The sequence below is a fragment of the Pseudomonas sp. Sample_24 genome, assembly GCF_004307605.1.
Lineage (GTDB): Bacteria > Pseudomonadota > Gammaproteobacteria > Pseudomonadales > Pseudomonadaceae > Aquipseudomonas.
In genome coordinates, this window is record NZ_RCNW01000388.1 from 57672 (window position 1) to 115342 (window position 57671).

Annotated in this window: 50 protein-coding genes and 1 pseudogene (1 of these 51 only partly in view); 27 read left to right on the top strand and 24 right to left on the bottom strand. The window is 58.3% G+C overall.

Going from position 1 to position 57671, the window contains the following annotated elements; translation table 11 throughout:
* Positions 1-356: the 3' end of a LysR family transcriptional regulator gene (locus tag D8V06_RS21955; protein WP_130904855.1), read on the top strand. The gene continues 529 nt to the left of window position 1, outside the view; the window shows 356 of its 885 coding nt (coding positions 530-885); its start codon lies beyond the left edge, outside the window; the stop codon is at positions 354-356.
* Between the two features lie 50 nt (positions 357-406).
* On the opposite strand, the gene D8V06_RS21960 is transcribed toward D8V06_RS21955, so the two are convergent.
* The gene (locus tag D8V06_RS21960; protein ID WP_130931777.1) at positions 407-2767 is read right to left on the bottom strand and encodes an ELM1/GtrOC1 family putative glycosyltransferase; all 2361 of its coding nucleotides are present in this window, start codon (positions 2765-2767) and stop codon (positions 407-409) included.
* Positions 2768-2969: 202 nt separating this feature from the next.
* On the opposite strand from D8V06_RS21960, the gene D8V06_RS21965 reads away from it, so the two are divergent.
* Entirely contained in the window at positions 2970-3779 is an 810-nt protein-coding gene (locus tag D8V06_RS21965; protein ID WP_056855364.1) for a phosphocholine cytidylyltransferase family protein, read from the top strand.
* Between the two features lie 16 nt (positions 3780-3795).
* Here D8V06_RS21965 and D8V06_RS21970 read toward each other — a convergent pair whose 3' ends face one another.
* The 9 genes from D8V06_RS21970 to D8V06_RS22010 all read right to left on the bottom strand — a co-directional run bounded on the left by D8V06_RS21970 (position 3796) and on the right by D8V06_RS22010 (position 12821).
* Positions 3796-4629 (bottom strand): metallophosphoesterase, encoded by an 834-nt coding sequence (locus D8V06_RS21970; RefSeq protein ID WP_130931778.1) that lies wholly within the window; start codon positions 4627-4629, stop codon positions 3796-3798.
* A 63-nt stretch (positions 4630-4692) separates the two neighbouring features.
* Positions 4693-5454, bottom strand: a complete 762-nt coding sequence (locus D8V06_RS21975; protein WP_056855362.1) for an aspartyl/asparaginyl beta-hydroxylase domain-containing protein — start codon at positions 5452-5454, stop codon at positions 4693-4695.
* Positions 5455-5492: 38 nt separating this feature from the next.
* On the bottom strand, positions 5493-6386 hold the full coding sequence (locus tag D8V06_RS21980) for a hypothetical protein (protein ID WP_241667857.1): 894 nt from the start codon (positions 6384-6386) through the stop codon (positions 5493-5495).
* Between the two features lie 87 nt (positions 6387-6473).
* Entirely contained in the window at positions 6474-7442 is a 969-nt protein-coding gene (locus D8V06_RS21985; RefSeq protein WP_130904926.1) for an acylglycerol kinase family protein, read from the bottom strand.
* Positions 7435-8619, bottom strand: a complete 1185-nt coding sequence (locus tag D8V06_RS21990; RefSeq protein ID WP_130931780.1) for a CDP-alcohol phosphatidyltransferase family protein — start codon at positions 8617-8619, stop codon at positions 7435-7437. The genes D8V06_RS21985 and D8V06_RS21990 overlap by 8 nt, the downstream gene beginning before the upstream one ends.
* Positions 8620-8657: 38 nt before the next feature.
* Entirely contained in the window at positions 8658-9740 is a 1083-nt protein-coding gene (lptG, locus tag D8V06_RS21995) for an LPS export ABC transporter permease LptG (protein ID WP_130931781.1), read from the bottom strand.
* Positions 9737-10810 (bottom strand): LPS export ABC transporter permease LptF, encoded by a 1074-nt coding sequence (gene lptF, locus D8V06_RS22000; protein ID WP_056855358.1) that lies wholly within the window; start codon positions 10808-10810, stop codon positions 9737-9739. The genes lptG and lptF overlap by 4 nt, the downstream gene beginning before the upstream one ends.
* A gap of 54 nt (positions 10811-10864) precedes the next feature.
* Positions 10865-11695 carry a nucleotidyltransferase family protein gene (locus tag D8V06_RS22005; RefSeq protein WP_130931782.1) on the bottom strand — a complete coding sequence of 277 codons (831 nt, stop codon included), beginning with the start codon at positions 11693-11695 and terminating at the stop codon, positions 10865-10867.
* Positions 11679-12821 carry a hypothetical protein gene (locus tag D8V06_RS22010; RefSeq protein WP_056855356.1) on the bottom strand — a complete coding sequence of 381 codons (1143 nt, stop codon included), beginning with the start codon at positions 12819-12821 and terminating at the stop codon, positions 11679-11681. Before D8V06_RS22010 ends, D8V06_RS22005 begins: the two co-directional genes overlap by 17 nt.
* A 430-nt stretch (positions 12822-13251) precedes the next feature.
* Between D8V06_RS22010 and D8V06_RS22015 the strand changes: the two genes are divergently transcribed.
* The 5 genes from D8V06_RS22015 to D8V06_RS22035 all read left to right on the top strand — a co-directional run bounded on the left by D8V06_RS22015 (position 13252) and on the right by D8V06_RS22035 (position 19162).
* Positions 13252-14982, top strand: coding sequence for a fatty acyl-AMP ligase (locus tag D8V06_RS22015; RefSeq protein ID WP_130931783.1), 1731 nt, complete (start codon positions 13252-13254; stop codon positions 14980-14982).
* Positions 14979-15896: an NAD(P)-dependent oxidoreductase gene (locus tag D8V06_RS22020; RefSeq protein WP_177434472.1), complete on the top strand. Its 918-nt coding sequence runs from the start codon at positions 14979-14981 to the stop codon at positions 15894-15896. Before D8V06_RS22015 ends, D8V06_RS22020 begins: the two co-directional genes overlap by 4 nt.
* A gap of 36 nt (positions 15897-15932) precedes the next feature.
* On the top strand, positions 15933-16193 hold the full coding sequence (locus D8V06_RS22025) for an acyl carrier protein (protein WP_056855353.1): 261 nt from the start codon (positions 15933-15935) through the stop codon (positions 16191-16193).
* Positions 16180-17376, top strand: coding sequence for an aminotransferase class I/II-fold pyridoxal phosphate-dependent enzyme (locus D8V06_RS22030; protein WP_056855352.1), 1197 nt, complete (start codon positions 16180-16182; stop codon positions 17374-17376). The genes D8V06_RS22025 and D8V06_RS22030 overlap by 14 nt, the downstream gene beginning before the upstream one ends.
* Before the next feature lie 109 nt (positions 17377-17485).
* Positions 17486-19162, top strand: coding sequence for an ABC transporter ATP-binding protein (locus D8V06_RS22035; protein ID WP_277751310.1), 1677 nt, complete (start codon positions 17486-17488; stop codon positions 19160-19162).
* Between the two features lie 15 nt (positions 19163-19177).
* Here D8V06_RS22035 and D8V06_RS22040 read toward each other — a convergent pair whose 3' ends face one another.
* The 6 genes from D8V06_RS22040 to D8V06_RS22065 all read right to left on the bottom strand — a co-directional run bounded on the left by D8V06_RS22040 (position 19178) and on the right by D8V06_RS22065 (position 23667).
* On the bottom strand, positions 19178-19993 hold the full coding sequence (locus D8V06_RS22040) for a DUF1206 domain-containing protein (RefSeq protein WP_130931784.1): 816 nt from the start codon (positions 19991-19993) through the stop codon (positions 19178-19180).
* 117 nt (positions 19994-20110) lie between these two features.
* Positions 20111-20752 carry a 3-oxoacid CoA-transferase subunit B gene (locus D8V06_RS22045; protein ID WP_056855349.1) on the bottom strand — a complete coding sequence of 214 codons (642 nt, stop codon included), beginning with the start codon at positions 20750-20752 and terminating at the stop codon, positions 20111-20113.
* A gap of 8 nt (positions 20753-20760) precedes the next feature.
* Entirely contained in the window at positions 20761-21453 is a 693-nt protein-coding gene (locus D8V06_RS22050; protein WP_056855348.1) for a 3-oxoacid CoA-transferase subunit A, read from the bottom strand.
* 514 nt (positions 21454-21967) lie between these two features.
* Positions 21968-22453, bottom strand: coding sequence for a hypothetical protein (locus D8V06_RS22055; RefSeq protein WP_056855347.1), 486 nt, complete (start codon positions 22451-22453; stop codon positions 21968-21970).
* A 357-nt stretch (positions 22454-22810) separates the two neighbouring features.
* The gene (locus tag D8V06_RS22060) at positions 22811-23230 is read right to left on the bottom strand and encodes a DUF6691 family protein (protein WP_056855589.1); all 420 of its coding nucleotides are present in this window, start codon (positions 23228-23230) and stop codon (positions 22811-22813) included.
* Positions 23231-23232: 2 nt separating this feature from the next.
* A complete protein-coding gene (locus D8V06_RS22065) occupies positions 23233-23667 on the bottom strand; it encodes a YeeE/YedE family protein (RefSeq protein WP_056855346.1) in 435 nt (144 codons plus the stop codon).
* Positions 23668-24019: 352 nt separating this feature from the next.
* Here D8V06_RS22065 and D8V06_RS22070 point away from each other — a divergent pair, with 352 nt between their 5' ends.
* The 4 genes from D8V06_RS22070 to D8V06_RS22085 all read left to right on the top strand — a co-directional run bounded on the left by D8V06_RS22070 (position 24020) and on the right by D8V06_RS22085 (position 27156).
* Positions 24020-24289 carry a hypothetical protein gene (locus D8V06_RS22070; protein WP_130904846.1) on the top strand — a complete coding sequence of 90 codons (270 nt, stop codon included), beginning with the start codon at positions 24020-24022 and terminating at the stop codon, positions 24287-24289.
* An 82-nt stretch (positions 24290-24371) separates the two neighbouring features.
* A complete protein-coding gene (locus D8V06_RS22075) occupies positions 24372-25295 on the top strand; it encodes a universal stress protein (RefSeq protein ID WP_130931785.1) in 924 nt (307 codons plus the stop codon).
* 19 nt (positions 25296-25314) lie between these two features.
* Positions 25315-26220: a universal stress protein gene (locus tag D8V06_RS22080; RefSeq protein ID WP_130931786.1), complete on the top strand. Its 906-nt coding sequence runs from the start codon at positions 25315-25317 to the stop codon at positions 26218-26220.
* A gap of 51 nt (positions 26221-26271) precedes the next feature.
* Positions 26272-27156, top strand: a complete 885-nt coding sequence (locus D8V06_RS22085) for a universal stress protein (protein WP_130931787.1) — start codon at positions 26272-26274, stop codon at positions 27154-27156.
* Between the two features lie 37 nt (positions 27157-27193).
* Here the strand turns inward: D8V06_RS22085 and D8V06_RS22090 are convergent, their stop codons facing one another.
* Complete coding sequence (locus tag D8V06_RS22090) at positions 27194-27619, bottom strand: potassium channel family protein (RefSeq protein ID WP_056855342.1); 426 nt, start codon at positions 27617-27619, stop codon at positions 27194-27196.
* Positions 27620-27910: 291 nt separating this feature from the next.
* Here D8V06_RS22090 and D8V06_RS22095 point away from each other — a divergent pair, with 291 nt between their 5' ends.
* From D8V06_RS22095 to D8V06_RS22110, 4 genes are all read left to right on the top strand, one after another.
* Positions 27911-28831 carry a universal stress protein gene (locus D8V06_RS22095; RefSeq protein WP_130931788.1) on the top strand — a complete coding sequence of 307 codons (921 nt, stop codon included), beginning with the start codon at positions 27911-27913 and terminating at the stop codon, positions 28829-28831.
* A gap of 99 nt (positions 28832-28930) precedes the next feature.
* The gene (locus D8V06_RS22100) at positions 28931-30310 is read left to right on the top strand and encodes an MBL fold metallo-hydrolase (RefSeq protein ID WP_130931789.1); all 1380 of its coding nucleotides are present in this window, start codon (positions 28931-28933) and stop codon (positions 30308-30310) included.
* The gene (locus D8V06_RS22105) at positions 30291-30626 is read left to right on the top strand and encodes a hypothetical protein (RefSeq protein WP_130907571.1); all 336 of its coding nucleotides are present in this window, start codon (positions 30291-30293) and stop codon (positions 30624-30626) included. The genes D8V06_RS22100 and D8V06_RS22105 overlap by 20 nt, the downstream gene beginning before the upstream one ends.
* A complete protein-coding gene (locus tag D8V06_RS22110) occupies positions 30577-30915 on the top strand; it encodes a hypothetical protein (RefSeq protein WP_130931790.1) in 339 nt (112 codons plus the stop codon). The genes D8V06_RS22105 and D8V06_RS22110 overlap by 50 nt, the downstream gene beginning before the upstream one ends.
* A gap of 152 nt (positions 30916-31067) precedes the next feature.
* On the opposite strand, the gene D8V06_RS22115 is transcribed toward D8V06_RS22110, so the two are convergent.
* Together D8V06_RS22115 and D8V06_RS22120 are read right to left on the bottom strand one after the other, a co-directional pair.
* A complete protein-coding gene (locus D8V06_RS22115; protein ID WP_130931791.1) occupies positions 31068-32051 on the bottom strand; it encodes a zinc-dependent alcohol dehydrogenase family protein in 984 nt (327 codons plus the stop codon).
* Between the two features lie 13 nt (positions 32052-32064).
* Complete coding sequence (locus D8V06_RS22120; protein WP_056855338.1) at positions 32065-32811, bottom strand: helix-turn-helix domain-containing protein; 747 nt, start codon at positions 32809-32811, stop codon at positions 32065-32067.
* Between the two features lie 224 nt (positions 32812-33035).
* On the opposite strand from D8V06_RS22120, the gene D8V06_RS22125 reads away from it, so the two are divergent.
* The gene (locus tag D8V06_RS22125; RefSeq protein ID WP_130931792.1) at positions 33036-35408 is read left to right on the top strand and encodes a phosphoketolase family protein; all 2373 of its coding nucleotides are present in this window, start codon (positions 33036-33038) and stop codon (positions 35406-35408) included.
* A gap of 6 nt (positions 35409-35414) precedes the next feature.
* Here D8V06_RS22125 and ftsH read toward each other — a convergent pair whose 3' ends face one another.
* The 3 genes from ftsH to D8V06_RS22140 form a co-directional block, all read right to left on the bottom strand.
* Positions 35415-37292, bottom strand: coding sequence for an ATP-dependent zinc metalloprotease FtsH (ftsH, locus tag D8V06_RS22130; protein WP_130931793.1), 1878 nt, complete (start codon positions 37290-37292; stop codon positions 35415-35417).
* Between the two features lie 86 nt (positions 37293-37378).
* Entirely contained in the window at positions 37379-38026 is a 648-nt protein-coding gene (locus tag D8V06_RS22135; RefSeq protein ID WP_056855587.1) for a BON domain-containing protein, read from the bottom strand.
* Between the two features lie 336 nt (positions 38027-38362).
* Complete coding sequence (locus D8V06_RS22140) at positions 38363-38905, bottom strand: Hsp20/alpha crystallin family protein (protein ID WP_130931794.1); 543 nt, start codon at positions 38903-38905, stop codon at positions 38363-38365.
* Positions 38906-39321: 416 nt separating this feature from the next.
* Here D8V06_RS22140 and D8V06_RS22145 point away from each other — a divergent pair, with 416 nt between their 5' ends.
* Positions 39322-41604: a heavy metal translocating P-type ATPase gene (locus D8V06_RS22145; RefSeq protein ID WP_130931795.1), complete on the top strand. Its 2283-nt coding sequence runs from the start codon at positions 39322-39324 to the stop codon at positions 41602-41604.
* A 29-nt stretch (positions 41605-41633) separates the two neighbouring features.
* Here the strand turns inward: D8V06_RS22145 and D8V06_RS22150 are convergent, their stop codons facing one another.
* Positions 41634-42563 (bottom strand): LysR family transcriptional regulator, encoded by a 930-nt coding sequence (locus D8V06_RS22150; protein WP_130931796.1) that lies wholly within the window; start codon positions 42561-42563, stop codon positions 41634-41636.
* Between the two features lie 137 nt (positions 42564-42700).
* Here D8V06_RS22150 and D8V06_RS22155 point away from each other — a divergent pair, with 137 nt between their 5' ends.
* From D8V06_RS22155 to D8V06_RS22195, 9 genes and pseudogenes are all read left to right on the top strand, one after another.
* A complete protein-coding gene (locus D8V06_RS22155) occupies positions 42701-44014 on the top strand; it encodes an MFS transporter (RefSeq protein ID WP_130931797.1) in 1314 nt (437 codons plus the stop codon).
* Between the two features lie 62 nt (positions 44015-44076).
* Positions 44077-44826, top strand: coding sequence for a creatininase family protein (locus D8V06_RS22160; RefSeq protein ID WP_130931798.1), 750 nt, complete (start codon positions 44077-44079; stop codon positions 44824-44826).
* 413 nt (positions 44827-45239) lie between these two features.
* Positions 45240-47458 (top strand): annotated as a pseudogene (locus D8V06_RS22165) (EAL domain-containing protein).
* Between the two features lie 155 nt (positions 47459-47613).
* Positions 47614-50613 (top strand): molybdopterin cofactor-binding domain-containing protein, encoded by a 3000-nt coding sequence (locus tag D8V06_RS22170; protein WP_130931799.1) that lies wholly within the window; start codon positions 47614-47616, stop codon positions 50611-50613.
* Positions 50610-51416, top strand: coding sequence for an FAD binding domain-containing protein (locus tag D8V06_RS22175; protein WP_102593878.1), 807 nt, complete (start codon positions 50610-50612; stop codon positions 51414-51416). Before D8V06_RS22170 ends, D8V06_RS22175 begins: the two co-directional genes overlap by 4 nt.
* A gap of 2 nt (positions 51417-51418) precedes the next feature.
* Positions 51419-51919 (top strand): (2Fe-2S)-binding protein, encoded by a 501-nt coding sequence (locus D8V06_RS22180; protein ID WP_130931800.1) that lies wholly within the window; start codon positions 51419-51421, stop codon positions 51917-51919.
* A 5-nt stretch (positions 51920-51924) separates the two neighbouring features.
* Entirely contained in the window at positions 51925-53463 is a 1539-nt protein-coding gene (locus tag D8V06_RS22185; protein ID WP_130931801.1) for an AMP-binding protein, read from the top strand.
* Between the two features lie 19 nt (positions 53464-53482).
* A complete protein-coding gene (locus tag D8V06_RS22190) occupies positions 53483-54286 on the top strand; it encodes an enoyl-CoA hydratase/isomerase family protein (RefSeq protein WP_010459412.1) in 804 nt (267 codons plus the stop codon).
* 181 nt (positions 54287-54467) lie between these two features.
* Positions 54468-55820 carry an MFS transporter gene (locus D8V06_RS22195; protein ID WP_130931802.1) on the top strand — a complete coding sequence of 451 codons (1353 nt, stop codon included), beginning with the start codon at positions 54468-54470 and terminating at the stop codon, positions 55818-55820.
* On the opposite strand, the gene D8V06_RS22200 is transcribed toward D8V06_RS22195, so the two are convergent.
* Complete coding sequence (locus D8V06_RS22200) at positions 55813-56598, bottom strand: alpha/beta hydrolase (RefSeq protein ID WP_130931803.1); 786 nt, start codon at positions 56596-56598, stop codon at positions 55813-55815. The genes D8V06_RS22195 and D8V06_RS22200 overlap by 8 nt on opposite strands.
* A gap of 90 nt (positions 56599-56688) precedes the next feature.
* Here D8V06_RS22200 and D8V06_RS22205 point away from each other — a divergent pair, with 90 nt between their 5' ends.
* Positions 56689-57660, top strand: coding sequence for an XdhC family protein (locus D8V06_RS22205; protein ID WP_130931804.1), 972 nt, complete (start codon positions 56689-56691; stop codon positions 57658-57660).
* Positions 57661-57671: the final 11 nt, after the last annotated feature.

The following is a 57671-nucleotide window of genomic DNA, read 5'->3' on the forward strand; positions in this document are numbered from 1 at the left end:
TTTCGGACAGTTTCAGCGGAGACCTGGCCACTCTGCGCCACGAGAAATTTGTGTTTTTGCAGGATAGCGCCGGCATTGGCCTGACCTCACACACCCTCCAGGCATGCCGGCAAAACCAACTGCACCCCGAAAACATCATGTATGTACCGTCGCTGATGAGCATTCCCGGTTTGGTGGCTGCCGGCATCGGCCTGAGCATTGTGCCGGAAACGATGAGCCGGTTGACCATGCCGGGCATTCGGATCGTGCCGCTGTCTCAACCGGAAATGGTCAGTGAGCTGTCACTCATTTCACGTATTGATGAGCGTTCCAGTGCGGTGCTGCACTTTATTGAAGAAGCCCATGGGTGGGGATGAACGCCGTGCGTTCGAGCCAAAGCATGTTCGGTATCCTGGCTTCATTCCGGTCACGAACCTGACGGCCGCTCGCCAATGATCAAGCCGCGAATGGCGTTGATCGCTCGTTCGCGGGCGCTTTGCAGCATTTGTGGAGACAGCAGCGGCGGCTGCAGAGGGCCTTGTGACAAGGGCATCACGCCGAGTGCGAGGTGCGCCTGTTCGAATTGGCGTTCCCGCCTGATCAAGCCGCCCGACACGAGTTTGAAATAGAACCTGCTGAATCCCTCCTGCTGCTTGGGCGTGCCACGCACCCCCGTTGTCCGGTCAATCACTCCCAGGCGCTGTTCCAGTGCGTGGCGAAGTCGGGCTTTGCGGTTGCGTTGGATCGGTAACGGAAATACCGCGACCGGGCGTCCGGTCATGCAGGCTTCCGTCAGCATTGAAAGGCTGTCGCCGGTGACGATAAAACCATCGGCCAGGGCCAGAAACGCAGGATAAGGATTGTCTTGGGTCTCACCGAATCGATACGACCAGCATGGAACGTCAATGACCGACAGCAAGGTATCGGTGGTCGTTGCGGATGAGCGCGGGCTGGTCGATAACAAAATCGAGCCACCCATGGCTTTGACCGCTGCATTGGCTTCAACACCGAGTCGTTGCACTGCCTGCGTGTCCATGCAGTAGGGAGAGGCGCTGGCTCCCACGAGTACGGCGATCCAGGGGCGCGGCAGTGAAGCGAAACGCTGTCGCCATTGCTCCAGTTGCGCCTGATCGAGAGCACGCGGGTTCATGTATGGCGCAGGGAGGTCGACAACGTTATCCGCCAGGGCCAACCCATATTGCGGGGTGGACAGGACCAGGTCGAATCGCCACAACGGAACCTGGGCACGTCCCACATGCACCAGTTGTGTCGTGCCTTTGGAGCGATGTTTGATCCATTGGGCAATCTGGGCGCTGCGTCGCCCCGAACTGAAGACCAGGTCTGGCCAAGGTGCGTTCAGGCCAGGAATTGGCCGTCTGGGCAGCTTGCTTCCCAGCAGGGCGTCGAGCAGATAAGAACGCGGTGGAATGGTGATCCGTTTGCATTCGTAAGGCCAGCCCAAGGCGTCCGCCATGGCAATCAGCTGCGCATTGTCACCGGCATGATTGCTCAGCAGCACCCATACCTTAGGACTTTCGGCGGTCTTGAGCCGCAGCGCATAGTCAGCGACGAAGCGCTGCGTGTGCCCCTTTTCATCGACGCAGTCGAGCTGCCAGCACCGATCGGGGAAACGCCGCGCGATACGTCGCAGAAGCCGGCGCCAACCGCTGACAGAACTGATCATCGAGCCATCGCCACTGAGCCTGGCCTTGACGTAGAGCATTCGCGTGGCCAGTGCGAACAGGCGATCCACGACCCAGGGCAGGTCTTCCGGCGCCAGCTTTTCAAGATCATGCGCAGCGATGAAATCCTGAGCAGGTAAATCGACCTGGCGCAGCTGTTCCACATCGAGTTGCCGCACAGCAGGGCCGAATGCCGGCGTTTGTTGCCATGGCCCGATCAGCCCGAACTTCGCACACTGCAGGTTACGGCTGCGCAGCATGACATCCTCTGGCATCAGCGCCGGTTGTGCAGTGGCTTCGCGCTTGAGCTGGAAGAATCGCGGACTGGGTTCGGCTGCCGTGTAGAGCTCATACCCGGTTACGTCTGCCGCTTCTTCAAGGCTGAGGAAAATTTCGGCATAGGGATGGATTTGATAGCTGTATTGGGCAGGCAGCGGTCGCCAGGGTTGTAGATGCAGCGTCGTGTAATGCAACAACCGGGATTCGCCGTGTTTGTATTCCAGGTCCCGGGCGTGCCAGATGGCATCCAGTATTCCGAAGTTCCCCGGAATGTCTGACGCAGCTGCATGCAGCTTTTTCTTACTGATCGTGGTGGCTGCTTTCATATTCCAGCAACGCTGCATCCGCTCGCAATCGATGAGCATGACTGCCGTTTCTCTGGGCGCGAGCGCCAGATAGCCGTGTTCACCCATCGGTTGGTCGAACAGCTCGGCCGGGTCGGCGGTGTAGAGCTGATCGACGTCGTTGTACAACGCGCGGCCGTGGCGCCCGGCCAGGTCCGGAATAGCGAAGCGATAATTGGTGAAACCGGTACGCCAGCCGGTCTGATCGAAACCGGGCAGGCCAGTCATGCGGTAAATTTCGTAGCGCCGATCCGGGTTTCGCACTTGCGCCAGCGCAAAGACAAAAATGCGTTCGGCACGGTACTGCGCAGGCTCGGTCCCAAGGAATATACGCACGGCGGGGGCTTGCGGTGCGCCGGCCCTGGCCGCCAGGACTATCGGCTCGATGCGGGGAATCGCCACGGGTTGCCCACTGTTCGTTTCGACGATGGGGTCGAGGGTGTCAATGCTTGAGGATGGCTGTACTGAACCCTCCAAGCGCATGGGCGTTTCCTCCGAAAATTGGTTTTCAGAAGCATAGAGCGAAAATCCGAGGCGTCGAGAATAAAACTTCGTCGCGATACTGATTGAATTGAGCCGATGGGCGGGCGTCCTCAGTCCAATCATTGATCTAGTCTACCAAGCACGCCCTCACTGATCGAAGGGTGCTAGTGGTTCAGATCCTGGACTTGGGGAGCCTGGAAATATGGGGTTATTCGAACAACGCACCCGTACAACCGCAATTATTTTGAGTGCCGGACAAGGACGACGGCTACTTCCATATACAGCGAATTCTCCCAAATGCCTGATCGAAGTCGGCGGGCTGCGGGTCATTGAATGGCAGATTGATGCGTTGTTGGCTGCCGGAATAAGCCGGATCACCGCCGTGATTGGCTACGGGGCAGGCCAGGTTGAACAGGTTCTGAACGAGCGCTATGGGCCGGGCGTCATCTCGACGATCTACAATCCGTTCTTCGAGGTCGCCGACAATCTGGCCAGTTGCTGGATGGCTCGCCATGTCATGCATGATGATTTCATCTTGCTCAATGGCGATACGTTGTTCGAACAGCCGGTGCTGGAGAGGCTGCTGGAGGCGCCTGTCAGACCGATTACACTCGCGATCGACAAGAAGTCGGCTTATGACAGCGACGATATGAAGATCCAGCTCGCCGGTGAACGGATCAGTGCTGTCAGCAAGCAGATTGCGCTCGATAAGGTCGACGGGGAATCCATCGGCATGATGCATTTCCAGGCGGGCGGAGGACCGTTGTTTCGCAATGCGCTGGAAGAAAGTATGCGCCGTCCCGAAGCCCTGCAAATGTGGTACTTGAGCATTATCAATTACCTCGCAGCGACGACAGGGCAGGTGTTCGCGCAATCCATCGAAGGACTGGACTGGAATGAGCTGGACTTTCCCGCCGACCTCCAGGCTGCGCAGGCAATGGTCGAGTTTTGGGCGGGCCGCAAATATGGCACGGCCTTCTCCCTCGCTGAGGAAGCGAAGGAGAGTTCCTGACGGTGACGCAACCCCGTTAATTTGCGCTCGCAACCCCGGGCAACAGACAGTCGCAGCGAATTTCTTCGCAGCGCTCGAATGCGCTTTGCAAGGAAGAGTATTCCCAGCGCTCAACGTTAACTTGCCTTGTCAGTTTATCCAGATGGATTCGATTGAATGAGTTAGGGGCATTGCCACGCAGGCGTGACGAGAGCGTGGTGCCGGCCTGCACCCCCCAGATTTCCTTGGACAGCCCGGCATATTGCGTGCTGAGTGCCAGCACATAGGGCAGATGGATATGCCCTCCCATCACCACATCGAGCCCCGACGAAGCCCAACACTCCAGTGCAGCCCGTGCACCGATCTGCAAATTGCGCCGGTCGGACGCGACGATAGCGCCGAACGGTTGATGAGCGACAACGATGCGCAACTTTTGGCGATCGCACCTCTGCAGTCGCTCAGCCACTTCCTCGACTTGTCGGGCAGTGACCTTGCCTGCCTTGCGCCGTGAAGGATGCGTTGTGTTCAAGCCGATGATCAATGCATCGTCATTTTCGAAAATGGGTGCCAGATTGCTGTCGATGTACCGGTGATAATTCCCATAGGGTGAAAACACGCGCGCGAGCAGGTTGTACAGGGGGATATCGTGATTGCCGGGAATCGTCAGCACCTGAGGTATTCCGTAATCCTTGATGCGCTGGATGAATGCCTGCGCCGAGGCGAACTGAGCGCGTCTGGCGCGTTGCGTAATGTCCCCTGAAAACAGCACCAGGTCGGCGCCATGCGCCTTGACGTGGGATTCAAAGGCTTGCACGACGAGGGGCAGTTCCGTGCCGAAATGCGTGTCGGAGATATGCAGAAGACTGGTCATCGTTGTTGGAAATCCTCTGTGCCGGGGCGTGCTGGGTGCTTACTGAGGGACCCGTGGGCGTCGCTATGGTTCAAGACCACGCTCCCAGGCACGGTGGTTGCGGCGCGCGTCCTGAATGAACGGCGACCAGCGAATCAGCCGGAGCACAATCCTGTTGAGCAACGTACCCCGCGCATTGAGCGGTCGTTCGACGTCGAGAAACAGAACCACGCGAGTCCCGGTCGTATCGTTCCAGACTTGATGCCGGTAGGTGTCATCGAATATCAGGCATTTGCCACTTTCCCAATGGCGGATCTGATCGCCGACCTGGATTCGGCAGCTCTCCCGGGGCTCAGGCACCACCAGCCCCAGGTGCACGCGCAGCAGCCCGTTGTAAGGGCCTCGATGCAGGGGAATATGTTTGCCCGGGGCCAGGATCGAAAAGAACGCGGTAAACATGCCCGGTATGGCTTCGACGATTCTCGTGGTGTCAGGGCAGCGGGCGCAGTTCTTGTCCATCTTGTAGCCATAGCCGTAGAGGAAATAAGTTTTCCACTTGTCGTCCTGGGTAATGTTGCGTTGATCTTTAGAAATGTCTTGAAAATTGGGCAACCGGTCGCGGTCATCCAGGACGACTTCGAGCTCCTTGAGAATGCTTGGCCAGTTCGCTTCCAGCTCCGTCACCCAGGCAAACTGTCGGGGCTCGAAGAAAGGGCTGTCGCCCACCGTGGAGTTTCGCAGGATGGTCTTTTCCAGGCGCTTGATGATCCACAAACCGAGCGCCACGCTGGGGCGATGTTTGCGCTTGGTGGGTGGGGTGCTGACGCGTACGTTGTCTCTATCCATGGTCGCCCTCTGTTGTTCGAGTCGGCAAGGCGCATTTCTTAGCGTAGCCGGCGGCTTTTGAGCAGGCGCCAGAGCAGGGGCCAGCCAAAGACCAGTGGAAAACGACGCAACCGATGAGTCACGACGATGGGCTCACCCAAGTGACGCTCCAGCTTCCAGACAAGGTAGTCGACACCGTTTTCGAAGGTAAAAAACGATTTGACCAAGCGTGCCACGTTCAAGGTTCGTCCCTGAATCCGCCGCAACTTCCACAGTCGCTCATGACGGCGGCGTGCTGCCGGCGGACAGAGGTTGCGATAGCGATCCGTTGCGTGCGCACAGACGGCCATTTGCTTCACCGCAGGCGCTGCGGCTTGAGTGATGCGCGAGTAATAATTCATGTCATGCCTGACCAGCTGCCTGGGCCGATCGGCTGATTCCGGGCGCAACTCGGTCCGGTAGGTCAGCGAAAGGGATTGTTCCCAAAGCGTAAAACTGTCGAATTGATCCGGTAAATGAGCGATGCAGCGTCCCAGCAGCGTCATCACCGCTTGAGCCAACGCAAAGTGGATACGCCTTTGCGTTTCCCCGTCCTTGAAATAAACCAGTCGGCACGGTTGGGCGAAACGGCCCCAGAGGTAGCTTTGGAACCACGAACGAGTGCCTGTCTCGAAGTCCTGCAGCGAGAGAATGGCGCATTTTGCGTGGAGCATCCGGCCATCGGGCGTTGCAGCGCTGATGACGATGACAGTAGGCGGAAGCCATGCATTGGCCAGTTGTTGCAAGCGTTTGGGATGAGCGTGCGCGTAACTGTCAACCAGCGCATACAAATCGACCATGCCATCACTCAGATCGCCATTGCGCAGACAAGAACCGTAGACCAGCAACCCGACCAATGCACCGCCCAGGCGTGCATGCACGGCCTGGGCGATGCCGTCCAGATCAGCGGGCATCGGCTGCGTGCATTGCGCCCTGACCTGTTCGAGCAAGGCCACGGGCGGCGGTAGGCAATCAAAGGCTCGCATCGGCTCTCAGGGGTCCTAAAAGGTCATGAAGCGGATCGGGGCCGTGGCGGCCAGGGTGATCGTGCCTTGTGCTGGAAAAATTTCACCGTCGAGCACGTATTCGTCAGCGCCACCGAGATCCATCCGGGTGAAATTGTGGCTGAAGTAGCCATCTTGCTCCTTGATCAGCGAGACGGCCCGGCCCCAGAGCAAGAGCGGCAGGACCAGGGCCAGGCGCCGGGGCCGATGCGCGATGGCGGTCAGATGTATGGGCTGCGGTTCGGTGCCCCAATAGGGCCTGCTTCCGGCAAGAAGACGGTCCAGGGTGGTGGCAAACACCACCAGCCAGTCACGTTCCCAGACACCACGATGAGTGCCCAGGCGGGCGGGCAACGCGCAAAACAGGTCGTGTGGCAGGTTGTGCAGCGCAGAAAACAGCATTCGACCCAAGGCCAGTGTCGGCCCCAGCGCCCCGGGTACGCGCTTGGGCCGCAGCGTTCGATGGTAGTAACGCACGCCGTTCACGACTGCGCCGACGCCGAAGAACATTCCGAATTGCGCCGCATGTTGCAACCCGCTATCAACGCGAAGCGCAGCACGCGATACGACTTTTGCGGCGGTTGCATCGCCAGCGAGCCAGGCGGATAAGCCCGTCAAGGCCTTTTCGGCGCTCAGGCGCGCCCCCAGATCGATCGCGCTCATATTGGTGGTGCCACCCGGAATGACCAGTACGGTTGGCAGGCACGCAGGTTCTTGGCTCAGCAGAAAGGAGATAGCAGCTTGCAAGGTCCCGTCGCCACCCACAACGACCAGCAGGTCACTCTCCCGGAGCTGGAAGTCGCTCACGGCATGGGCGATCTCATCGGCCGAGGTGGCTTCGAGCACAGAGGCGCCGGGGACGTCGCGGGCGAGCAGACGAAACCTGGGCAAGGCACGTCGCAGGGTGCCGCTGCAAGGGTTGAGCAAGATGCCGATTTTCTGCGGCCGCGGACAAGCGTCACGCATCATTGAGACCCGAGCGTGGCGCAAACATCCGCACGATCAAGCGGTCGCGCTCGGCGGCCATGTCGATTCGGCTGAGCCAGGGCTGCGGCGGGTGGCCCCGGTGTTTCAAGACAATGGCGGACACTGTGCGAACCCCCAGCACCAGTGTCGAAACACAGGTCCAGACGGCCACCCAAATCAATCCCGTGTCATGGGCATCCACCGCCCACAAGCAGGTCAGTATCAGTAGATTGGGATTACGCCGCGCAGTGACAAGCCTGTTGAGCGAGTCGAACGGGCGCCACAGAAACATTGAAAAGGGCGCGGCGAACTTGAACGCACCTTCGCACAACCGACCTGCGACATAGCCCAGGAAAATGGCCCAGAGCACGGGGTTGAGCGGAATGTCCGAGTCCCAGGTCGCCGCATAGCCCATTCCCCAGGCGATATACCAGAGCGGCGGGTGAATCAGGTCCAGGCCATGGTCGAAAATATTGCCGAAGCGGGTGGAGGTGACAGTGACGCGTGCCAGTTTGCCGTCGACCGTATCGAGAAACGTCATCAGCCAGCCGGCCACCAGGCCCGCACCGAAATGCCCGTGCCAGAACAGCACACCCGCCAGAATAGCCAGCACATAGCTGGCTGCCGTGACCTGGTTGGGGCTGAGCCCAAGCCGCACGCACCAGACGGTGGCCCAGCGCGCCGGGACGGGCCAGATCGCTCGGGTTATGAAGTCGGTGACACCTTTGTAGGATCCGTTGAACAGCGACTTTTCAAGGTGCGCTTGATTGCTGTCGGTGATTTGCGCGACCCACGGAGGATCGAACTTGCGCAGTTGGGTCTGCATGGCGGTGGCCACGGTAGCGGGAACCACTTTACGCAATCCGGCGACGGCGTCGGTATCCAGGCTGGGCAGGTGCGCGAGTCGCTCCACGCTGGCATGGGCGGCGACGATGGCGCCGGTCTTGGGGTCTTGCAGGGCGACCTCAGGCGTTTTCAACAACCCCCGCAATACCCGATCATCGTAAAGGTAATCTTCGCGCAGCAGCACGACCTCGCCTTGTGCCGGCAATGGCTCGCCTGCATCGCAGAGGTGGGCGTCGGGAAACTTTGCGAGCATACGGCCCACTCGTTCTCTGGAGGTGAGGCCCCACAGACGCACCGGGCTGCTACAGATCAGGTATACGAGAGTCTTCATTGTTCAGCGCCCTGTTCATTGAAATAGCGTGGGCAGTCTCAGCGACTGCCCCGGTCCATGTAACCCACCATCCCGATCGCCACCGCGAGCAAGACCAGTGCCGGCCCCAAGGTAGTGACCAGTGTGTTCATCTTTAGCAGAAGACCAAGGTTTACGATGATCTGATTACTTACATAGACCATTAACCCGACCAGCGCACCCAACGCCAGCCGCGCCCCCAGGTTGGGTGAGCGCGGTTGTGCGAAGGCAAACGGGATGGCGAACAGGATCATCGCCAGGGTCAGGATCGGCCGCCCGAGTTTTTGCCACATCGCCATTTCATATTGCGCCGAGGGCTGGCCCGAGCCTTTGAGGTAGGCGATGTAACGATAGAGTTGGCGCACGGACAGGCTTTCAGTCGGCAGGGTAATGTCGCCCAGTCGCGCTCCGCCAAAAATCGAATGCCAAACCATATGATCGAGTTGCTGTGTCGTTTCGGTGCCCTGATCCCACTGTTTGACCTGGACGTTGTTCAAACGCCATTGGCCTGCGTCCTGTATGTCCGCCGACTCTGCAAAGAGGTAGGACACCAGTGAGCGGTCGTTGTCGAACCGGAAGATTTCGATATTGACCGGCAGCCGTTTGTGCTGAAGATTGCCCACCCGCACGATTTGGTCGTCCTGGCGAGCCCAGACGCTTCCCTGGTCGTTGCTGGCCTGAGCACCGGCGGACATGGCTTCGTTGCGCAACTCCAGGCCATTTTGCTGCAGGGGAGAGGCCACCCATTCATCCAGCGCCGCCCATGCCAACGCCAGCGCGAGCCCGGCCAGCGTCGCCGTGAACCCGATGCGGGCAATCGACAGGCCAGTGGCGCGCATGACAGTCAGTTCCCGGGTGGCGGCCAACTGCCCGAGCGCGGCAATGCCGCCGAGCAGGGCGATGAACGGGCCCAGCTCGACGATACGACGGGGCAGGGTCATGAAGACGACTTCGATGGCCTGGCTCAATCGGTAGCCGTCAGCAGTCACATCATCGAGTTCGCCCACCAGGTCGAGGGTGGTGAACAATGGCAGCAACAGCGCTGCGGCAGCGGCGAAACCGAAGAACACATGACGGGTGATGTAGCGATCGAGGATTTTCATCGCAGGCCGAACCGAAAGAGTGCCAGATCCCGCGCCAGGAAAATCAGCAGCGCCAGACTCATCAACAGCGGCACGATCCACAACCCCGGGTACAGGGGCAAGGTGCTGTTGCCCACCATTGTCTTGCAGATGTCCGCTGCGTAATAAATCAGGGCGAACGCGGCTGTTACGGGCAGCAGGGTGGCGAATCGTCCCTGTCTGGGCCGGGTGCGGCTCAACGGAATGGCGAGTAATGCAAGGATGGTCGCGCTCACGCCCCGCGTCTGGCGCCACTGCAGTTCGGCCTTGTCCAACGGTGCGCTGGAAGCCTCCAGCACCTGGTTGGGAGCCGCCTTGCGCTTGCCTTCGGCAGCCCTTTCGATGGGCAGCAAGTGCAGCCGCATGTGCTCGAATTTTTCTGAAATATCCTTTGAGGTGCTGTGCTTGAGCAGGTAGGAATGGCCTTGCGTCAGTTCCACGACCGGATCGTCTGGATCGGGATCCAGAATGCGCGCTTGTGCGGAACGAAACACACGGGTTTTCGAGTCGCCCGGGTCATAGATCAGTACATCGTGGAGCCGGCCATCGGTGCGATCGATCCGCTCTGCCAGAATCATCCTGCCGTTTTCGTTATTCAGGTTGAAGCGTTGCGCTTGCAGATGATTGACGTCCAGATCTGTTCGCGACTGCTGTTCCAGTACATAGGCCTGCGTATAGGCCCAGGGGCGCCCGTAAAGCGAGAGCATGGCCACCGCCAGCGAGATCGGTATTGCCAATAACAGGACAGCCCGATAGATGCGCAGCGGGTTTGCCCCCGAGGCCGATATCGCAATGATTTCGGAATCGTGGCACAGGCGCCCGACCGCCAGGGTCACCGAGGCATACAACGCCACCGGCACCAGCATTTCCAGCGCAATCAGTACCTTGTAGAACACCATTTGCAGCACGGCCTGCAAAGCGAGGGTTCCCTGTACCGCGTCAGACAGGTAGCGCTCTGCGGAGTAGCTGGCAAAGATGAACACCAGGATGCTGACCATCACCAACACCGGTCGACGGATCTCGGCGATCACATAGCGTTCGATCAGAAACATAATCCGGACCCTGCCAACGCTCGCGAAACCGCGGAGCGTTGCCATCCAGATCGATCAGGAACCGCTCGGTATCGACTGATTTTTCTGCGCATGAAACCGCTCCACCATTTGATAATCCAGCGGCGAATCGACATCGATAGCGGCCTCCGCAAAGGGCATGATCACCGCGCCGATACTCACCCCCAACTTGCTGGAAAGCTGTTGTAGCGCTTGTTCCAGGGTCAACCGGCCCATCAGGTAGCGCAAAACGCCTGTAAAGCCCAGCGCACCGGCAATGACGCGTCGAGGGTTTTTGCGGTCCTGTTCGACCCGTTGCCAGAAGCTGGCGAGCCGGCGGGCGTCCTCGGTCATGAACGCAAACAAATTGCTGCCGCAATACGGGCCGCCGCGCAGCCGGATGCCGGTGCGCCGGGTGCCTGGAAAGCGCGCCAGAACCGTGTCCAGGGGCGTCACCGCCACCACAAAATCATGCCCGCCCGAGGCCGCGTGCTGTAGAAAGTAGTCGACCATCTCCCGGCAAAGCAGTGCGTGGTCTGCGGTTGTCACCAACACCGGTCTGTCTGCGGGCTGAAGCGCCAGGGCTTGTGCGGCGCTAACACTGGGCGAGTTGGCGGGTTCCAGCCAACCGACACTGGCGCTGTCGAGCAGTTGCGTCATTGAGGCATCTTGCGCGAGTAAGTTTTGCGCAGGACCTACCAGTACGATTCGATCAATCCACTCGCTGTCCTGCAACGCCCCGACCACCCGACAGACCATGGGTACCCCGGCCACCGGCACCAAGGCCTTGCAGCTGGTCCCGGCCATTGCGGCAACCGGATCGGCCGAGCCCCTGTCCGCTGCCAGCACCAGCGCAGTGAATTGTTTCGCCTCAGATGTGCTTTTCATAGATCCGGTAGCGCTTGTAAGGGGTGGCACCGATCTGGACGAGGATTTTGCGCATCACCGCGTTTGATTCCAGGATCCAGGACATCTCCAACGCTTCAATGCCCCGTTTGACGAAGGGCGGCTTTAGCGCTTCGATCAACAGCAGGGCGAGTGTTGGTCCCAAGCGGCTGAACTGGTAACGCTGCTTGACGCCCATCAGGGGCACGCGTGCGGTGCGCGTGCCCTTGCCATAAAGCCGCCACAACAGCCGCAGCCAGCCAAAGGGCAGCAATTGTCCTTTGAGAGAGGCGATCGCCTCGTTGATGTTAGGGATGGCCACGATAAAAGCGCAGGGGTCGCCATCGACTTCAGCGATGTACAACAGGTCTTTGGGGACCAACAACCTCAACTGGCTGCCAAGCTCGAAAAATTCGGATTCGGTGAAAGGTACAAACCCCCAATTACGGCTCCAGGCGTCATTGAATATTTCACGCAGGATGCGCATGTCGCGCCGGAACTGACGGGTGTCCAGAGGCCTGACCACCACGCGCTTTCGCTCGCGCGCCATCATCGCCGACAAGGCCGGCGGAAAGTGCAATTGGTCGGTGCGCATCCAGTAGGCCAGCAGGTCCGTGGCTTGCCGATAGCCGATGGCGGTGAGCCTTTGATCATAGTAGGGCTGTCCGTGTCCCATCATCGCAGAGGGGGGATGATCGAATCCTTCCACCAATAACCCGCTTTCCTGGTTAATGGTCAGATTGAACGGACCGGTGATACGCGCGGCGCCACGTTCGCGCAACCAGGCCTCAGCTGCCGCGAACAGGCTGTCGACTACGGCCGGGTCATCCACGGCTTCAAACATCCCGAAGTGCCCGGAATCATTGCCGTGCAATTGCCGGTGAAGGCTGTCGATCTGTGCCGTGATACGCCCCACGACTTCCGTTCCCGACCAGGCCAGCCACGCCTGCCACGTTAAATGGGACGACGCCGGGTTCTTTTTGGAAAGGAGTTCCTGGCGCTCGTAATGGATCGGCTCGATCCAGCAAGGATCGTTGCGATAAAGAGTGCCGGGGAAGCTGATGAATGTCTTGAGTTCCAAACGTGTAAGGACGGGTCGCGTAATGATTGGCAACTTCTTATTGATCATCGTTGGCCCAAAAGTCGGTAGCAGTTGAACTAGCTTCTCTTCGGATTTGCCGTCAGAGCGTAGCTGAACTTTTGGCGTCGGGCGCGCGTGATCTAAATATTGGCGTGAATGCGCCTCTAAGGCTTAAATACCCTGTACTTTTCGATGGCTGTCGCATTTGAGAACGAGGTGCTACAGCTACATGCGATGTTTGCCGGTCGTCGCTCATCCGGGAAAAAATTTGCGATCACCCAGATGCCGATTAGTATTGCGTTAGGCTTTGTAAATACTTGAAAAAGCCGAAAGATCTTCTGCGAGCCGATTATCCGTGGAGCTTGGACTCCATGGAAACGGCAACGGGGCAGTAAAACGACAAGTGTTTTACTGGCGCAGGGGGTCGACCCGCTATTTGACTTATCCTTACTCGGGCTAAATGGATGGGTGTTTCCTTATGTCTGCAACCGTTGCAAAACAGGCACTCACTCAACGTCTCGCGGACTTTTCCACGCTAGTGGAAGCACTCGATTATGCCGCGTCTGGTCAGACCGGGATGAACTTCTACGACAGGCATTGCCACTTGATTGCAGCGGTTGAATACGCTCAGCTCAAAAGCAATGCTGTCGCGCTGGCTAAACGTCTACTTGGGCTCAAGTTGAAGAAGGGTGATCGGGTCGCACTCATCGCCGATACGCACCAAAGCTTTATCGAGTCGTTTTTCGCCTGCCAATACGCGGGCCTGATCGCCGTTCCTCTTTTGGTGCCATCCAGTTTGGGAAGCCATCATTCCTACGTGGAAAAGCTGAAAGGACTGTTCGCCAATTGCACGCCGGCAGCCGTCCTCGGACAGGAGGAATGGCTTCCCTATGCACGGGAAGCGCTGGGGACCTCGCTTCAGGCGTTCGTCGGGACTGTCCAGCAATTGAGCGATTTACCGCCCGTGCAGACGCTTCCCCGCGTGTTGCCGGAGGACATCGCCTACCTGCAATACACATCCGGCAGTACCCGATTTCCTCGTGGCGTGATCATTACCCAGCGTGCGGTGATGGCCAACATCAGAGGCATCGTCGTGAACGGTATCGGCGTTCGCCCGGGGGACCGATGTGCGTCATGGCTGCCCTTTTATCATGACATGGGGCTGGTGGGCTTTGTCCTGGCGCCCATGGCGGCACAATTGACAGTCGACTACTTGCACACCCGGGATTTCGCCACGCGACCCGGGCAATGGCTCAAACTGATAAGCCAGAATCGGGTGAATGTTTCGGTTGCCCCGCCGTTTGGCTATGACCTCTGCACCCGGCGAGTCCGGGACCCGGAAAAAACCGTATTGGATCTCTCCTGCTGGCGTGTCGCGGGGATTGGGGCAGAGCCCATTCGGGCATCGGTGTTACGCCGTTTCGCGGATTGTTTTCTCGACACGGGATTCAATGCGGCTGCATTCACGCCTTGCTACGGTCTGGCGGAGAGCACCCTGGCCGTCTGCTTCGCCCGCCGCGGGGCAGGGGTGCTGGTGGATCATGTCGCTCGCCAGGCATTGGAACATCAGCTCAAGGCGCAGAAATGTGCTGCCGATGATCCGGGAAGCTGTGCGTTTACCAATTGTGGCGCGCCATTGCCAGGGCATCGCGTGGAAATTCGCAATGCGGCGGGGCGGGTGGTCGCCGAGCGCGAGGTAGGCCAGATATTCGTCTGGGGGCCCAGCGTCATGTCGGGTTATTTCAATGATCCCCAAAATACCCAGGCAGCCTTGAAAGATGGCTGGCTCGACACCGGTGACCTGGGCTATCTGTCCGGGGGCGAGCTGCATATCACTGGCCGGCGCAAGGATTTGCTCATAGTCCGGGGCCGAAACATCTGGCCGCAGGATATCGAATACCTGGTGGAGTCCGAACCCGATCTGAGGCCTGGCGATGCCATCGTGTTTGTCGTGCCCGGCGATGATGAGCCTCAGGTCGTGGTCCAGGTTCAATGCCGGGTCCGTGAGCCGGAAATCCGCGAGCAATTGGTCCGGACTCTGCTGGCCAAGATCATCAGTGAGTTCGGCCTTGCTGCCGACGTACACCTTGTGCCACCTCATTCATTGCCACGAACCTCTTCGGGCAAACCCTCTCGCGCCGAAGCCCTCGAACGGTTCATGGCCCAGGCCAACGCTGTTCTTCCCTGTCCGGCACTGGAGACGACGTGAGCGCTCGCGTGGTTGCGCTGACTGGCGCCACTGGCTTCATCGGCAGCGTCCTGCGCGAACGACTTGTTGCCCGAGGCGTGGAGGTACGAGCGTTGGCTCGCTCCAGGAGCGGTACGGCAGAGGATGGAACGAAGTGGATCAAGGGAACACTGGAAGATGAGCCGGCCCTTGCCGAGCTTACCCGGGGCGCAGATGCGGTTATTCACTGCGCTGGCAAGGTCAGGGGCCGGGCTGCCCGGGATTTCGACTCGGTCAACGTGCAGGGCAGCAAACACTTGATGGAGGCGACACGGCTTAACGGCAGTTGCGAGCGTTTTCTGCTGATCTCGTCCCTTGCGGCGCGCCATCCGACATTGTCCTGGTACGCCGCTTCCAAATTCGAAGGCGAACGCCAGGTAAAGGCCGCTGCCGGAGCGATTCCCGTGTGTATTTTCAGGCCGACCGCCGTATACGGTCCCGGCGACCGCGAGTTGCGTCCGCTGTTCGACTGGCTCTTGCGCGGCTGGCTGGTAACCCTCGGTCGAGACGATTCACAGTTCAGCTTTCTGCATGTGGACGATTTGGTCAGTGCCGTCATGCAGTGGTTGGACGCACCTGTCGTGCAATCGCAGACCTTTGAGTTGTGTGATGGCCAGGTGCAAGGGTACGGCTGGGCAAGCCTGGCCGGCATCGCTTGCGATATCCGCCATGCGCCGGTACGGCAAGCCGCAGTGCCTGCCGGGGTACTGAAAGGCCTTGCACGAGCGAACCTGGTGCTGTCCCGGTTCACCCGCCGGGCACCCATGCTGACCCCCGGCAAAGTCAATGAACTGATGCACCCGGACTGGACCTGCAGCAATGCGCGCATCAGCGCGTCATTGGGCTGGGAGCCGCAGATACTGTTAAGGCAAGCGTTGCGCAATCACATGTTCTGAGCGGGCAAAGAGCCACTGAACTCAAGGAAACCCACGATGATCACACAAGAAGCGATACTCGAACGGGTGATTATGCTCATCGGGCGGCTTGCACCTCCCGGGACGCCAATCTACCCGGATACCGATTTGGCCCAGGACCTGGGGATGGAGTCGATAAAGGTGATGGACATGCTGATGGAGCTGGAGGACGAATTCGACATCTCGATCCACCTCAACATCCTGATGGATGTGCGAACGCCTGCACAGCTGTCCCACGCGATTCTCAACTTGATGGAGCATGCCGATGGGACTGTTTGACAAATTCGGCAAACTGGCGGCGGAACGCGCCAGCCTCTCGGATTCGCATCCTTTTGGAATTCGCATCGACGAGATGTACTCCCCGACCGAGGGCAGTATCCAGGGGAAGAGAGTCATACTGGCGGGCACCAATAATTATCTCGGGCTGACATTCGATCCCGACGGCATCAAGGCGGCACAGCGCTCGCTGGAGCTTGAAGGGACCGGCACCACCGGTTCTCGTATGGCCAATGGCAGTTACGCCGGGCACAGCGCGCTGGAGGAGGAACTTGTCGATTTTCTCGGGCGGCGTTCCGTCATTGTGTTCTCCACAGGCTATGTCGCCAATTTGGGTGTCATCGGAACCCTGGCGAGCGCGCGCGAGGTGGTATTGCTTGACGCCGATTGCCACGCGAGCATCTACGACGCTTGCAAGCTGGGTGGTGCAGAGATCATCCGCTTTCGCCATAACGATGTCGCTGATCTGGAGCGGCGCATGGTCCGGCTCGGCGACCGCGCGCGCGAAGCGATTATCTTGGTGGAAGGCATCTACAGCATGCTGGGTGATCAGGCTCCGCTCAGAGAAATAGTCGAGGTCAAGCGTCGTCTCGGAGGTTACCTGCTGGTAGACGAGGCGCATTCCTTCGGTGTGCTGGGTGCCAAGGGGCGAGGGCTGGCCGAAGAGTTGGGGGTGGACTCGGAAGTCGACATTCTGTTGGGCACGTTCAGCAAGAGCCTGGGCGCGGTCGGTGGCTTCGCTGCTTGTCACGATGCGCAAATGGACCTGCTTCGCTACGCCAGCAGGCCCTATATCTTTACCGCTTCACCCGCGCCCTCGGCCATTGCCTCCGTGAGATCAGCGCTCAAGGCCATCAAGGAACGTCCGGAGCTGCGGCGTCAGCTGTGGACGAATGCCCGGCGGCTTTATCAGGGGTTGGCAGAGTCAGGCTACCAATTGGGGCCACAAGCCAGTCCGGTGATTGCCGTGATGCTGAAGTCGCCACACGAGGGGCTGGCCTTCTGGCGGGCGCTGATAGAGAAGGGCGTCTATGTCAATCTGGTCCTGCCTCCAGCGACGCCCGGTGCCGTCACCCTGATACGTTGCAGCGTCAGCGCGGCCCATACACCCGAGCAAATAGACCAGATCATCGAGGCCTTCGCGTCATTGCGTAGCCCGGTGGACCTCGTCACAGTGGGCGCTTGAACAGTGTCGCGAGCTGTCGGTGAGCTAATCTTTACCTACGTCATAGTGAACGACACTCATGCGGATTATTTTTGCCTTTGGCCGCTCTTATCCGGCCCGTACCGTCCTGATGCTCCTGAGTTTGCTGCTGGCAGGGGTGGTCGAAAGCGTCAGCCTGAGCACAATGCTGCCACTGATATCGGCGGTGCTTGAAGACCAGCCGCATTCAAAGCTGGCGGTTCAGGTCTTCGCCGTCATGGACACGCTCGGCCTTGAGCCCTCGATCCCCAACATGCTGGTGATTATTGTCGTGGGCATGACGCTGAGTAACCTGCTGATATTGCTGGGCAATCGGCAGGTTGGCTACACGGTGGCACATGTGGCGACCGACCTGCGCATCGACCTGATCAAAGCCTCTCTGGGCAGTCGCTGGGAATATTATCTGCGCCAGCCTGCCGGGGCACTGGCCAACGCCGTGGCAACGGAAGCCTACCGCGCTTCCACCGCTTATGAGCATGCGGCCAATATGCTGGCGCTGGGCATCCAGGCAGCGGCCTATGCAATCATTGCGCTTTTCGTCTCCTGGCAGGCAGCGTTCCTCTCATTGCTGATCGGTTTTGTCCTGCTGGTGGCCGTGCGGGGACTGGTCAAGACGTCACGTCGCGTGGGCAAAAGCCAGACCCGCTTGATGCGTGAGCTGCTGGTCTACCTGACGGATACGCTGGCTTCGGTTAAACCGCTCAAGGCCATGGCCCGGGATGACATTGCCGATTCCTTGCTGCGCGGTCACGCCGGCGAGCTCAACACCGCATTGGAGCGCGAAGTGATGAGCCGCGAAACATTGCGGGCCTTGCAGGAACCCATGCTGGCAATCCTTGCCGCCGCGGGACTCTACGCCGGGCTTGTGATCGGCGGACTGCCGCTGTCTTCGGTGATGGTGCTCATATTCGTGGTGGTGCGCATGCTGGGATTGCTGCACAAAGCGCAACAGCGCTATCACCGGATGGCCGCGCAAGAAAGCGCCTATTGGGCCATCAACGAAGCAATCGACAATGCCGTGGCCGATGCCGAGCCGGTTGGAGGGAACTGCGTTCCTGCCTTGAAGCGCCATATCGTTTTTGAAAACATCAGCTTTGGCTACGGCGGACGGCAAGTGCTCGACGGCGTGTCGATGAGTTTTCCGGTCGGTTCATTCACCACCATGATCGGTCCTTCCGGTGCAGGGAAAACCACCGTGCTCGACCTGATCTGTTCGCTGCTCGCGCCTCAATCCGGACGCATCAGGGTAGACGACTGTGACTTGCACGACCTGGACCGCAGGGCCTGGCGGCGGATGATCGGCTACGTTACACAGGAAACCTTGCTGCTGCACGACAGCATTCTGGCAAACGTCACCTTGGGGGACAGGTCGTTGAATGCCGACGATGCAGAGCGTGCGCTACGTCAGGCCGGCGCGTGGCAGTTTGTGCAGGAATGTCCAGGCGGGCTGCAATCGATCGTCGGCGAGCGAGGTGCCAAACTGTCCGGCGGCCAGAGGCAGCGTATCGTCATCGCACGTGCCTTGGCCCATCGCCCCAAGCTTCTGATCCTGGATGAAGCAACCAGCGCGCTCGATCCGGAATCGGAGACCGAAATATGCCAGGTACTGAAAAGCCTGACCCCCGGCATAACCGTCATCGCGGTGTCCCATCGGCCCGCCATGATCCGCATTGCAGACCAGATTCTTGAAGTGCGCGAGGGCAGGGTGTTGCCAGTACCCAATGCCGCCGATCGTGATGGAACAATCACGCAAGAAGCGAAAGCCTGAGGTGCCGTCATGCCACTACGATGCCGGGACTCCAGGCACATCCATATTGATTTTGCGCCAGGCGGCTTCGGAAAAACTGTAAACCGAAAAGGCGATCAAGCCCAAAGCCATCACCATCAGAATCACGCTTCCCGCTGGCAGATTCTGCAGAGCATCAAGCGCTTCCTTCATGCCCGGGGGATCCTTGACTTGATAACGTGAGCCGCCGATTACCAGCAACACCGCTATCTCGATAAACACGACGCCTCGGGCTATGAGTCCGAACCGAGATACGGGACGTATGTAGCGCATCACCTCTTCGTCGGCCTCGAAGTACTTCTCGAATGTTGCCTTCCACCCCTTGATGAGGTGAGCAATGCCTACACCCAGTGGGATCAGCGCCACCAGGTAGATCAACACGTTTGAGTGATCCCACGACAAAAGATGCGCCAGCAGATCCCGGGTATTCCCGCCGCCTGAATTGCTTGAGCTTCTGATACCACTGATGAGCAGGCCCAAGGCAAAAAACGCCAGTGCACCATTGATCAAACCACCCGCGAATAACCCTGCACGAATGACCAGACCCTTGAGCGACGTACCGTGATGATCGACGTCGCGAATGGCCTGCAACACTCGCCAGCCTGCGAATGCGAGTAAACCAGCCACCACCAGCCCGACCAGGACGTAACCAAAAGGCTGGCTTAGCAAAGCCTCCAGGCTTTTGTGGCTGTCCTTGGGTTTTGTCGAGTCTTGTGCCGCCAGCAGAGCGAAGATACCGATGATCAGGTACAGAACACCTCGAGCGGCATATCCGCCCCGAGCGAGCACGACAAGGGTGTGTTGCGCGGACATTGGCTTCATTCCCGAGGAGTTATAAAGATGCAGACCTGTCGCTCGGGAAGGGGTTCGATAAAGGGCGAATATTCGGTGAGGAGGGGCGCCCAATCGTGGGGTGGGCGCCAACCGGCTTTACCGAATCAGTGGCACGCCACTGAGCGTTTGCAATGCCTCAAAACTGATATCGGCAAAAATTTCTCTGACCTGCAAGCCTTTTGGAGTGACGTCCAGGATAGCCAGGTCGGTATAAATCCGGGTCACGCAACCAATGCCGGTCAGCGGGTAGGTACATTGCGGCACTAATTTGCTTTCGCCCGTCTTGGTCAGGTGATCCATCATTACGAACACTTGGCGCGCGCCGGTTGCGAGATCCATCGCGCCACCCACAGCCGGAATGGAACCTTCGGCTCCGGTGTGCCAGTTGGCCAGGTCGCCGTTGACCGAGACCTGGAAAGCGCCCAGCACGGCAATGTCGATGTGCCCGCCACGCATCATCGAGAACGAATCGGCGTGGTGAAAAAAGGCTCCGCCTCGCAGCAGTGTCACATGCTGTTTGCCCGCGTTGATCAGGTCATCGTCTTCCTCACCCGGCGCAGGGCTCGGGCCCATGCCCAGCACACCGTTTTCACTGTGCAGGAACACTTCTTTGTCACCCAGGTAATTGGCCACCAGCGTAGGCACGCCAATACCCAGGTTTACGTAAGAGCCCTCGAGAATGTCGTCGGCCACACGTTGCGCCATTTCGCTACGCGATAGTTTATTCATGACAGTCATGGCGAACCTCAGTTGACGTTGGCTTTCGTGAAAGGGGAGCGGGGCACTGCGACCACGCGCTGAACGAAGATTCCCGGCGTAATGATGTGTTCGGGGTCCAGTTCTCCCAACTCCACGATCCGATTGACCTGGGCGATTGTCGTTTTCGCGGCCATCGCCATGATCGGTCCAAAGTTACGCGCGGCTTTACGGTAAGTGAGATTGCCCCAGCGATCGCCATTTTCGGCCTTGATCAGTGCGACATCGGCATGCAACGGCATTTCCAGCACGTAGTTGCGACCGTCGATCACACGGGTTTCCTTGCCTTCGGCCAGCAAAGTGCCGTAGCCGGTCGGTGAATAGAAAGCACCGATACCAGAGCCTGCCGCGCGAATACGTTCGGCCAGGTTGCCTTGTGGCACCACTTCGAGCTGAACCTTTCCTGCCAGGTAGAGCTCGTCGAAGACATAGGAATCGGATTGGCGTGGAAACGAGCAGATGACCTTGGCAACACGCCCGGCCTTGAGCAATGCGGCCAGACCGATTTCACCATTGCCGGCATTGTTGCTGATGATGGTCAGCTCGCGAGCGCCCGAAGCAATGACGCCGTCGACCAACTCCGACGGCATCCCGGCAGTGCCGAATCCACCCACCATGAGGACCGAACCATCGGCAATGCCGTCTAGTGCAGCCGCGACTGATTCAAATGTTTTATTGATCAAGGAATACTCCTGTTTTTATGTTGGCTGAACAGAATGATCCGACGGCAAGCCGCGTGAATCACGGTGATTGCCAAGGTGTGTATAGCGTGCCAAGAAATGAGTTGAGGCGGGGGGCTCGGCAGGCGATGTCGTGCGATTAACGAACAGAACCATGGCGGGCAGCGCGATGAATTGCGTTGGGGTATCGAACAATGAGAACTTATGATTGCTTCGAAAAAGCATTTATTTTTATTCGCACGCATAGCCTGAGGACTCACAGGCTAAGTTCGAAGGCAATCGGGGTCTAATATCATTTGAGTGCTGTACGATACCGTTGAGGTATGGTCGGCAAAAAGGTCTCGTCGCTCAAGACGGCTAGGTTTCCTAACATTGAGGATATCAAGGTCATCGGTATTGACCTTATCAAGCGTTGAAACCTTTGGCAGGTCTGAGTGAATCTGTTCGCGCTAAAAGCGATAGAGGCGTGCGTTCCCAGTCCACCGAAAACGCACTTCACAAAGCAGAGTACAAGTGCCTATTGTCCAGGTTTTGCCGGCGGCTGCCCTTGCATGTAGTTCTGATGCTTCATCATGTTATCCATCATCATCTGTTGCATCCCCGTATACCTGTCCATCATGTATTGGCGTTGACTCTGTTGCTCAGGGGTCATGTTCGCGTAGTCATGCCACCCCATCTTGTGGCTACCACCCATCATGTGTCCTCTGCCCATCATTCCCGGCCCCCACATACCGTTCATCATGCTCATTGCATTCTGCATCGCACTCCAATGCTCTTGAAGAAGCTTCTGCCTTTGCTGGGGATCCTGGGTTTGCTGAATTTTCTCCATCTGTGCCTGCATTTTCTTGAAGGTATCTTGCGCCTGAACCATCTGTTTATCGAACTCGGCAACATTTGGAGCTTGTTGTTGCGTCTGCGTCACTTGAGCTTGCTCTGCTGCAAATGTCCCTGTGGGGGCTAACGATGCAGTAAACAAGAGCATGGCCAGTCTGCTGTATTTCATGTCTAGCTGCCTTTTTTAGTGGGGGGAGCTGAGCCAGGGTTTTGAATGAACATTGCTGTTTGCGTCAGATCACTTTGCCAACATCAAAAACCACAGCCCGACCACCTAGTAATTAGCAGCACTGTCACAACGCACCTTGATATATATCAGATGCCGTATTGATACACCGGGATCCTCATTTGCGTGGGGAACGAAACATTGCCAACGAGACCATGCAGCCATCGATGAAGAAATCAACGGTGTCCACTGTTCCCAAAGAGATATTCCAAGGCCAGTTGCAGCACGCATCAAACGGTGGGGTGGGCGAAAAGGCGAGGGCCTATGGTTCGAGTGTCCGTTTTTATGGCGATTTCCCTTTCATTGGTTTCGTCGGGCCTGCAGCACAGTAAACAAGCACATGCCGGTCAGCATGGCCAACATGAACACGATCCCTTGCCAGCGTCCTGTCAGCAGAATTGCCACTGCGGGGCCGGGGCAAATGCCTGCTAATCCCCAGCCGACTCCAAACACCAGACTCCCGCCGATCAAACGGGTATCCAACTCCCGTTTGACCGGTAGCTGCATTGGCCTTCCCAGCAGCGAACGGGATTGTTGGCGTGCCCAGGCTAGCGGCCCCACGGCGATGCCAATGGCCCCGATCATGACCAAAGCCAAGGAGGGGTCCCATGCACCGGCTACATCCAGGAAGGCCAGTACTTTCACCGGATTGGTCATGCCAGCCAGGAGCAGGCCGATGCCGAACAGCAAGCCTGCAATGAATGCACTCAGTTTGATCACGTTCACCCCCCGAGCAGATGACGCACGATAAACACCGTGGCGAAACCACTGAACATGAAGCACGCGGTAGCGACCATTGATCGTGGCGAGAGACGCGATAGGCCGCAAACGCCATGTCCACTGGTGCAACCCGAGCCGTATCGTGTACCGATGCCCACCATCAAGCCGGCCAAGGAAAGTCCAAACCAGCCGCTCTTGAACTCAATCGGCGGCAGCGAGGAAAACAAACGCCATACAAGCGGGGCAATGGCCAGGCCCAGGAGAAAAAGTGCTTTCTCACTCACACCCTCACTCCCACGCTGCAAAAGACTGCCAATCAGACCACTGATACCGGCGATACGCCCGTTGAAGATAACGAAGAGACTGGCAGCCAGACCAATCAATGCGCCTCCTGCAAGAGACGACCAAGGAGTGAAGTTCAGCCAGTCGACGTTCATGAAGCCTCTCCGGAGCAAAGAGCGATTGATCAGAGGTGACACATCTGCGCCAAGTGATCGGTTGATCCGTTAGCCACGGCGGAAGTCTTCCAACAAGCCTGCAGCGGTTAGGGGCGGCAGGTTTGATCTTTGTCAAAAATAGTCGATCGAACGAAGCCTGACATGCAGTTGTGTGGACATCGCCCGATAACGAAATTATTGACCATGATCAATCTTTTGCCGGTCTCTACGGTGCAGTCTTGAGGATGTGCAGCGCACGGCTTTTTCACTGAAGGAGCAATAGCCGTCAAGGAGGTCGCGATAAAGCCGGAAGGCTTTGCGTGCTGTTTCTCAAAGCAATACGGAGGTCTTTATGATCATTGATATCACGGAGCAACCGGCAAGCCATTGCTGGGTCGTGTGCATGGATGCCTTGCAAGTGAACTTCAACAGTCTGTGCCAAGCACAGGCATTTGTGGGTCTACTCAAGGCACGTATCGAGGCCCCGCATATCTGGCCCAGTGTCGCTGACCTGGCAAAAGAACCCATTCGGATGCCTGAGCGGCAAATGGCTCGCGCCCATAACAAAGATATCAATGAGCAGGCATGGGGATTTCCTGACGGACATCGCGTGCGTAACTGACAAATATCAAATGACCGGAACAGGCATTGATCAATCTGTGACTCTGGTTCTGGATTGTAATGGCCGCGTGCCGAGGTGCCCCATGCCGCAGACTCAACGTTTACTCTTGATCGCCCTTCCAGCCATGACTCGTACCCCGTCCTTCGACAGGGCTGCAGCGTTGGCGCTGGCGATGCAATTACCCTTGCACATCGTGGCGTTCGACTATTCACAGGCCCTGTCGGTGGCAGGGCTGTTCGCCCCTGAGCAATTCGATTTGGCTCGAGACGGCTATCTGCACACCCATCGCCAATGGCTCACCGACCAGGCCGCATTGATGAGAAAACATGGGGTGCAGGTCACTACCGAGGTGATGTGGGTGCAAGATCCCTACGAGGAGATCCTGACCTTTATCAACGAGATGCCGCTGAAACTCATCATCAAGGATGCTCAGGAAGAATCGGCGTTCAAGCGCGTATTTTTTACCCCGCTGGATTGGCAGTTGCTGCGTGACTGTCCTGTACCGGTGCATCTGGTGACCACGCCGCTCAATGCTCGACCGCATAAGGTACTGGCCATCATTGATGTGTTTCGCGATGAGGATCAGGGCCATGTGCTTAACGACCAGATTATCGACGCAGCCTCGAAACTGGCGGCGATCTGCGATGCCAGCCTTGACCTGCTGCACGTTTATGACTGGACGTCCGCATACGTTCACGACATGGGTTTTGGCGCGTTGCCTTTGGCAACCGGGATATACGAAATGTTGGGCGCGGCCCAACTTGAAGCCTTTGCAGCCATCGCTGAGCGCCACGGCGTGCCACCGCAGCGCAGGCACTTCATCGAAGGTGCTCCGGTGCCGAGCATCTGTGAATTTGTTGGCGAGAACCATACCGATGTCATCGTCATGGGTACGGTGCAGCACAAGGGCTTGAGCAAACTGCTGGGCACCACGGCCGAGCAACTTCTGCACCGGGCGCCTTGCAGTTTGCTCGCGATCAAACCACAAAAAATGCTGCAATCCTGACGCAGAACGGAGGTGTGTGATGGGAAATTACCAACGTTTTCTATTGATCGCCGATCAATCTTTGCATGAGTCACCTGCACAACAGCGCGCGGTTGCATTGGCCATGGAAGCAGGGGCTGTACTGGATGTACGAGTCTTTGTCGAACCTGCGCCGGTGATTCATTATTTTGAAGAACAGGTCGACGATGCACAGCAACAGCGTTATGTGCGTCGCTACCGTCGCTGGGAAGCCGAAGAACTGGACCGGCTCAGCGACCTGGGTTTACAGGCAACGGTTAAAGCCGTCTTCACTACCCATCCGTTGCTGGATATTTTGAAGACGGTCGAGAATCTCAAACCCGACCTGTTGATCAAGGATGTCACCCTTGAGCCAGCGCTCAAGCGGGTATTCATTACGCCACTTGATTGTCACTTGTTGCGTGAATGCCCGATCCCCGTGCATCTGGTCAACCAGGTTCGCTATAGCTTGCCGCACAGGGTTGTTGCGGCAGTGGACCCATTCGATCCTTCGACACAAATAAGCGGATTGAACGATACGATCATTCAGACTGCGAACGCCTTGGCCCTGCAATGCGATGCGCGGTTACACCTGCTGTACGCCTATGATTTGTCGCCCGTTTTCAATAGCGACGCACCACTGGCCGGGGGAGGGTGGGGCGTGGACCTGATCGAGGAACTGCGTCAATCCTTGCACCAGGCGTTTATCGCACTGGCGCAGCGCTATAGCGTACCGCCAGAGCGTCGGCATTTCGTCATGGGGTTGCCGGTGCCGGTTATCAGTGAGTTTGTCGAGCAATACCTGGCTGATGTCGTGGTAATGGGCACGGTGCACCGTACGGGTTTTGACCGGCTGATTGGCAGCAACACAGAGCGCGCGCTGTACTCCGTGCCTGGCAGCATTCTGGCGGTCAGGGCCAAACGCTGACGTATCCATAAGCGGTTTGCGTCAAATATTTCCGTCACCCGGAGATTTATCATGAGCCTGTATCAACGCTTGTTGCTGATCATCAATCCGGTACTGCGTCATTCCCCAGCCGTGAGTCATGCAGCATCCCTGGCCAAGGCCTGCGGGGCGAGTTTGCATATCACCGCGCTGATCCCTTCGTTCAAATGGTTGTCGCTGCTTGAGGAGGGCGATCGAACATTGGCTCGCGAACGATACCTGCAGGACCATCGCGACTGGCTTGAGTCTCAGGCTGAGAGTGTGCGAGGCCGGGGAATTGAGGTGACCACGCAAGTGGCATGGGCTGAGGATCTGAAGCAAGACATTATCGATCACGTGACGGATATGCAGCCCGACTTGTTGATCAAGGAAATTGACCATGCGTCAAGGCTCAAGCGGGCCTTTTTCACGCCTTTGGACTGGCATTTGTTGCGACACTGCTCGGCACCGGTTTATCTGATGGGTAACACCGGCTTGAACCTGCCCAGCAGAATTGTCGCGGCTGTCGAAGTATCGGATGTCGAGTCAGCCGGCGACGAACTGAATCAACAAATCATCAAGCAAGCTTGCAATCTCGCCATGCAGTGCAATGCCGAATTGCATTTGCTGTACGCCTGCGATATTTCGGCCGATTTTCTGGCGGACATGGACGGTCTCACGCTCGCTGACCTGACCAAAGCGCTTCGACGAGACCTGGAAAAGTCTTTCCTTCGCCTGGCAGATCAGTTCGGCGTGCCTGCGGATCGTCGGCATTTCATAGACGGTCATCCGGTCAAGGTTTTGTGTGAGTTCGCTGATGAACACAACGTGGATGTGATCGTAATGGGCAGGGTCCAGTCCAAGGGATTAAACAAGCTCCTGGGCAGCACGACCGAGCATATTCTGTATCAAGCGCCATGCTGCGTGTTGGCGGTTTAGAGCGAGCTTGTAGAGCGCCGATGCGAACGAGTGGCAACTATTTGCGTTTCCAGTATTTCTGCATTTCCAGAAACAGGAAGGAGGCTGTCCAGGTAATGAGTACCAGCCCGGTCAGCGCTTGCAGCCCGGTCAAATACTTGATGTCGCCCACGGGTGAAATATCGCCGAAGCCGATCGTCGTGTACGTGGTGAAGGAAAAGTAGACGCAATCCATCAGTGAACCGTCGAAGCTGCCCGTCAGAGTGCCCCATTTACCAGCGTGCACCATGAGGTAGTAAACCAATGCAAAGCACCAAACCTCTGTCGCGTGGGCAACCAGGGCGCCGAATACGCCAACGACAATCCTGAAGCGGCTCCACAACTTGAGCCGGGGCAGCCAATCGTTCAGTCGTAGCAGGCATTCGTAGTGGATCACGACAACGATGATGACCACCAGCATATTGATCAGGGTGACCGCCAACATGGCAAAGCTCCAGGGAGAAGGGGCGGATAGTCGGGGGCACGCTGCATGGCATATGCGCGCTGTGTAGCGATTCCAGTGATTCCTTTCACCTAGCCGCCGCACCGGGTCCAGTGGTCAATGTATTTCTACAGCAGAAAACCGAAAAAAGGTTGAGCTGAATCAACCATGGATGGACTAGCGAGGGCGAATCGGTGCATTTCTCCGGCTGCTGATTCGTTGATAAAAGTCATGTCCCCCTCGGCGTAACGCCAAATAATCGAATGGCAACCATGACCCAGGGCGAGGTATGTGATGCTCAAGCTCAAACGCATTCTATTGATAGCTCCCAGCGAAATGAGCCATACCCCGGCGTTCGAGCGTGCACATGCGTTGGCATGTGCAACCGGTGCGTTGTTGCACATTGTAGCGTTCGATTATGTCCAGGCATTGGCCGTAGCCGGTTTGCTGGACCACGATGCGATGGCCCAGGCACGAGAAGGCTATTTACAGGTGCACCGTCATTGGCTGGAACAGCAAGCCCGTTTTTACAGGTGCGGCGGCCTTCAGGTGAGTACCGAGGCGGTTTGGGCCCGGTCGAGTCTGACCAACCTGCTGGAGTACATAAGTGACTTCCATCCGGACCTGGTAATCAAGGACGCCCATCACGTGCCAGCACTCGACCGCGTCTTTCACCGGCCTCTTGATTGGCGGCTGTTGCGCGAATGTCCTACCCACTTGCATTTAGTGACCAGTGCCAGAAACCCCAAACCGTTGAAAATCCTGGCCTCGATCGATTTGTCCCATCTCGAGGAGCTGACTCAGGGCTTGAATGACCGAATTGTCGATCTGGCCTCAACTCTGGCGGCCAGTTGTGGCGCCGAACTGCACTTGCTTAACGTCAGTCGCTGGTCAGAGATCAGCGATGCACCGAGGAGTGTGCCGACCGTCAGCCTTGATGACAGTTTGCGGGACGCCATTGAGGATGCCCAGCAAGAGGCTTTCGACGTGCTTGCCGAACGCTATTGCATCAAGGATGCACATCGACATTTGTTGTCGGGTACGCCCCACAAGGTCATCGGGTTGTTTGCTCACCAGCATGACTTCGACATGCTGGTACTGGGCACGGTCTATCACCCAGGGCCCGACCGGTTTATCGGCGACACCGTTGAACGCCTGTTAAACCGGGCACCGTGCAGTCTGGTGATCGTCAAACCGGTCACTCCATACGGTTGAACGAGACCCCCATCGAGCCCGCAGTTGATAAAAATCAACTGACCCTGGGCCAAAAGGAGCGATCAATAGCGCTCCTCTGAATGTTCAAGGGCAACGGCCATGCGAATCACATTTCTAGGTGCCGCGGGTACGGTCACGGGTAGCAAGTATCTGCTGGAACATGGCAACCAACATGTGCTGGTCGATTGCGGTCTGTTCCAGGGCTACAAGCAATTGCGACTGCACAATCGCGACCCGTTCCAGCTTCCGGTCAGCGACCTCGATGCCATTGTGCTGACCCATGCCCATCTTGATCACAGCGGCTATCTGCCCGTGCTGGTGCGCAATGGATATCGCGGCCCGGTATACGCCACGCCCGCCACCTGTGAATTGGTGAAAATCCTGCTGTTGGACAGTGGTCGCTTGCAGGAAGAAGAAGCGGAGTTTGCCAACCGGCATGGCTTCTCGAAGCACAGCCCGGCGCTGCCGCTTTACACCGAGCAAGATGCTGAGCGAGCCCTGAAACTGTTGCGGCCCGTGGAATTGCACCACAGCGTTAAAATCCTCCCGGACATGACCCTCCTGTTTCGTGGCGCCGGGCATATTTTGGGAGCCGCCACAGTAGAAGTTAAAGCCGGCGGCCGGGCCCTGGTGTTTTCAGGAGATTTGGGACGTCCGGACGATCCATTGATGTTTGCTCCCGAAAAGGTCGAGGAGGCGGATTATCTGCTGGTGGAGTCTACCTACGGTGACCGTCAACATCCGGTCGAGGCGCCACAGGCGCAATTGGCCGACATCATCACCCGCACGGCACTGCGCCGAGGGATAACCCTTGTGCCATCCTTCGCGGTCGGGCGCGCTCAACTGCTGATGTATCACCTGTATCAGTTGAAGCGCAAAAGGGCGATTCCCGATATTCCAATCTACCTCAACAGTCCGATGGCCACCGACGTCACATTGTTGTACCAGCGCTTCCGGAACGAGCACAGATTATCCCTGGAAGACTGCGAGGGCATGTGCCATGTGGCGCAATTCGTCCACACGGTCGATGAGTCGAGAGCGCTTGATCAGCAACGCACCCCGGCGGTGATTATTGCGGCCAGTGGCATGGCGACAGGAGGGCGGGTGGTCCATCACCTCAAGGCACTGGCTCCCAATCCGAATAACACACTGTTAATGCCTGGCTTCCAGGCCGGTGGCACCCGTGGTGCGCAAATTGTTGCCGGCGTCTCTTCGGTGCGTATCCACGGCAAGGACGTGCCGATCCGCGCCGAAGTGGTACCGATGCAAACACTGTCCGCACACGCCGACGCTGATGAAATCATGCAGTGGCTGCGTGGGTTCAAACGACCGCCAAAACATACCTTTGTCGTCCATGGGGAACCTAACGCGTCGGATGTGCTGCGCCGGCGCATCAGTCTGGAGTTGGGGTGGTCGGTGTCGGTGCCGGAGTATCGCGACAACGTGGAACTCTCAAGCGATGACTTCGTTGCAAGTTGATCAAGTGAATCCCAAAAGCCACCGCCGTTTGCAGCAGGATCGCCAGCAAGTCAAGAAGCTGGGACTCAGCTTGGCGGAGGTTGATTCAGATCAAACGGTATTTTTCAGTGAGCGCCATTGTTTTGATAAAGATGGTGAGAGATTCAGTCATGTCAAACCACAAGCTTTTCAGCCGGTGTCAGGCAATTCAGGACTGGAGCAAGGCAACGGCACACAAATACCTGCACCGGACGGGCACCCTTTCGTGGAAACGCGAGGCAACCCTCTTGCTGTCGGTCTCGATGGCGTTGATGGCGGGCTACTCAACAGTGTTTAACTTCGCTTCTCACGCGATGCGGGATCTGGTCGACACTTGCACCTTGCGATTAGAGATCGAGTTTGCAAATGCTGAAATAGAGTCCCTTCCAGAAGCCCTGCCTCGGTCATTGTGCGAGTGCGTGGCACATTCGCTCCTCGACAAAAACGGCATGGTGCGCCTGGCCATGCTCAACAAGCACCTGCTTGATCCGATGGCCCTGGAACCGGTGACGGGAAAGGACGAGGAGGCCTGCATCAACGCCCTGTGGCTGCCTGATATCGAACTGGCAAAGGGAGAGGCGATTTGAGCCAGCGAGCCATGCTGGCTGACACCGGGACGCAAGATGTACGAGGTGAAGTGATCTTTCGCCTTGGCTTGCCTGAGAAGGAGCATCCCAGCGTACAGCGCTTGTCATGGGACGGGGCGGCGCTCGGTGTAAAGCAATGAATGAGCGGCGAGTCACGGCACCAGCACGATCGCACCGTTGAATTGACCACTGCGCAATAGCGCCAGTGCCTGATTCGCATCCTCAAGGGAAAACCGGGTGGTGTCGCAGTGCACGTGGGTGTGTTGAAGTTCTTTGAAGAACGCTGTGCCATCGTCGCGGGTCAGATTAGCCACCGATCGTACACTGCGCTCGCCCCATAGCAGCCGATAAGGAAAGGCCGGGATGTCACTCATGTGGATGCCGGCGCAAATCACGCAGCCGCCCTTGACGGTGACGGCGAGCGCCAGCGGCACCAGCGCACCGGCCGGAGCAAAAATCAGGCTGGCATCGAGCAGGTGAGGGGGAGGCTGGTCCGACGAACCGGACCATTTCGCGCCCAGGGACAGGGCATACGCCTGTCCTTGCGTGTCATCCGGACGAGTGAAGGCGTACACCTCCTGACCGCGTCCCCGTGCGACTTGAATGGCCAGATGCGCTGCAGCGCCAAAGCCATAGAACCCGAGATGGCGCGCGCCTTGTGCCATTTGCAAAGCGCGAAAGCCAATTAGCCCGGCACACAGCAGCGGTGCCGCTTCAATATTGGAAAGGGCCTCAGGGATAGAAAAACAGAAGCGTTGATCGGCCACGACGTATTCGGCGTATCCACCGTCCAGATGGCATCCGGTGAACCGGGCCTGATCGCAAAGGTTTTCCCGCCCGGCCTGACAGAACGAGCACTCCCCACACGTCCAGCCAAGCCACGGAACGCCTACCCGTTGGCCGATGCGCTCGGGGTCTGCATGGCTGCCCACAGCGACAACTTCACCGACGATTTCATGCCCCGGCACCCGGGGCAGCACCGCTTGTGGCAATTCTCCGTCCACCAGGTGCAAATCCGTGCGGCAGACACCGCAGGCCAGGACTTTGATCAACAGTTGGTTGGCACTGGGTGCCGGGATGGGGCGGTCTTGCAATTGCAACGGCTGACCGCACGAGTGTAAAACCATGGCGCGCATAGGATGACCGGGATCAACAGGCAGGAGGGCGATGGCAGCCGGCAATCAACTGCTTGAGGCCTTCTGGATTAAGGATTTTGACCTCACGGCCTGAAATTTCTACGAGTGCCTGATCCCGCAAATGTGCGATGCCTCGGCAAATGGTTTCCAAGCGCAGCCCCAGGTAGGAGCCGATTTCCTCGCGGCGCATTTTCAACACGAACTCCGTCGATGAATAGCCACGGGTTTTCAAACGTTGCGACAGGTTCAGCAGGAAGGCTGCCAGACGCTCGTCCGAGCTCATGTTGCCCAGCATCATCAGCATGTCGTGATCACGCACGATTTCCCGACTGAGGATTTTGTTGAAGCTGTGCTGCAGCGAAGGCAGCTCATGGGCAAGTTCTTCCAGGTGAGCAAAGTGGATAGGGCAGACCTCGCTGTCTTCAAGGGCAACGGCATTGCACGCATGCAGGTCCGTGCTGATAGCGTCCAGACCGAGCATTTCGCCGGGGATCTGGAACCCGGTGACTTGTTCGCGGCCATCGACCGACAAAAAGCTGGTCTTGAACGAGCCGATGCGTACCGCATAAAGCGAGCGCAACGGATCGCCTGCCCGGTAAAGCGCCGCGCCCTTTTTCACTTTGAAGCGTTGCACGATCAATGTGTCCAGACGCTCGACTTCCTGGCTGGTCATCCCGATGGGCAGGCACAACTCCATCACACTGCAGGTCGAGCACGCAGTTTTCAGGAAATGCACTTGCAAAGCGCGAATGTCTGGCATTGAGAGGTGACGTCAGTAGGAGTGACTCCCTAAGGATAGGCGTCGAGGAAATTTAGACTCACCGGATTTGCGGATCAACCGGTGTAATCGACGAATGGACCTGCCTTTGCACCCTTTACCCGGGTACCGACGTGGGAAATTGATGTAAATCAAGTCTTAAGCTTCCCAGACTCTCAGACTCGTTCAAAGCCTACCTGGAGCCTGGTCCTTCGGCGGAGAAGTTCATGAGCGATTTCCTGAATGCTGAGCAACTGGAGGGACTGGATGCTTATTGGCGGGCATCCAATTATCTGGCCGTCGGTCAGATTTACCTCAGAGGCAACCCGCTACTCAAACAACCCCTGACCCTGGCGCACATCAAGCCGCGTCTGCTGGGTCATTGGGGGACGACGCCCGGGCTCAACCTGATCTATACCCACCTGAATCATCTGATCAACCGGTACGAGCTGAACATGCTGTTCATTGCCGGTCCCGGTCACGGTGGACCGGCGGTCGTCGCCCAGACTTACCTCGAGGGCACCTACACCGAGTTTTGCCCCGCTGTGGAATGTAATGAAAGCGGCTTGCTGCGCCTGTTTCGCCAGTTTTCGTGGCCTTACGGCATCTCCAGCCATGTCTCGGCACAGATACCGGGATCCATCCACGAAGGTGGCGAACTGGGCTATAGCCTGGCACACGCCTACGGCGCGGCGTTTGACAATCCGGATCTGATTGTCGCTTGTGTCATCGGTGACGGCGAAGCTGAAACAGGGACACTGGCGGCCAGTTGGCACTCCAACAAGTTTCTCAATCCGGCGCGCGATGGCGCGGTATTGCCCATCCTGCACCTCAATGGCTACAAAATCGCCAATCCCACCGTACTGTCCAGAATCAGTGAGGATGAGCTTTCGGCCCTGTTGTATGGCTATGGCTACGATCCGTACTTCGTGGAAGGTGATGAACCCATGCAGGTGCATCAGGCGCTGGCGCAAACACTGGACACGATGATTCTGAAAATTCGTGACATTCAGCTTGAGGCGCGTCGGCCGGGCCGATCCACACCGCCGCAACGGCCACTGTGGCCAATGCTGGTCTTGCGTACACCCAAAGGCTGGACCGGTCCGAAATTCGTCGATGGTCAGCGCGTCGAAGGTACGTGCCGCGCACATCAAGTGCCATTGGCCGACTTTAAGCAGCCGTTACATCTGCGCCAACTGGAGGAATGGCTCAACAGCTACCGGCCGGATGAGCTGTTTGATGAAAACGGTGCGTTGTTGCCTGAGATTACGGCACTGGCACCGACCGGACACCGGCGAATGAGCGCCAACCCCCATGCCAATGGCGGTGTGTTGCTGCGCCCCCTGGATGTGCCGCGATTCAGCGATTATGCCGTGAAGTTTGAAACACCTGGCAGCCTGCGCGTGGAGGCGACACGGGTGATGGGTACGTTTTTGCGCGATGTGATGAAAAACAACCTGACCGCCGGCAATTTTCGCCTGTTCGGCCCGGATGAAACCGCCTCGAACCGGCTCGATGCGGTGTATGAGGTCAGCGCCAAGGCGTGGATGGAGCCACTGGAACCGGACGACCTCAATATGGCCGCCGATGGTCGCGTGATGGAGATTCTCAGTGAGCAGGTCTGCGAGGGCTGGCTCGAGGGTTATCTGCTGACCGGACGTCATGGTCTGTTGTCCTGTTACGAAGCCTTTATCCATATCGTCGATTCGATGGTCAACCAGCATGCCAAATGGCTGAAGACCGCCGCCGACGTGCCATGGCGTCAACCCATTGCTTCGCTTAATTTTTTGCTGACATCCCACGTCTGGCGTCAGGACCACAACGGCTTTTCACATCAAGACCCGGGATTCATTGACCTGGTAGCCAATAAAAAGTCGGACATAGCGCGGATTTATTTGCCCCCCGATGCCAATTGCCTGCTGTCAGTGACGGACCACTGCCTCAGAAGCCGCGATTACATCAACGTCATTGTCGCCGGCAAACAGCTGGAATGGCAGTGGCTGGAAATCGATGCAGCCACTGCGCATTGCCAGAAGGGTATCGGTCGGTGGGACTGGGCGTGCCGCAATGATGAGGATCCCGACGTGGTGATGGCCTGCGCCGGTGATGTGCCGACCCTGGAAACGCTAGCCGCTGTCACCTTGTTGCGCGAGTACGTGCCGGATTTGCGGGTGAGGGTGGTCAACGTTGTGGATCTGATGGTGCTGCAGCCGTCGTACCAGCATCCCCATGGCCTGCCGGACAGCGAGTTCGATGAATTATTTACGCGGGACAAACCGGTGATTTTTGCTTTCCACGGCTACCCGGCGTTGATTCACCGTTTGATCTACAAACGCACGAACCATGAGAATTTCCATGTGCGAGGCTTCAAGGAGGAGGGCGCCACGACCACCCCCTTCGACATGGCGGTGATCAACAATCTGGACCGTTATCAGCTGGCACTGGACGTCATTGAGCGTGTGCCTCGTCTGCAGGATCACATGCTGCTCGCCAGGGCGCGATATTGGTCGACGATGGAGCGGCACAAGCTTTATCTGATCGAGCATGGGCAGGACATGCCCGAGGTCTTGAACTGGCAATGGACGCAAGTGGAATGTTGACCGTCGTCAGTGACGCCGCTGCGTATTGAAATCGAGAGTGTCTACACACGTCGTCAGGACCGGGGCACGATTCACCGTGGCGGCTTTGAACGGCAGGATCGGTGGAAACTCTTCAGCCGTGAGCGTTTCTTTCTCCAGTAGCAGAAGTGCACCAGCGTCCAGATCTGCCCGACGACCTTCGAGCAAGGCCGTTGCCCGATGGTAGCCTTCGTCGAGCAGGGCACGAATCTCCAGGTCGACCTCCCTGGCTGTTTGTTCCGAATAATCTTTATCCATGGCGCTCGGCATGTGTTCGCCAAGAAAGGACGCGCTTTGCCGCTCCAGCACCGACTGGCCGAGCGTGGCACTCATGCCAAACCGGGTTATCAGCTGTCGGGCGATATCAGTGGCCCGCGCCAAGTCATCAGCCGCCCCGGTGGATATCTGACCAAACACGAGGTGTTCGGCGGCGCGTCCTGCCATGAGAACGACAATCCTGTCCTTGAGCATTTGGCAACTGATGAGGAAGCGGTCTTCGGTCGGTCGCTGCAGCGTATAGCCCAGTGAACCCACAGCGCGGGGCACGATTGAGACCTTATGGACCGGGTCCATGGCTGGCAGGCCGCTCGCCGCCAGGGCGTGCCCCATCTCATGAAACGCCACCACTCGACGTTCATCGGGGCGCAGCACGCTGCTTTTGCGTTCAACCCCGGCAACGATACGCTCTACGGCAGCCGTGAAGTCGTCCAGGTTGACCGCATCAGCACCGCGACGTGTCGCCACGATGGCGGCTTCATTGACCAGGTTGGCCAGATCGGCGCCGGTAAAACCCGTGGTGATGTCAGCAATGCGGTCGTTGTCGAGGTCCGGCGAGACCGTTATTTTTTGCAGATGGACCTTGAGTATTGCCTGACGACCTTTTCGGTCCGGGCGGTCGATCAGCACCTGGCGGTCGATTCGTCCAGCACGCAGCAGTGCCGGGTCCAGAATCTCCGGTCGATTGGTCGCGGCCAGCAATACAACGCCCTCACGAGGGTCGAATCCATCGAGTTCGGACAGTAACTGATTGAGCGTTTGTTCTTTTTCGTCATTGCCACCAAAGGCACCGACGCCCCTCATCTTTCCCAGCGCATCCAGTTCATCGATGAAGATGATGCAGGGGGCGGCCTGACGTGCCTGTTCGAACAGATCGTGGACTCGAGCGGCCCCCACCCCAACGAACATTTCGACAAACTCAGATCCCGAGATCGAAAAAAACGGTACGCCGGCTTCACCGGCAATAGCTTTAGCCACCAAGGTTTTTCCGGTTCCGGGCGGCCCAACCAGCAGTGTGCCTTTAGGGATGTGCGCTCCCAGGCGCGCATATTTTGTCTTGTCTTTGAGGAACGAGACGATTTCCACCAACTCAGCCTTGGCTTCATCGATACCCGCCACATCGGCAAACGTGATGCCGGTATCGCGCTGGACGAATACCTTGGCCCTGGACTTTCCGATGCTCATCAGGCCACCGAAGCCTTGTTTTTCTGCCAGACCGCGGAACAGGAAATGCCAGATCACCATGATCAAAACGAAAGGCAGCAGCCATCCGAGTAATCCGATCAGGTGCGTATTTTCCTGTACGCCGGTAAACCCGACCCCCGAATGGGCGAGATCCGCCGCGAGTGCCGGATCTACTCGGACGGTTGAGAATTGAGTATGCCCATCAATGGGTACCTGCAGTTTGCCGCTGATCCTTTGCTGTTCCACTCGCAAATCGCTGATCTTTTGCTCGTTCAGCAGTTGCAAAAAGTCGCTGTATGGGATGGGCTGAACGACATGGCGTTCAACAAAAAGAAACTGCAGCAGACCAAACACGATGAAGGCGATCGCAAAGTAAGACAGGTTCCATTGTTGATTTTTCTTCATGGCCTTGGCTCGCGGAAAAGGCAGTGTGGAAGGGCACCCAGTGTCAGAAAAGCCCGGAGGAAACTGGATCTCTCCGGGCCATTGGTTCAAGCGATAAGCAAATGATCTTCCACCTTGTTTACGCCGGGTACCGACCAGGCGGCACGCTCCGCGATTTGACGCTCACGCCACAGATGCACCTTGCCTTCGAGTTTGACTACATTGCCTTCAACCTTGATATGAATCCCCTTGGCGTCAACTTCGGCATTGCGCTTGAGCGCTTCTTCGATGCGTTTTTGAATATCGCCCACGTCAACCCGGGGACGAAGCGTGAGACGGTTGTCCACGCCCACCACACCGGACAGTTTGCGCACGGCCCGCTCCACGATTTCCTTCTGGTACTGCCAGTCGACCTGACCTTCCAGGCTGACCCAGCCGTTTTCCACAATGACCTTGACGGCGCCCACGGGAAGATCGGAACTCCAGTCGATGATGTTCAGCGCACGATTGGCGATGGTGTCGTCCGCCGTGCCGGCTCCCTTGTCCAGTCGTACCTGAATTTCTTCGGCCAGTGCACGCACGCCTGTAACCGCCTTGACTGCTCGCTCGGCGCTGACTTTCTGAGCGTAGTTGGTGACGTGGCCGGTCAGGGTGACCACACCTTTGTCTACGGCAACGCCAATGTGGGCGGCATCAATGTCGGGCTGGAATTCGAGCTCTTCCAGAATGGTTTTTCGCAGGCTCAAGTCGTTCATGACGATGTCCTCGGTTGAAGGGCGGTATTTGCCCATTTCCCTTTTTTACGCCTGGGCACCGTCGGGGTATTGAGTTAAATCAATAAGGTGCCAACGTACGTGCCAGTCGGAAGAAGTAAGACGTTTCGCGGGTTTTGAGTCCATGCGCCTCTGCAAATCTTATCCCCGCCTATCGTATGTCCTGCGCCGACGTAACTGCTTGAATAGAGTTTGACGTGCAAGTGTTTACGAGTAGCGACAGCGTCTGATTCAGCGGTATCGAACAGCCTTGATACCGATGATATTAACAATATAAATCCCCCGGTCAGTGTACCTGCCGGGGGCGAGTTGTCTGGTTCAACCGGCTTTGATCGGCACGACTTTGTCCGCTTTCATGGCTTCCGGCTTTTTCGGCAGCGAGAGGCTCAGCACGCCTTTGCTGAAGCTCGCCTCGATCTTATCGGCATCGACGCCTTTGGGAAGGTTGAAAACCCGCTCGAAGGAACCATAGTGACGCTCGCTGAGGTAGTAGCCTTTACGTTTTTCTTCCTTGTCTTCTTTCTTTTCCCCTTTGATGATCAGGCTGCCATTGGACAGTTTGACCTCAATATTTTTCTCATCCATGCCGGGCAGTTCGGCCGTGATTTCGAAACTCTTGTCTTTTTCGGTGATGTCCACGGCAGGCAGACTGTGACCGATGTGTTCTCGCCGCCAGAGCGGATCGACATCAAACAAGCCACGGCCAAAGGGTGACAGGCTTGAATGGTGATTGAAGTCTTCGAACAGGTGATCGACCTGTTGCCGGAGTTGTTCCAGAGGGCGCCAAAGATCAGTGACCACTGAATGCTCACTGGCTTTATCGTCGTGAGTCACGGGCATTTTTTTCGCGGAATTGCTCATGTTTACATTCCTCTTAGATGAAGGTGGCTGCCGACATCACATCTGTCGATCCACTTTGAAAGAACAGAGCGAAGGCCCAAGGGCTGCACCTTGTAATTGCGTGGTCATGGCACTCTGCGCCTGACGCGAGGTGTGCAGGCATCGAATCTGATGACGCAACGACTGTCTCTAATTTCTCCTGAACGACCCAAGCGTGTTTGATTTAAATCAGAAAGAGGGCACACACCTGTTTTTTCCATATGCCGCCTTCACTCGGCTTGTGTTCAACTTCAATCAATGAGCCCCATCGGACACGTCAGGCATTCCAGACCTAAGCTCTGCAGAGGCGTCGCTGACTTGAGTCGTTGATGTCACCCACACGTTCAAGCCACCGGCGGTATGTGCAACGCCAATCGTTTTTTCAGGTACTCGCTTCGATGCTCAGTAAATGGCCAGACCCAGCGCTGTTGTTGCTCACCGCCTTGACGTTGCTGGTGGGGGGCGCTGCGCACCTTGGGCAGAAACCTGACTGGGCATCACTATGCTGGGCTGCAGGAAGCGTGGTGATGGCGGTGATCCTGCTCGTCGAGTTTGCCCGGCGACTGGCTCGAGGGGAGGCAGGTGTCGACTTGATCGCATTGCTGTCGATAGTCGCTGCGCTGCTGTTCCAGCAGACATTGGTCGCGGCGGTGATCGCCTTGATGCTGGCATCCGGGCGGACGTTGGAATTTTTCACCACACAGCGCGCCGAACGCGAACTGCGAGCCCTCGTCGACCGCGCGCCACGGACGGCCTGGTTGCAGGAGGAGGGCGGCTTACGCCAGATCCCTGTCGAGCAAATCCAGCCACATCAAACAATTCTGGTACGGCTGGGAGAGGTCGTGCCAGTCGACGGCTGCCTTCTGAGTGCGGCAGCCATACTGGACGAGTCGGCACTGAGCGGGGAGTCGTTACCGGTCACCCATCAGGAGGGAGAGTTACTGCCCAGTGGGGTATCCAATGTGGGTGCACCCTTCCTGCTCGCGGCCACAAGAACGTCAGCGCAAAGCACCTATGCCGGCATTGTCCGGCTGGCCGAGGCCGCGCGCCGTTCGCGTGCTCCTTTTGTGCGATTGGCTGACCGCTATGCGTTGTATTTCATACCGCTGACGTTGCTGATTGCCGCAGTGGCCTGGCAAGTGAGTGGTGATCCCTTGCGAGCATTGGCGGTGCTGGTGGTGGCTACACCTTGCCCGTTGATCCTGGCGGTACCCATTTCCATCATGTCTGGCATTTCGAGGGCGGCACGGCGCGGGATCCTGATCAAGGATGGCGCGACGCTGGAAGCACTGGCCGGGGTAAAACAGGTATTTCTCGACAAGACCGGCACGCTGACCAGCGGCCATGCCCGCCTGCAGTCGATAGAGATCAATGGACTCGGCGATCCGCAACGCCTGCTAGGCCTGGCGGCTTCGCTGGCGCAAGCCTCGACTCATCCCATCTCCCAGGCCATTGTCGAAGCGGCGCATCAGCGCCAATTGCCCCTCAGCGTGCCGCAGGACGTAGAGGAAAACCCGGGCTCGGGGCTTTGTGGGCGCGTCGATGGCGTGCAGGTGCGTTTCGGTACGTTGTCTTTTGCTGATGACGACAACCCTGCAACCGAATGGGCCTCAGCCATGCTGCGCCACATGGATTACCTGGCGTGCAGCGGAAGCTTCATTGACGTGGATGGAAAACTCGCCGGCCTGCTCGTTTTCTCGGACAACGTTCGGCGCGAAACCCCGCAGACTTTGCGTCGACTGCGCAACAGAGGTATCGAAAAGATCGTCATGCTCACCGGCGATCGGCTGGAAACCGCGCAGATGATTGCGCTGTCTGCCGGGATTGATGAACTGCGTGCCGGGTTGACCCCAGAAGAAAAAGTGCGTGCTGTTGAGCAAGGTTGCCTGCGTGCCAGCACGCTGATGGTTGGCGACGGCATCAACGACGCTCCCGCACTGGCAGCGGCCAACGTCGGTGTGGCCATGGGGGCCGGCGGTGCCACTGCTTCTGCGCAAGCCGCTGGAATTGTGCTGCTGGTGGATCGTCTGGATCGTCTGGTCGAGGCACTGGACATTGCCCGACGCACCCGCTACATCGCCCACCAGGGTGTACTGGTCGGGATGGGCATGTCGATGCTGGCCATGCTGGTGGCAGCCCTCGGTTATCTACCGCCACTAATTGGCGCCGTGGTGCAGGAGGGCATAGACGTGGTCATCATCCTTAACGCCTTGCGGGCACTGGGGCCGTTGTGGGGACGCAGAAAACTAAAACTTACCGAAGAGCAAATCGACCGCCTGCAAGACGAACACCAGCAACTCTCCACCGTGCTGAGCGATCTGCACCACCTGGCCAACGACTTTGCCCAGCGCCCGCTTGCGCAAGCATGTAGCGACTTGCTGGAACTGGTCAACAAACTGCAGTCATCACTGGCGCAGCATGAACATGAAGATGAAAACGCACTGTATCCGCTGCTGACAAGAAGCATGCCGGGGGAGGACCCTATGTCCGCCATGAGCCACGCTCACCGTGAGATTTTCCGACTTATTCATTTGCTTGCGCGTATGAGCAAAGACTTCAGTGCCGCCCCCGCAACGACATCTGCCGACCAGATCCAGCATCAGTTGATCCGTCTGGATACCCTCGTGCGACTGCACTTTGATCAGGAGGAGGAACTGTTTCGTTATCTGGATTGGCGCTAGACAATCACGTCTTGCAAAAGGGGAAGGAATTAATCAGGCATTCCAGCGCCAGAGGCAAACATCGGCAAGCGCTGCAACATCCAGGTCAGCAGCTTTTGCGCGGGCGCGGCCAACGGTCTGCCGGATTTCACCAGTAGTTTTGCTTCAACCCCAAGAAACAACGGATGGTCGATCGATACCGCTGCCAGGCTTCCGCTGGCGATTTCCCGATACGCCGCGAATTCTCCGAGCAACGAAGCAAAATCGCCGCCTTCCACCATGCGTTTGAGCGCTGCCAGGGAGTTGCTGACGAGTACCGGGCGGATTTCAATTTTTTCGGCATATTCGAGCATTTTGATCGCATGCCCGATACCAAACGTCGTGGGCGTCAGGACCAGTTGGCAGGCGCGGATTTCTTCAATGGTTGCCTTTGTGCCTCGTGATGCCAACGGATGATCCGGGCGAACCAACAGCATCACCGGTTGTGAAAACGTCGCGCGATAGTCGATGTGCGGATGCGGCGGCGGATTGTAGGCAAGGCCGATGTGCGCACGGTTTTCGGCGACTTCGTTGAGGACGTCGTCGACAGGCAGGATGTCCAGCCGCACATCGAGCTTGGGGTACTGCTTGCAGAATGGCGCTAGCACGTTGTCGACCAACGCATCGACATAGCCCTCGCTGATGACGACGCGCACATGGCCTTGCTGCAGGCCCTTGATCGCCTGCAACTGATCTTCGAGTTTTTCCTGGTGCGATCGGTAGCCGCGCCAGAACTCCAGCAGATGCGCCGCGGCCTCAGTGGGCTGAACGCCACGCGCCTGGCGCTCGAACAGTTTTGCGCCAATTTCCTCTTCCAGCAGCTTGATCTGGCGCGTGATCACCGATGGCGATGTATTGATGTTGTCGGCTGCGCCACGAATCGATCCGTGGGTCAGCACTTCATGAAAATACCTGAGCCGTTGCTGATTGATTTCGCGCATTCCGGGACTCTCTTCAGAAATATAGCGTTGCCTGTGGAGCAACACTACACGAACTTAGTTGCTCTTGCTGGGCAGGAGGCGTCGGTGCAACATTCTTTGGCACGAACTCATACCTACAACAATAACGGGAGATTTCCATGGCAACTCTTCAGACGCCGGCACGAAGTGATGTCCTTTCTGCCCTGTACCGCAAGCTCAACTTGCGGCTGCTGCCACTCCTGTTCATCTGTTATGTCTTTGCGTACCTGGACCGTATCAACGTCGGGTTTGCCAAACTGCAGATGCAAAATGACCTTGGGCTGTCCGATGCAGCGTATGGGGCGGGCGCCGGGATTTTCTTTCTGGGGTATGTGCTGTTCGAGTTGCCAAGCAACCTGATGTTGCCAAAGGTAGGAGCAAGGAAAACCTTCAGCCGCATTCTGGTGTGTTGGGGCATCACCTCGGCCTGCATGTTGTTTGTGGACAGTGTGCCAATGTTTTACGCCATGCGTTTTCTACTGGGTGTGTTCGAAGCCGGCTTTGCACCGGGCATGATTTATTACCTGTCCTGCTGGTACGGCCCCAAGCGTATGGCGCGAGCCATTGCGATCGTGTTTATCGCCGGACCTATTGGCGGCATTATTGGCGGCCCTCTGTCTGCGTGGTTGATCACCACATTCGAAGGTGTTGGCGGTCTGGCCGGCTGGCAGTGGATGTTTTTGATTGAAGGCTTGCCGTGCGTCTTACTCGGCGTGTTGACCTTTTTCATCCTTTCCAATCGACCTGCTGAGGCAAACTGGTTGAGCCATGAAGAAAAGGGCTTGCTGGCCAGCGAGCTGGGTGAATCGACCGGGCGCGTCCATTCGTTCCGCGGGGTGTTGCGCGACCCGAAAATCTACATCCTTGCCAGCGCCTATTTCTGCATCATCTTCTCGATCTACGCGTTGAGTTTCTGGCTGCCGGCCATCCTCAAGGCACAGGGCGTCAACGACACCATGCAACTGGGCTGGTACGCCGCGCTTCCGTATGCCGCTGCCGCTTGCGGCATGTACTGGATAGGGCGCCGATCCGACCGTGTTGGTGAACGACGCTATCACTGCGCAGTGCCTTCGGGCATCGGTGCGATTTTGCTGCTTATGTACCCCTTTGCAGACGGCAACCTGATGGCTGCGCTTGCATTGTTGACCCTGGCCACCGCCATGATGTTCATGGCCTACACCGTATTGTGGGCAATGCCCTCAGAACACATCAAGGGCGAGGCGGCGGCAGGTGGCATTGCCTTGATTAATACCATCGGTCTTTCCGGCGGCTTCTGGGGGCCGGCAGTAATCGGCTGGGCAAAAACGGCAACCGGCAGCGCAAATCTCGGCGTTGTTATCGTGGGGTGCGTGTTTCTGTGCGCAGCATTAGTGATCCTGTCGACCAAGCCGAAAACCCGTGACGTCGCGATTCCGAAATACAGTGCGGGTTGATCCGTCAACATCCGCACCCTTTGCAATGTTCCGCAAGGAACGCTTTAAAAGAGAGACCTCAAATGCTTTTACATCTGTCGACCTGGGCCGAGATCGGTCAATTTCTTCAACGCAGCCGCACCATCGTGATACCGATCGGTTCGAACGAACAGCACGGTCCTACCGGTCTTCTGGGAACCGACTGGATGTGCCCGGAAATCATCGCCGGTGAAGCGCAAAAAAACGCAGACATCCTGATTGCACCGACCTTTAACATCGGCATGGCTCAGCACCATCTTGGGTTCCCTGGAACCATCTCGCTGCGTCCGTCGACCTTTATTGCGGTGATCGGAGATTGGGTCCGCTCACTGGCCGCTCACGGGTTTGAAAAAATTCTCTTCCTCAATGGCCACGGTGGCAACGTTGCATCAATCGAGGCGGCGTTCTCTGAGCTCTACGCCGAAGCCAGCTTCGCTCGACGCCCATCAGGTTTCGCGCTGAAGTTGTGTAATTGGTGGGACCTTGAAGGGGTAGGGGATCTCGCGCGCGAGCAGTTCCCTACGGGGCACGGCATTCATGCCACGCCGTCCGAAATCGCGGTCACACAATGGGCCTACCCGGGTTCGATTAAATCGGCTGAGTACGCGCCGCAGGTCGCGCCTTGGGGTCCGATCCGCGAAGCAATGGACTTCCGAGCACGCCATCCCGATGGCCGCATGGGCTCCGACCCGGCGCTGGCGACGCCGGAAAAGGGCCGTGAACTGGTAATGTTGGCAGCACGAAGCCTGGTGCGGGAGCTGGATGCTTTCAGCCGTGAGTCAATACCCGGCTAAAGGTGCGGATATTCAATTTGGGCCAACGCCCGGAAGATCTGGGCGTTATTACATTGAAGTACATGATTTAACAAGTGGGCCATGTCATATGTTCATAGGCAGGCCGTTACTATGTTCTGCCGCAGGCCCGACGGCTGATGGCGTGGAAATGTTCATCGGTCGATGTTCATGGAAACCGGGCAGCAGCTTCCGAACTGTCCGGCCCAGCAGAACATCGAAACGGCCGAACACCCCGACCATTCCAGCTCAACGGCGGCAATCTGATACTGTTTTTTGTGTTGAATCTGAGCCTTTTATTAGTTAGCCGGTGCTCTATAGAGTGCGCGTCCGACGCACTAGTGGACAGTGATCGGCCGCCCACTGTTTCAGGCTCTCTGAAGACCGGACGACCTCGAGAGTCTTCAGGAACCACCATGAATACTCGTCCGAGCTTTCACAGCAAGACCTTCCCCGAGTCGCAACGTGACATTCTCGGCATGATCGCGACCGACCATCATCTGGGCGACATACTCTGCGCCATCTGTCAGATGCACGACGCACAGACCCCCGAAACCTTCTGCTCTATCCTGCTCACTGATGCCGAGGGCAAACACTTGCTAAGCGGCGCGGCGCCCGGGCTGCCGGCCGAGTACAGCGAGGCGATTCATGGAATGGCCATTGGTCCACAGGAAGGAACCTGCGGCACCGCAGCATTCCGGCGCGAGCTTGTGGTCACCGAAGACATCGCCCAGGACCCAAACTGGGAGCGTTTCCGCAGCCTGGCGCTGGGGCATAACCTGCGTTCCTGCTGGTCGGTGCCGTTGCTCTCCCATCAAGGAAACGTGTTGGGTACATTTGCCCTGTACCAGAACCGCGCCCATGCGCCGGACGAGGCGCAGATTCAACGATTGGCCTTTGCAGCCCAACTGGCAGTCATTGCGATCCGCCGCGAACGTGACGGCCAACGTCTGGAGGAAAGCGAACAACGTTTTCGATCATTGTTCACCTACAACCCCAACCCGGTGTTCGCCCTCGATCTGGCCGGCAACATCCAGAGTGTGAATCCGGCAGGCCTGAAGCTGAAACCGCACACCGCAACCGATTTCCTCGGTCATCACTTTTCCCGCCTGTTGCTCGAAGAAGACCTGGAACGGGTCAGTCAGCATTTTTCCGCAGCCCGCGCTGGAGAGCCTCAACGCTTCGAGGCACGGCTTCTCGACGAGAGTGATAAATTGCTGACCATGGACATTTCCAACCTGCCGATCATGGTCAACGGAGAGATCGTCGGGGTATTTGGCATAGCCCGAGACATCAGCGAGCAGAAGCATTTCGAGCGCCAATTGAGCTTCAATGCCAGCCATGACCGGCTGACCGGTTTGCTTAACCGTGTTTCGCTTGAAGACCGGCTTGTTCTGGATTGTCACATCAGTCGTCGGCGTAAGCGTCGTCTGGCGGTGATGTGCATTGACCTGGATGGATTCAAATCCATCAACGATTCGATCGGGCATTACTTCGGCGATCAGGTGCTGATTGAGGTGGCGCAGCGTATGACCCGGCAGGTTCGTCCCGGTGACACCATCGTGCGCATGGGCGGTGACGAATTTATCGTGCTGCTGCCGGACCTGCTTCGTGATGAGGACGTTGTACCGGTGGTCGAGCGCTTGATGGCCAGCATTGCCAGACCCTACTGCATCCAGGGCATTGACCTGCACGTGAGTGCAAGTATCGGCATCACCCTGAGCGATGGTCACATCGAGCAGCCGATGCAGTTGATCCAGCAGGCTGACATGGCCATGTACAAAGCCAAGCAGCAAGGGCGCAACAACTTTCAGTGGTACACCAGCGATCTCAATCAGCGCGTTTGCGAGCACGCGAGCCTGCGTAACGACCTGCAAAAAGCTATCGAAACCCAGTCGTTCAGGCTGCATTATCAACCGCAGATTGACGCGCGTACGGGGCGGGTGGTCGGGATCGAAGCGTTGCTGCGCTGGGGGCATCCGGAAAAAGGATTTATCTCTCCCGCGGTGTTTGTGCCGGTGGCAGAGGACAGTGGTCAGATCATCCCGCTGAGCCTTTGGGTTCTCGATACGGCGTGCGCGCAGATGCGCCAGCTAGGCGAGCAGGGCATCACGGGTATCTCGATGGCGGTGAATATTTCGCCGATGCATTTTCAGCTGGCCAGTTCGTCCAGTGTGTCCAGGCCGCCCTGGAGAAATACGGTCTGCGGGGTGAGCAGCTGGAGCTGGAGATCACCGAGTCGATTCTGTTGCATAACGCTGAACAGGCGATCGACACGTTGCACCGGCTCAAGGCATTGGGGGTGCGCATTGCGCTCGATGATTTCGGCACCGGGTTCTCCAGTCTCAGCTACCTCAAGCGTTTGCCCATCGACAAGATCAAGATCGACCGCTCGTTCATCCATGAAATCGCCATCGACCCTCACGATGCAGCGATCACCCAAGGCATTATTTCCATGGCCCATCACCTGCGCCTGACGGTGGTCGCCGAAGGCGTGGAAACGGCGTCCCAGGTGGATTTCCTGACGGGCAGTCGCTGCGATGTTTTCCAGGGGTATTACTTTGCCAAACCGATGCCCTATGCAGAAATCGAAGCGTTCCTGCGTCATGCCGCTTGCCTATCCCTGACCGGCTAGCCTGACCGGTCCCAATCCTGGAAATCAGACGCCAAGGCAAATTTTCAGACCCCGGCGCAGAACTCCCTCTCCCCAGGCAAGGCGCTCCCTGCGCCTTTCTCACACACTCGGCTCTAACGCTATCGCGCTGCAAAACAACAAGAGCCGCGAAAAAAATGACCAGTTTCCAACCTGCTACTGAAAGCCAGACCGGCCACATCGGCGCCCGCCAGCCCCGTGTCGAGGACGCCGCATTGTTGCGCGGCCTCGGCTGCTATGCCGACGACGCTGCGATCCCTCCGGGTACGCTACACGCGGCGATCATCCGTTCACCCCACGCTCATGCCCGGATCACTTCGGTGGATTTTTCCACCGCGCTGCTGATGAAAGGCGTGCACGGCGTGCTGGTCGGCGAAGACGTCAAACGCTGGGCGCTGCCGTTTCCGGTGGGCGTGCGTCAGCCGATGGAGCACTGGTGCGTCGCCGTCGACAAGGTGCGTTACGTCGGAGAACCGGTGGCCGTGGTGATCGCCGAGAGCCGTTATCTGGCCGAAGACGCCATCGAAGGTGTGCGCGTTGAATACGAGCCGCTGCCCCCGATCATCGACCCCGAACTGGCCACCGCCGAACAGGCGCCGATCCTGCACGAAGCAGTCGGCAGCAACGTGGTCAACGAACGGCGCTTTCGTTATGGCGAGCCGGAGCAGGCCTTCGAGCAGGCGCCGCACAAGGTCTCGCTCAAAGTGAAGTTTCCGCGCAGTTCCTGCACACCCATCGAATGCTATGTGGTGCTGGCTCAGTACGAGCGCGCCACCGGCATTTATGACGTGCTGGCCAATTTCCAGGGCCCCTATGCGTTGCACACGGTCATGGCCCGTGCACTGAACGTTCCCGGCAACCGCTTGCGTTTGCGCACTCCGAAGGATTCCGGCGGCAGCTTTGGCATCAAGCAAGGGGTTTTCCCTTACGTGGTGATGATGGGCCTGGCGTCACGCAAGGTCGGTGCACCGGTGAAGTGGGTCGAGGACCGTCTGGAACATCTTCAGGGAGCTTCTTCGGCAACCAATCGGGTGACCGAAATTGAAGCGGCGGTCGAAGCGGATGGCCGCATCACCGCTTTGCGTTATGACCAGATCGACGATTGTGGTGCCTACCTGAGAGCGCCTGAGCCAGCGACGTTCTACCGCATGCACGGCAACCTGACAGGTGCCTACGCGATCCGCAATGTACAAGTGCGCAACCGGGTGGTGCTGACCAATAAAACCCCTTCCGGCCTGAACCGTGGTTTCGGTGGCCCGCAGGTGTATTTCGCCCTGGAGCGGCTGCTGCAACACATCGCCGTTCAATTGAACCTTGATCCGCTGGACGTGATCCGCCGCAACCTGGTGCCGGCCGATGCCTTTCCTTATCAAGCGGCCGCCGGTGCGTTGCTCGATTCAGGCAATTACCAGGCGGGCATTGCCTTGGCGGCGACTGACGGCGGTCTCGACGAGTTGCTCAAACGTCGTGATCAGGCGCGTGCCGAAGGTCGGATCTATGGCATCGGTTATGCGGCAGTCATCGAACCATCGATTTCCAACATGGGCTACATCACCACTGCGATGACACCCGAAGAGCGGCGCAAGGCCGGTCCGAAAAACGGCGCTGTCGCCACCGCCACCATCAACGTCGGCCCGCTGGGTGACGTCAGCGTGCACGTGTCTTCGGCACCGCAAGGGCAGGGGCATCAAACCACCGTCGCTCAGGTCGTTGCCGAAGTGCTTGGGGTTGCGCTGGAATCCATCGTGGTCAACGTCGAACTGGATACCCAGAAGGACGCTTGGTCGATCGCCTCGGGCAACTATTCCAGCCGTTTCGCCGGCGCTGTGGCCGGTGCCGTCTACAAGGCAGCGCTGAAGATCCGCGATCGCCTCGCCGCAATTGCCGCCGAGCAATTGCAGGCCAGTCCCGAAGATATCCGTTTCGCGGGCGGCAAGATTTTTGTGGTCAATGGCGGAGCGGTGGCGCCATTCCATCGGATTGCCGGTGCGACCCACTGGTCACCGGGACTGCTGCCGGAAGGTGAAAGTGGCGGTCTGCGCGAAACCGCCTTCTGGAGCCCGCCGCAATTGGTGGCCCCAGACGACCAGGATCAGGTCAACAGCTCGCTGTGCTACGGCTTTGTCTTCGACATCTGTGGTCTGGAAATCGACCGCATGACCGGCGAGATCCACATCGATCGCTACGTCACTTGCCATGACGCCGGCCGCCTGCTCAACCCCGCGCTGGTCGATGGCCAGATTCGTGGAGGCTTCACTCAAGGACTCGGCGCGGCGCTGATGGAAGAGTTTGCCTATGGCGAGGACGGCAGCTTTCTTTCCGGGACCTTCGCCGATTATCTGGTGCCCACCGCACCGGAAGCGATCGAACCGGTGATCCTGCACATGGAAACGCCATCGCCATTCACCCCGCTGGGCGCCAAGGGTGTGGGCGAGGGCAACAATATGAGCACGCCGGTGTGCATCGCCAACGCGGTGGCCGACGCCCTCGGTCGCTCGGACATTCGTCTGCCACTGACGCCCTCCAAAGTACGCACGCTCATCGGGATCGACGAACCACCACGACCCGCCGGTATGGAGCCTGATGAAAACCTGGACACAGCACCTGCCGGTGGACCGGCACTGCGGGCCAACGACTCGGTGGTGATTCCTGCTTCGCCGCAACAGGTCTTCGATACCTTGCTCGACCCGCAGACGCTGGCGGCGATCATTCCCGGTTGTCACGACCTGGTGCTTGAAGGCGAAAACCGTTACCGCGCGGATGTCACCGTCGGCGTCGGCATGATCCGTGCGCGCTTCGAGGCCAAGGTTGCCCTGAGTGATCTGGACCCTCCGCATTCATTACGTCTGTCCGGTTCCGGAAGCAGCTCGATGGGTTCAGCCCAGGGCCAGGCCAAGGTGCGTTTCGTCGAACTGGAAAATGGCCACACACGTCTGGAATACCAATACCAGGTGGCGGTCAGCGGCAAAGTCGCCGCGGTCGGTGGCCGAATGTTGCAAGGGGCCTCGAAAGTGATCATCGGACAAATCTTTACTCGCCTGTCGCAACGGGTCAGCGGCCAAGCCATCTCCACCGGCTGGTGGGCGCGACTGCGGGCCTCGCTTGGCGCGCTGTTTGGCAAGGGAGGTGCGCAATGAAACCGGCTGCTTTCGATTACGTTCGGGCTGACACCCGTCGTCAGGTGGTTGAGTTGCTCGCCGAGTACGGCCAGGAAGCTCGCATCATCGCCGGTGGCCAATCGCTGATGGCGGTGCTGAACATGCGCCTGGCTCAACCCAAGTTACTGATCGATATCAATCATGTGGCTGAACTGGCCTATATCGAACTGCGCAAGGATTGCCTGGCGGTAGGTGCCGGGGTACGACAGGCGCAGTTGCTGGCGCGTTCGACCCTGATGGACGAGGTTCCTCTGTTGGCACTGGCGATGCCCTGGATCGGTCACTTCCAGACGCGCAATCGCGGCACCGTCTGCGGTTCGGTGGCTCACGCCGACCCCAGCGCCGAGTTGCCGCTGTGCCTGGTGACGCTGGGCGGCGAGATCGTTCTCGAGTCGAAAAAAGGCAAGCGCATCGTCAAGGCTGCCGACTTCTTCCAAGGCATTCTCACCACCGACAAGCGTGCGGATGAACTGGTCGTCGAGGTGCGTTTTCCGCTCAAGCGCGAAGGCATCACCTATCGCTTCCGCGAAATCGCCATGCGCCACGGCGACTTTGCCATTGTCTCCCTGGCCGCGGCCATCGGCACGGACCAGGTCGAACTCGGCATCGGCGGGGTCGCTGACCGTCCGCAACGTCGCAGTCTGCCTCGCGGTGCGGGGCTGCCGGACGCGCTCAATCAAACCGCCTGGTCGCTCGACGCACAAGACGATGTGCAGGCCAGCGCTGCCTATCGCCGCCAACTGATTCGCGAGCTGGGTCATCAGCTGATCGAAGGAGTCTGAATATGCGTGTAACTGCCGACCAAACCTTTCCGATTCGCCTGGAACTCAATGGCCGCGCCCGCGAAGCGCTGGCTGAACCGCGGACCCAACTCTGCGACTTCCTGCGCCACGACCTCGGTGCCACCGGTGTCCATGTCGGATGCGAACACGGTGTCTGCGGTGCCTGCACGGTGCTGGTGGACGGAGTCGCCATGCGTTCCTGCCTGATGCTCGCGGTACAGGGGCACGAGCGGCGTATCGAGACCGTCGAGTCCCTGGCCGACGACGACACACTGAGCGATCTGCAACAAGCCTTTCGCCGTCATCACGCCTTGCAGTGCGGCTTTTGCACTGCGGGCATTCTCATGTCCTGCGTGGATTTCCTTGAACGGGTACCCAGCCCGGACGAGACCCAGGTACGCGACATGCTTTCGGGGCATCTATGTCGCTGTACGGGCTACACCGGCATCGTCCAGGCCGTGCTCGAAGTCGCTGCCCAGCGCCAAACGAACAAAGGGGTATAACAATAATGTTCGATCTCGGACGCAGTTTCCTCGCTGCCGTTGAACGCCGGCCGCACGCCGTGGCGGTCAGTGACGGTGCATTGAAGAAAACCTATGAAGACTGGTTCGTCGATATCCAGAGCGCCGCTTGGGGCTTGCAATGCCTTGGGCTGCAACGCGGTGATCGACTGCTGGTCGTGATGCAAAACCGCTGGCAGATGGCAACCCTGCATTGGGCCTGTCAGTTTGCGGGCATCGTCATGACCCCGTTGAACTGGCGTTCGACGGCCGAGGAACTGGGCTACTGCATCGAAGACGCGCAAATCCGTGCAGTGGCTTACGACGACGCTACCGTGACCGCCGTGGCCGGTTGCAGCGCCGCCACAAGGCTGCCACGGATCGCCACCGGGCTCCGTGCCGCCAACACCGACCTGAGTTTCGAGGAACTGTGTTCGCAGACCCCCTCCGGCATCATTTTGCAGGCCGACGCCGAAGACTTTTCACTGCTGCTGTACACCTCCGGAACCACCAGCAAGCCCAAGGGCGTGCCCCGGCGGCACCGTTGCGAACGCGCCGCGGCGGTTGCTCACGTCGCGCAAAACCTCTACCGCCAGAGCGAGTGCACGCTGGGCGTCATGCCGCTTTACCACACCATGGGCGTGCGTTCGTTGCTGTCCATGGCGCTGATCGACGGACATTTCGTCTGCGTGCCGAAGTTCGACGTGGAAGCCACGCTGCAGGCCATCGAGCGGGAAAAGGTCAGCAACCTGTACCTGGTGCCGACGCTCTACCACATGCTCATCGAGCACCCGGCCTTTACCCGCGAGCGAGTCGCCAGTGTGGAGAAAATCGGCTTTGCCGGTGCGCCGATGAGCGACGGCTTGATGCGTCGTGTCGAGCAGGCGTTCCAGCCGCAGTTGTTCGTCAATCATTACGGCAGCTCGGAGATCTACACCTTCACCATCGACCAGCAAGCCAGCCGCAAACCCGGTTCGTCAGGGCGCAGTGCAATGAACCAGCGCGTGCGCGTGGTGCCGATCGATGCTGAAACGGCAGACGTGCAGGTCAACCCAATGGAGGAGGGCCAGATCATCGCCGACCTGGCGAGTGACGAGGCGTTCGAAGGCTACCTGAACCGCCCCGAAGCAACCGCCAAGGCATTGCGTGATGGATGGTATTTCACCGGTGACATCGGCTACTTCGATCTGGAGGGCGATCTGTTCGTCACGGGGCGTGTCGATGACTTGATCATCACCGGCGGCGAAAACGTCAGCCCGGCGGAAATCGAAAACATGCTCTCTCTGCACCCGGCAGTAGAAGAGGTGGTGGTGGTCGGTCTGCCCGACGAGCAGTGGGGCAAGATCATTGCCGCATTTATCAAGCTGCGCGCCGAGGTCTCGGAAGGCGACCTTGATGCCCATTGCATCGCTTCGGGCCTGGCCAAATTCAAGCGGCCACGGCGTTATCAGTTCGTCGATCAGATTCCCAAATCTCCAGTGGGCAAGGTGCTGCGGCGCGTGCTGCTGGCCGAATTTCAGGAACAGGCCTTGAAGGCCATCAGCTAATCATCCAGAGGACACTCCCATGCAACAACAAGCGATCCAGCAATTTCTCGACACTCAGTTCGATGGCTTCCAGGTTGAAGTCGATGTGTCCCGCGAGCGCGCCGACATCATCCTCAACCGCGCACCGTTGAACGTCATTTCCATGGGTCAGCGTGATGAACTGCGCCAGGTCTTCGAAGCCCTCGATGCACACAAAGGCGTGCGCGTCATCGTGCTGCGCTCGGTGGGTGAACACTTCTCCAGCGGTGGCGACATCAAGGGCTTCCTCGAAGCGTCACCAGAGCACGTTTCCAAGCTGGCCTGGAACGTCGCGGCACCGGCACGTTGCGAAAAACCGGTGATCGTTGCCAACCGTGGTTACACCTTCGGCGTCGGTTTCGAACTGTCCCTGGCCTGTGATTTCCGCATTGCTTCGCAAACCACTCGCTACGCCTTGCCTGAGCAGAACCTCGGTCAGATCCCGGGCTCGGGTGGCTCTGCGCGCCTGCAGAAAATCATCGGCATCACCCGCACCAAACACATGGTAATGCGCGCCAAACGCATCACCGGCGACCAGGCCTACGCCTGGGGTATCGCAACCGAGGTCGTGCCGGATACCGAACTGGAAAGCACCGTCGACGCGTTGGTCGATGAACTGCGGCGCTTCTCGCCGTTGGCTCAGCGCACGGCGAAAAAACTGATCAACGACAACGAAGATGCGCCGCTGACCGTCGCGATCGAAATGGAAGGTCACTGCTATAGCCGTCTGCGTAGCTCCAAGGACTTCAAGGAAGGCGTTGAAGCGTTTCACAGCAAGCGTACGGCCGTGTTTATCGGCGAGTAAATCGTACTGGCGAGCGGGCCCGGGAGTATGTTGGTAACAGCGTACGCCTTACGGAGCAGGGCCTGCCGCCCCTTCAATGCAACTGAAAGGGCACATCAAGGTTTCACCGCTGACCTGCTGATTACTCGCAACCCGTGCACCGGGATGCAGAACGTTCGATCACCGTTTGTGTGAGGCAACCATGACTACGACAACAACAATAACTGCATCACCCACCAGCGCCGCTATCGATACGCCGCAGATTCCACCGGGCAAGGCTTTGCTCGCGGCATTTGCCTCGACATTCGGCTGGGCGTTGGATTTGTTTGACCTGTTCATTCTGCTCTATGTGGCGCCGATCATCGGCCGCATGTTCTTCCCCTCGGACACCCCGACCTTGTCGCTGGCCGCGGTCTATGCCTCGTTCGCCGTGGCCTTGCTCGTGCGTCCACTGGGCTCGGCGATCTTCGGCGCGTATGCCGATAAACACGGCCGCAAGCGTGCGTTGATGGTGTCAATGGTCGGCGTCGGTATTTCCACGGCACTGTTTGGCGCGTTGCCGACCATTCATCAGGTCGGCATATTGGCCCCGATACTGTTCCTGATATTACGGGTGATTCAGGGCATCTTCGTTGGCGGCATCGTTGCCTCCACTCACACCATCGGCACCGAATCCATCTCGCCGCGCTATCGCGGCTTGATGTCCGGGTTGATCGGTGGCGCTGGCGCCGGCATGGGCGCGCTGTTGGCGTCAGCTACTTATCTGGTGTTGTCGCAGATCTTTCCCGGGGAGGAATTTGACGTCTGGGGCTGGCGCTTCATGTTCTTCTGCGGTCTGCTCAGCACGGTGTTCGGTTTGGTGATGTTCCGTTACCTGGAAGAAACCCCGGTCTGGCAGCAACTGCAACAAGCGCGCAAAAACAAGGGGCCGACGGTCGTGGTCGTGTCGCCACTCAAGCGTCTGTTCGGTCGTGAGTACCGCGCCGTGATGCTGGTCAATCTGCTCATTACCTTCGGCGGCGGTGCCACCTATTACCTGGCCTGCGGTTATCTGCCGACATTGCTCAACGTGGTCGCCAAAGTGCCTCATACGCAGACTTCGCAGATGCTCATGTACGGGTCGGTGGCAACCATTGTCGGAGCACTGGCCTTCGGTTACCTGAGCGACCTGATCGGTCGCAAGAAGACCTTCATGCTGCTGGGTGTGATCAACCTGGTGAGCCTGCCGATGATGTTTCTGGGGGTCGCCGAATCGGGTTCGCTGACCCGTACTGCGCTGTATTGCGTCGGCATAGGCTTCATGGGCGGGGCGATCATCGCGCCGATTCTGATCTTCCTCAACGAACGCTTTGCCACCGAGCTGCGAGCCAGCGGCACCGGATTGTCCTGGAACATCGGTTTCGCCCTCGGCGGAACCATGCCGACCTTTGTCTCCCTGGTCAGCAGCAGCCCGGCGCAGATCCCCATGGTGCTGGCGATGTTCGCCGTCGGTCTCTCGGTGATCTACCTGATCGGCAGCGTGGTGATTCCAGAAACCCAAGGCAACTTCAAATAACGGTGGGGAGTTGCTCCAGGAATTCGCCGATCAGCTGCAAAGTCCGCTCTGGCGCTTCGGTTTGAGGAGAGTGCCGACAGTCATCCAGCAACACACAGCGGCACGGTCCAGCGACCTGTCGCTGGATGATCACCAGTTGCTCGGGCGTGGCGTAATGGTCGTCGCGACCCTGAATGACCAGCAGCGGCTTTTCGATACAAGCCAACTGCGCTTCGAGATCGTCCAGGGAAAAGTCCGGATGCAACCAGCTGTCGCTCCAGCCGTGGAAAGCGCCGTCGACATTGGTGCCATGGTGGCGTGCCAGGCGGTCGCGCAACTCGCCCTGATGCCAGGCCTCGGTGGTGTGGCGAATGCCATCGAGGCTCTCGGTCTCGACAATCACGTGAGGCGCCAGTGCAATGCTGCCCAATACGCGGGGATCGTTGGCGGCGGCATAGGCCAGGACGATGGATGCGCCGTCACTGTGACCGAGCAAGACCACTTGCGGCAGTTGCAAGGCATCGAGCAGTTGCCGCAGTTCACGAGGGCCGTCGCTGCTCAGGTAGTTCAGCGGACGCGGCAGGGTTACCGGGCTCGATTGCCCATAACCCTGACGGCTGTAAGTGACTACACCGTAACCGCTGGCCTGAGCCAGGCGCTGGGGGAAGTCTTTCCATTGATCGGCGCTTCCGAGGCCTTCGTGCAGCAGCACAAGCGTCGGTCGCGATGGGTCAGCCGCAGGGATTTGGCGATATTCCAGGCGCAGCGGCCCAAGTTGCAGAAATTGTTGTGGCGACATGTTGAATCAACGATTGAACAAGGTTGCTCGCAGGTTACCGTAAACGTAACCCCGCATGCAGTACCACGCTTTGCTTGAGGTATAGAAAACATGCGCCATCTCGATGTTCAGGTGATCGACCAGGCACTGCAATGGGCTCGCGCCGGGCAGGCCCAGTGGTTGTGCACGGTGCTCTCCACCTATGGCTCGGCGCCGCGTGCGCCGGGGGCGATGCTGGTGACCAATGGCACGGGCATACACGTCGGCTCGCTGTCGGGTGGCTGCGTCGAAGAGGAGTTTCTCGAAAGTCTGGCGCGCGGTGAATTACGCGAACCGGCGCAGATCGTCAGTTATGGCGACAGCGTCGAGCAACGCCACCGCCTGAAACTGCCCTGTGGTGGCGTGCTGATCGTGCTGGTCGAGCACCGTGCTGCCAGTCTCGAATGGATCGCGCACCTGGAGAGTCTGCAAGCGGCGTTACTCGGCCAGCGCCGTCTACTACGTCACGTCGAGCTGAGCAGCGGTGCCTTGCGCCTGGACCCAGACGCCGGACACGGCAGCGAACGGGTACAAGTCGTCGACGAAAGGGTGCGCATCAGCGTCGGCCCGGCCTTGCGACTGATTCTGGCAGGACTCTCCCCAGTCGCGGAAGTCTGCGCCAGTTTCGCCCGAGCCATCGGCTGTGAAGTCATCGCCTGCGACCCCCGGGAAGAGATGCTGCATGTCCAGCTCGAAGGCGTGGAGATGCAGCGCGTGCTGCCTTCGATGTTCATAGCCGCCGGAGGCTGCCACGCGGCGACCGCGGTGGTGGCGCTGACTCACGATCCGAGAATCGATGATCTGGCGCTGATGGAAGCGGTTCACACGCCGGCGTTTTACATCGGCGCCATGGGGTCTCAAGCAACCTCGGCCAAGCGCGCCGAGCGACTCAAACGCATCGGTGGTCTGACGGATGAACAGATTGCTCGTTTGCACATGCCCATTGGCCTCGATCTGGGTAGCAAGGCCCCGGCGGAAATCGCTATGGCGGTGGTGGCGGATATCCTGCGCGTGTATCACGGGAAAGAACGCCATGCCTTGTAAGGCGGTTTTTC

Coding starts and splice junctions, on each gene's coding strand:
- D8V06_RS21960 (WP_130931777.1), bottom strand. CDS start 2,767: ATGCGCTTGGAGGGTTCAGTACAGCCATCCTCAAGCATTGACACCCTC.
- D8V06_RS21965 (WP_056855364.1), top strand. CDS start 2,970: ATGGGGTTATTCGAACAACGCACCCGTACAACCGCAATTATTTTGAGT.
- D8V06_RS21970 (WP_130931778.1), bottom strand. CDS start 4,629: ATGACCAGTCTTCTGCATATCTCCGACACGCATTTCGGCACGGAACTG.
- D8V06_RS21975 (WP_056855362.1), bottom strand. CDS start 5,454: ATGGATAGAGACAACGTACGCGTCAGCACCCCACCCACCAAGCGCAAA.
- D8V06_RS21980 (WP_241667857.1), bottom strand. CDS start 6,386: ATGCCCGCTGATCTGGACGGCATCGCCCAGGCCGTGCATGCACGCCTG.
- D8V06_RS21985 (WP_130904926.1), bottom strand. CDS start 7,442: ATGCGTGACGCTTGTCCGCGGCCGCAGAAAATCGGCATCTTGCTCAAC.
- D8V06_RS21990 (WP_130931780.1), bottom strand. CDS start 8,619: ATGAAGACTCTCGTATACCTGATCTGTAGCAGCCCGGTGCGTCTGTGG.
- lptG (WP_130931781.1), bottom strand. CDS start 9,740: ATGAAAATCCTCGATCGCTACATCACCCGTCATGTGTTCTTCGGTTTC.
- lptF (WP_056855358.1), bottom strand. CDS start 10,810: ATGTTTCTGATCGAACGCTATGTGATCGCCGAGATCCGTCGACCGGTG.
- D8V06_RS22005 (WP_130931782.1), bottom strand. CDS start 11,695: ATGAAAAGCACATCTGAGGCGAAACAATTCACTGCGCTGGTGCTGGCA.
- D8V06_RS22010 (WP_056855356.1), bottom strand. CDS start 12,821: ATGATCAATAAGAAGTTGCCAATCATTACGCGACCCGTCCTTACACGT.
- D8V06_RS22015 (WP_130931783.1), top strand. CDS start 13,252: ATGTCTGCAACCGTTGCAAAACAGGCACTCACTCAACGTCTCGCGGAC.
- D8V06_RS22025 (WP_056855353.1), top strand. CDS start 15,933: ATGATCACACAAGAAGCGATACTCGAACGGGTGATTATGCTCATCGGG.
- D8V06_RS22030 (WP_056855352.1), top strand. CDS start 16,180: ATGGGACTGTTTGACAAATTCGGCAAACTGGCGGCGGAACGCGCCAGC.
- D8V06_RS22035 (WP_277751310.1), top strand. CDS start 17,486: ATGCTCCTGAGTTTGCTGCTGGCAGGGGTGGTCGAAAGCGTCAGCCTG.
- D8V06_RS22040 (WP_130931784.1), bottom strand. CDS start 19,993: ATGTCCGCGCAACACACCCTTGTCGTGCTCGCTCGGGGCGGATATGCC.
- D8V06_RS22045 (WP_056855349.1), bottom strand. CDS start 20,752: ATGACTGTCATGAATAAACTATCGCGTAGCGAAATGGCGCAACGTGTG.
- D8V06_RS22055 (WP_056855347.1), bottom strand. CDS start 22,453: ATGAAATACAGCAGACTGGCCATGCTCTTGTTTACTGCATCGTTAGCC.
- D8V06_RS22065 (WP_056855346.1), bottom strand. CDS start 23,667: ATGAACGTCGACTGGCTGAACTTCACTCCTTGGTCGTCTCTTGCAGGA.
- D8V06_RS22070 (WP_130904846.1), top strand. CDS start 24,020: ATGATCATTGATATCACGGAGCAACCGGCAAGCCATTGCTGGGTCGTG.
- D8V06_RS22075 (WP_130931785.1), top strand. CDS start 24,372: ATGCCGCAGACTCAACGTTTACTCTTGATCGCCCTTCCAGCCATGACT.
- D8V06_RS22080 (WP_130931786.1), top strand. CDS start 25,315: ATGGGAAATTACCAACGTTTTCTATTGATCGCCGATCAATCTTTGCAT.
- D8V06_RS22085 (WP_130931787.1), top strand. CDS start 26,272: ATGAGCCTGTATCAACGCTTGTTGCTGATCATCAATCCGGTACTGCGT.
- D8V06_RS22090 (WP_056855342.1), bottom strand. CDS start 27,619: ATGTTGGCGGTCACCCTGATCAATATGCTGGTGGTCATCATCGTTGTC.
- D8V06_RS22095 (WP_130931788.1), top strand. CDS start 27,911: ATGCTCAAGCTCAAACGCATTCTATTGATAGCTCCCAGCGAAATGAGC.
- D8V06_RS22100 (WP_130931789.1), top strand. CDS start 28,931: ATGCGAATCACATTTCTAGGTGCCGCGGGTACGGTCACGGGTAGCAAG.
- D8V06_RS22105 (WP_130907571.1), top strand. CDS start 30,291: ATGACTTCGTTGCAAGTTGATCAAGTGAATCCCAAAAGCCACCGCCGT.
- D8V06_RS22115 (WP_130931791.1), bottom strand. CDS start 32,051: ATGCGCGCCATGGTTTTACACTCGTGCGGTCAGCCGTTGCAATTGCAA.
- D8V06_RS22120 (WP_056855338.1), bottom strand. CDS start 32,811: ATGCCAGACATTCGCGCTTTGCAAGTGCATTTCCTGAAAACTGCGTGC.
- D8V06_RS22125 (WP_130931792.1), top strand. CDS start 33,036: ATGAGCGATTTCCTGAATGCTGAGCAACTGGAGGGACTGGATGCTTAT.
- ftsH (WP_130931793.1), bottom strand. CDS start 37,292: ATGAAGAAAAATCAACAATGGAACCTGTCTTACTTTGCGATCGCCTTC.
- D8V06_RS22135 (WP_056855587.1), bottom strand. CDS start 38,026: ATGAACGACTTGAGCCTGCGAAAAACCATTCTGGAAGAGCTCGAATTC.
- D8V06_RS22140 (WP_130931794.1), bottom strand. CDS start 38,905: ATGAGCAATTCCGCGAAAAAAATGCCCGTGACTCACGACGATAAAGCC.
- D8V06_RS22145 (WP_130931795.1), top strand. CDS start 39,322: ATGCTCAGTAAATGGCCAGACCCAGCGCTGTTGTTGCTCACCGCCTTG.
- D8V06_RS22150 (WP_130931796.1), bottom strand. CDS start 42,563: ATGCGCGAAATCAATCAGCAACGGCTCAGGTATTTTCATGAAGTGCTG.
- D8V06_RS22155 (WP_130931797.1), top strand. CDS start 42,701: ATGGCAACTCTTCAGACGCCGGCACGAAGTGATGTCCTTTCTGCCCTG.
- D8V06_RS22160 (WP_130931798.1), top strand. CDS start 44,077: ATGCTTTTACATCTGTCGACCTGGGCCGAGATCGGTCAATTTCTTCAA.
- D8V06_RS22170 (WP_130931799.1), top strand. CDS start 47,614: ATGACCAGTTTCCAACCTGCTACTGAAAGCCAGACCGGCCACATCGGC.
- D8V06_RS22175 (WP_102593878.1), top strand. CDS start 50,610: ATGAAACCGGCTGCTTTCGATTACGTTCGGGCTGACACCCGTCGTCAG.
- D8V06_RS22180 (WP_130931800.1), top strand. CDS start 51,419: ATGCGTGTAACTGCCGACCAAACCTTTCCGATTCGCCTGGAACTCAAT.
- D8V06_RS22185 (WP_130931801.1), top strand. CDS start 51,925: ATGTTCGATCTCGGACGCAGTTTCCTCGCTGCCGTTGAACGCCGGCCG.
- D8V06_RS22190 (WP_010459412.1), top strand. CDS start 53,483: ATGCAACAACAAGCGATCCAGCAATTTCTCGACACTCAGTTCGATGGC.
- D8V06_RS22195 (WP_130931802.1), top strand. CDS start 54,468: ATGACTACGACAACAACAATAACTGCATCACCCACCAGCGCCGCTATC.
- D8V06_RS22200 (WP_130931803.1), bottom strand. CDS start 56,598: ATGTCGCCACAACAATTTCTGCAACTTGGGCCGCTGCGCCTGGAATAT.
- D8V06_RS22205 (WP_130931804.1), top strand. CDS start 56,689: ATGCGCCATCTCGATGTTCAGGTGATCGACCAGGCACTGCAATGGGCT.